Source organism: Stenotrophomonas sp. 80084_Sma (assembly GCF_056481995.1).
Genome location: NZ_CM151177.1, coordinates 1,294,870 through 1,351,317 on the forward strand (window position 1 = coordinate 1,294,870; position 56,448 = coordinate 1,351,317).

The following is a 56,448-nucleotide window of genomic DNA, read 5'->3' on the forward strand; positions in this document are numbered from 1 at the left end:
AGCGTTGTAGCAGGCCGTCGCGCACCAGAGCGCGGGCACGCGACAGGCGCTTGCGCACGGCGGCGTCACTGAGCCCAAGCAGGTCGGCCACCTGCTGCGAGCGCTGGCCTTCGCGGTAGTACAGCAGCAGCACTTCGCGGCTGTCGGCGGGAAGGGCGGAGATGATGTCCTCGGCGGCGATCTCTTCTTCCACCCGTTGCAGGCGGTCGGCCGCGCCCGGGGCCGGGTCGGCGGCCATGCCCATCGCCACCTCGGCGGCCTCGCCGGTCAGCGGCCGGCCGCGCTGCGCGCGCAGCCAGTCGCGGGCCAGGTTGCGGGTGATCTGCCGCAGCCACGGCAGGAAGCTGGTCGAACTGCGCAGCTGGTGCAGCTGCTGCCAGCCCTTCACGAAGGCCTCCTGGGCAATGTCCTCACTGGCCTGACGATCGCGGGTGATGGCCAGCGCGATGGCGGTAACCGTGTTCTGGCAGGCCAGCACGATGCGGCCATAGGCGTGCTGGCAACCGCTGGCGGCGGCAGGCAGTTCGCGTTCCAGTGTCTGGTCGATCGATGCGGCGAACGTCGTCATGGCGGCGGCTCTCCTGCTGGGATTGTGTCCCAAGACGGAGCCGCGCGCCGAATGTGACCGGCCTTCTGCACGGTAGTGCCGGCCGCTGGCCGGCAACCTCATGACAAAAAAAGGGGACGGAGGGGATTAAGTCGTTTGTGCCTCAAACGACTTAATCCTCTCCGTCCCCTTTTTCGGCTGCCGGCCAGCGGCCGGCACTACCCGTGCGTCACTTCGAGGGCTGGATGCGAACCCGGATTTCTTCCTCTTCCGGTGCGGCCTGCGGAGCCGGTTGCGCCTGCTGCGGCTGGGTCTGCGGGGCAGGGGCCGGTGCGACCGGCGCCGGGGCGCCACGATGGCGCAGGCCGATCACCAGCGCCACGCCGGCGATCACCACCAGCAGGGCGATGCGGATGCGCCAGGCCCAGCCACGGCCGCCGCCGGTCGTCTCTGCGGTGTCGCGGAAGGCGAATTCGGCGGTCGGATGGTCGCGGCGGGTGGTGTCGAGCAGTCGCGCCTCGCGCAGGATTTCACGCGCGCGCGGCTGGTCGTCGGCGCGCACGATCCACACCGCTGGGTAGGCGTTGGCGTTGCCCAGGTCGGTATAGCTGAACTGGCCGCGGCGACGGGTCTTGTACGAGCGCCCATTGGTCACCTTGACGTCGATGCCATGCCCGCGCAGGAGCTCGGCGACGCCTTCAACGGTTTCCACACGCTGGCTGCTGAAGATCTGGCGCATCGGATCAGTCCTTGGCCGGCACGGCGGCGGCCGCGGCCTGGTCGGGAACCACGCGGATCAGGCCTTCCTGCGCGGTGCTGGCCACCAGCACGCCATTGCGGGTGAAGAACTGGCCGCGGGCCAGGCCGCGCGAATCCTGCGCGCTGGGGCTGTCCAGCGAGTACAGCAGCCAGTCGTCGGCGCGGAACGGGCGGTGGAACCAGATCGCGTGGTCGAGCGAGGCCATCTGCACGTGCGGGTGGTAGTAGCTGATGCCATGCGGGAACGTGGCGGTGCCCAACAGGTGGAAGTCGGAGGCATAGGCCAGCAGCGCCTGGTGCAGCTCGGGCGCATCGCCGACCGGCTCGCTCAGGCGCAGCCACACCTGGTGGTAGGGCGGGCGCTTGGGCGGGTTGAGTTCATCGCGCGGGTAGACGTGGCGGAACTCGAACGGGCCGCCGCGCGACAGCCAGCGCTGCACCTTGATCGGCAGCCGCTCCAGCACTTCGGCCGGCAGCGGGCGGTTCGGTTCGATGTCTTCCGGCTGCGGCACTTCGGGCATCTTGTGCTGGTGCTCGGCGCCGGTCTCGGCCTGCTGGAACGAGGCCGCGCAGAAGAAGATCACCTTGCCGTGCTGGATCGCAGTGACGCGGCGCACCGAGAAACTGCCGCCGTCGCGGGTACGGTCCACGTCGTAGACGATGGGGTGGTCGATGTTGCCGGCGCGCAGGAAGTAGGCGTGCAGCGAGTGCACGTGGCGCCCGTTGTCGACCGTGGCCTGCGCCGCAGCCAGCGCCTGGCCCAGCACCTGGCCGCCGAACACGTACTTGGTGCCGATGTCGCGGCTCTGCCCGCGGAACAGGTTGTCCTCCAGCCGCTCCAGGGTGAGCAGGTCGATCAGCTCGGAGACGACGGGTTCGGGCGTGTCGTTCAAGGGGGCGGCCACAGCAATGAAGAGGCCCCGATTATACCGTTGCAGGCCAGTCCATCATTGGTAGTGCCGGCCGCTGGCCGGCAACCTCATGATCCTCCTGGGGCACCTGCGGTTGCCGGCCAGCGGCCGGCACTACCGGTTACTTGCCCAGCCGGGCGACCAGCGCCTGCAGGGCATTCTGCGCGTCCGGGGCGAACCAGGCCTCGACGAAGCGGTCGAGCTGGATCAGGTCCGGGTGCAGGGCTTCGTGCAGGTCGGCACGGGCAATGGCGCGGGTCAGCAGCATCGGCTGGCGCGGCTGCTTGAGCAGGTTCTGCAGCCAGGCGATGGCGCGCGCCACCACCAGGTCGCCTTCGGCCAGTTCATCGACCAGGCCGATCTGCAGCGCCTGTTCGGCCGGCACCAGCGAGCCGGTGGTCAGCAGGACGCCGGCGCGGTGTACGCCCACCGCGCGGCGCAGCAGGCGCTGGATGCCCTCCGGCGCGATCAGGCCCACCTGCACTTCGTTCAGGCCGATGGCATACGGCCGCGACGGATCGGCGCTGCGCGCCATCACCCGGTAGTCGCAGCACAGGGCCAGCACGCAGCCGCCCGCCGGTGCGTGGCCGGTGATCGCCGCGACCACCGGGATCCGGCTCTCGGCCAGCGTGCGCACGGCGCCAAAGAAGGCGTTCCAGGTGTCCAGCAACTTGTGCTTGTCATCACCATGCGAGAGCAGGTGCGGCACGTCCATGCCGCCGGTGAAGATGCGCTCGCTGCCCGACAGCACGATGCCGTGCGCGTCTTCGGCCATGGCCAGCTCGATGGCATGGATCAACTGCCGGCACAGTTCGGTGTCCAGTGCGTTGACCGGCGGCCGCGCCAGGCGCAGTTCGCGGATGGGGCCATGGTTGATCACCTCGATGAGCGTCGTCATGCTGCGGTCTCGTTGCGAAGAAGGAACCTGGGCGATGATAACCAAACCATTCGTTGGCGTACTGTTGGTTCTGTGTGCGGCCGCAGCATCGGCGTCGGCGGCGGAACCGGACTGCGTCACGGTGGAGCAGGGCTGGGCGCGGTTGCCACCGAATCCGGCGATGCCGATGACCGCCGGCTACGGCGTGATCCACAACGGCTGCAGCAAGGCGGTGGCGATCACTGGCGCGACCAGCAGCAGCTTCAATGATGTGTCGCTGCACGAGACCACGATCGTCGATGGGGTCAGCCGCATGCGCGCGATCGAGCGTCTGCCGCTGGCACCGGGCGCGCGCGCCGAGCTCAAGCCCGGTGGTCTGCACCTGATGCTGATGCAGGGCAAGGGCGCGTTGAAGGAAGGCCAGGCGCTGCCGCTGCGGCTGCAGCTGGAAGGCGGTGGCGAAGCGAGCGCGACGTTGGTGGTGCGCAAGGCCGCGCCGTAAGCGCGCGGGGAAACGGCACGCTGCTGCTGACGCAAGGGGTTGGGATGGCCGTCGTAGCGTCGAGCTTGCTCGACGGCCCCGGCCTGCAGCAGTCGAGCAAGCTCGACTCTACGGATGAAGCGACGATTGGGATGGCTGCCGTAGCGTTGAGGACGCTGGGCGCGAACGGAATATCCGGTAGTGCCGGCCGCTGGCCGGCAGGACGCGAAATGCCGGCCAGCGGCCGGCACTACCAGGGGGCTTACGACCAGTCGAACGAGAACAGCACCGTGCGGCTTTCCGGCTCGTACAGCATCACGATCGCATCGGCACCGGTGGCGCACCAGTTGTAGCCGGCCACGTCGGCCACGGCGAAGAATTTGTTGCCATTGCGGGTGATGATCACTGTTTCGGCATCGTCCGCAGCGTTGGGGTCATCGGCAGCTTCGGTGAAACCCAGCTCGAATGCCGCGGGAATCTCTGCGGTTTCGGTCCAGTTGCCGAAACTGATCGGGCCACCCAGCGTATCCAGATAATCGCGCTCGCTGGCCTCACCCTTGCCATAGCGCGAGTAGCAGGCGAGACGGCCATGCGTGGCATGGTAATCGCGGGCCTTGGCGTAGCTCTCGCGCATCTGCGCGATGTGTTCCTGCGCATCCTTGTCCTGCACCGCATCACCGATGAAATAGCCCGCGTTGCCGAGGAAGCGCATCTCGTTGCCGGCGGTCAGTTCGAAGGCGATCCAGTTGGTGCCGGTGAAATCGTTGTGGTGTTCTTCTGTGGTCTCGCCGATGCAGCCGTCATACGGCTCGATCGGGCACAGCATCGTTGCCACCTGGCCGGCCAGTTCCGGGCGCAGCACGCCGAGGTCGATCTTCAGCAGCGGCAGCAGGTGCTGGCCGAGCCAGGCCTGGTCGGAGGGGAAGACATCGGTGGGGAAGGCGACCATGCCGGGCAGCAGGTCGCGCAGTTCAGTCTGGTGGATCATGTCAGTCCTTTGAATTGGATCGGTAGTGCCGGCCGCTGGCCGGCATCCGCGATACATCTGGAGGTTGCCGGCCAGCGGCCGGCACTACCACAGGCGCGTCAGGTAGACGCGCTACGGATCGCCTCCGGCAGCGGCGCGCTCTTGCCGGTCTGGGTGTCCATCCAGACCACCACCACGTTGCCGTCCGAATAGAGCTTCGATTCGTCCTGCTGGTCGACGATGCGGTGGCCGATGGTCACGCTGCTGTTGCCCAGGCGCTCGACGAACAGCTCGACCAGGATGTCGTTGGGCCACACGATCGGCAGCCGGTAGTTGACGTTGGTCGCGGCCACCACGGGTGCGATGCGGTCGGTCATCGACACACCGTCCACGCCCAGCATCCAGCGCACGCGCGCTTCTTCCAGGTAGGAGATGTACTTGGCGTTGTTCACATGGCCCATGCTGTCCATGTCACGCCAGCGCACGCTGATCGGGATGCGGGCCAGGATCTTGTGTTCGCTGCTCATCAGGCGTCCTTTTTCTTCTTGCTGGCAGTGGCGGTCTTGCTGGTCTTGCCGGTGCTCTTGGCAGCCACGGCCTTCTTCGCCGGCTTCTCGGCCTTTTCAGGCTTCACCTTGCGCGGCGGGCGGGCGTCGGGCTTGTTCGCCACGGCGGCCGGCTGCTCCGGGCGCGCGTGGGTGGACGGCAGCATGCGCGCAAGGAACTGGCCGGTGTACGACTGCGGGCAGGCCGCCACGTCTTCCGGCGTGCCGGTGACCAGGATGGTGCCGCCGCGATGGCCGCCTTCCGGACCCAGATCAACGATCCAGTCGGCGGTCTTGATCACGTCCAGGTTGTGTTCGATCACCACCACCGTGTTGCCCTCGTCGCGCAGCTTGTGCAGCACGCCCAGCAACGCTTCGATGTCGTGGAAGTGCAGGCCGGTGGTCGGCTCGTCGAGGATGTACAGGGTGCGGCCGGTATCGCGGCGCGACAGTTCCTTGGACAGCTTCACGCGCTGCGCTTCACCACCGGACAGCGTGGTCGCGCTCTGGCCCAGCTTGATGTAGCTCAGGCCGACGTCGACCAGTGTTTCCAGCTTGCGCGCAATCGACGGCACCGGTTCGAACAGCTTCAGCGCATCCTCGACGGTCATTTCCAGCACGTCGTTGATGTTGAAGCCCTTGTACAGGATCTCCAGCGTCTCGCGGTTGTAGCGCTTGCCATGGCAGACGTCGCAGGGCACGTACACGTCCGGCAGGAAGTGCATCTCGACCTTGATCAGACCGTCACCCTGGCAGGCTTCGCAGCGGCCGCCGCGCACGTTGAAGCTGAAGCGGCCCGGCGAATAGCCGCGTGCACGCGCTTCGGGCACCTGTGCGAACAGTTCGCGCAGCGGCGTGAACAGGCCGGTGTAGGTGGCCGGGTTCGAGCGCGGGGTGCGGCCGATCGGCGACTGGTCGATGTCCACCACCTTGTCGAACAGGTCCAGGCCATCGATTTCCTTGTACGGAGCGATCGGGTGCGAGGCGCCGTTGATCTCGTTGGCGGCCAGCGAGAACAGGGTGTCGTTGATCAGGGTCGACTTGCCCGAGCCGGACACGCCGGTCACGCAGGTCAGCAGGCCCGACGGAATCGCCAGGTCCACGCCCTTCAGGTTGTTGCCGGTCGCCCCGCGCAGGTGCAGGGTCATCTTCGGGTTCGGCGTGTGCCGGCGCGCCGGAATCTCGATCGCGCGCTTGCCCGACAGATACTGGCCGGTCAGCGAACGCGGTGCCTCCAGGATGTCCTGCAGGGTGCCCTGGCCGACGATCTCGCCGCCGTGCACGCCCGCGCCCGGGCCGATGTCCAGAACGTAGTCGGCCAGCCGGATCGCATCCTCGTCATGTTCGACCACGATCACCGTATTGCCCAGGTCACGCAGGCGGGTGAGGGTGCCGAGCAGGCGTTCGTTGTCGCGCTGGTGCAGGCCGATCGACGGCTCGTCGAGCACGTACATCACACCGACCAGGCCGGCGCCGATCTGGCTGGCCAGGCGGATGCGCTGTGCCTCGCCACCGGACAGGGTGTCTGCCTTGCGCTCCAGGGTCAGGTAATCCAGGCCGACATCGACCAGGAAGCCGAGGCGTTCGCCGATCTCCTTGACGATCTTCGCGGCGATCTCGCCACGCCAGCCCGGCAGGCTCAGTTCACTGAAGAACTTCAGTGCCTCGTCGATCGGCAGCACCACCAGCTCCGGCAGCGGGCGATCGGCCACGAACACGTTGCGTGCTGCCTTGTTCAGGCGCGCGCCATTGCATTCCGGGCACGGCTGTTCGCTGATGTACTTGGACAGCTCCTCGCGCACCGCAGGCGACTCGGTTTCCTTGTAGCGGCGTTCGAGGTTGGGAATGATGCCCTCGAAGCGGTGCTTGCGCTGGGTGCGGCCGCCAGCTTCGGTGAAGTAGGTGAAGGTGATCGTTTCGTCGCCGCTGCCGTACAGCACGGCCTGCTGCACCTTGGCCGGCAGCGAGTTCCAGGCGGCGTCCACGTCGAACTTGTAGTGCTTGGCCAGCGAGGCGATCAGCTGGAAATAGTAGGCGTTGCGGCGGTCCCAGCCGCGCACCGCACCGGCGGCCAGCGACAGCTCCGGATGCACCACCACGCGCGAGGGATCGAAGAACTCGGCGATGCCCAGGCCATCGCAGCCGGGGCAGGCGCCCATCGGTGCGTTGAACGAGAACAGGCGCGGCTCCAGTTCCGGCAGCGAGTAGTCGCACACCGGGCAGGAGTACTTGGAGGAGAACAGCGCCGGCGTGGCGTCGGCGGTGTCCAGGCTCTGCACCGAGGCCATGCCATCGCCCAGCTTCAGTGCGGTCTCGAAGCTCTCGGCCAGGCGCTGCTTGATGTCCTCGCGCGGGCGGAAGCGGTCGATCACCGCCTCGATGGTGTGCTTCTGGCGCAGCGCCAGCGGCGGCACCGCATCGATTTCATACAGCTCGCCGTCCACGCGCACACGCACGAAGCCCTGCGCACGCAGCTGGTCGAACACCTGTGCGTGTTCGCCCTTGCGGTCGCGGATGACCGGCGCCAGCAGCATGTAGCGCTGTTCCGGGTCCAGCGTCAGCACCTGGTCGACCATCTGGCTGACCGTCTGCGCTTCCAGCGGGTAGCCGTGGTCCGGGCAGCGCGGGGTGCCGACGCGGGCGTACAGCAGGCGCAGGTAGTCGTAGATCTCGGTGATGGTGCCGACCGTCGAGCGCGGGTTGTGCGAGGTCGACTTCTGCTCGATCGAGATGGCCGGGGACAGGCCTTCGATGTGGTCCAGGTCCGGCTTTTCCATCACGCTCAGGAACTGGCGCGCATAGGCCGACAGCGACTCGACGTAGCGGCGCTGGCCTTCTGCATAGATGGTGTCGAACGCCAGCGAGGACTTGCCCGAACCGGACAGGCCGGTGATCACGATCAGCTTGTCGCGGGGCAGGTCGAGGTCGAGGTTCTTCAGATTGTGCGTCCGCGCGCCGCGGATGCGGATGAAATCCATCGCCATGGGGGATCCGGTTGTGGGGGCGTTGGCTGGGTGCCGGGCCAGCAGGGAACGGCAATCGGTTAGCCTACCGAGGTGACCAGATGGGGGCAATGGGCGACAATGCCAGCCCGATGTCTCACCTGATGAGACAGGCCGACAGGCAGGGGTCAGATCCCTTTTCACGACGTGAAAAGGGATCTGACCCCGTTCCGGCCGGACCCCCGGGCCGTTCAGCCGAGCATGGCCCGGCTCTACAGGGCCCGGTCTCCAGGCCGTTCAGGGGTTGACTTGACCCGCGCCCGCTGATCTGCGTACAATCCCGCTCCTGTCCGCCCTCGATGGCGGCAGCTCAGACCACAATAACTACAGAGGAAGGCCTGGTCATGTACGCAGTACTGGTCACCGGCGGTAAGCAATACCGCGTGGCGCAGGGCGAAAAGCTCCGCATTGAAAAGCTCGAAGTCGAAGTCGGCAGCGAGATCAAGTTTGACAACATCCTGATGCTGGGTGACAGCGACGGCGTGAAGCTGGGCGATGCGCTGAAGGGCGCTGCCGTCACCGCCAAGGTCCTGTCCCAGGGTCGTGCTGACAAGGTCCGGATCATCAAGTTCCGTCGCCGCAAGCACCACATGAAGCGTCAGGGTCACCGTCAGTACTACACCGAAATCGAGATCACCGGCATCGCCGGCTAAGCATCAGGAGAAGCAGTCATGGCACATAAAAAGGGCGTAGGCTCCTCGCGCAACGGTCGCGACTCCAACCCGAAGTACCTGGGCGTCAAGATCTTCGGCGGCCAGGCCATCGAAGCCGGCAACATCATCGTGCGTCAGCGCGGCACCCAGTTCCACCCGGGTTCGGGCGTTGGCCTGGGCCGTGACCACACCCTGTTCGCCCTCGTGGACGGCAAGGTGGAGTTCTCGGTCAAGGGCGCCAAGAAGCGCCGCACCGTCAGCATCGTCTCGGCCGACGCCTGATCCAGGCATCGCCGGCACCCGTGCCTCGGCATGGGGGTGCTGCATGAAGAGCCCCGCTTCGGCGGGGCTTTTCGTTAGAGTGAAAGCAAGACCGGCCAGGCCGAGTTGCCGGCCAGCGGCTGGCATAACATTCAAGGCGACGGCTGGCAGGCCGCGCCCATCGCAGGCATCGAAACAATGAAACTGGTAGACGAAGCAGAAATCGAAGTGTTCGCCGGCAACGGCGGCAACGGCTGCATTGGCTTCCGTCGCGAGAAGTTCATTCCGCTCGGCGGCCCGGACGGCGGCGACGGCGGTGCGGGCGGCAGCGTGTACATCCGCGCCGACGAAAACCTGAACACCCTGGTCGACTTCCGCCATGACCGCATCTTCAAGGCGCAGCGTGGCGAGAACGGCATGGGCCGCCAGGCCTATGGCAAGGGCGGCGAAGACCTGACCATCACCGTGCCGGTCGGCACCGTGGTGATCAACGTCGCCACCGATGAAATCATCGGCGACCTGACCCAGCATGGTGATCGCCTGCTGGTGGCGCAGGGCGGTCGTGGTGGCCTCGGCAACATGCACTTCAAGAGCTCGACCAACCGCTCGCCGCGCCAGGCGCTGCCGGGCGAGCCGGGCGAAGAGCGCACGCTGAAGCTGGAGCTGAAGCTGCTGGCCGACGTCGGCCTGCTGGGCTTCCCCAACGCTGGCAAGAGCACCCTGATCCGTGCCGTTTCGGCGGCGACGCCGAAGGTGGCCGATTACCCGTTCACCACGCTGTACCCGAACCTGGGTGTGGTGAAGGTGGAGAACTACCGCAGCTTCGTGATTGCCGACATTCCCGGCCTGATCGAAGGCGCTGCCGACGGTGCCGGCCTGGGTGCGCAGTTCCTGCGCCACCTGCAGCGCACCCGCCTGCTGCTGCACCTGGTGGACATCTCGCCGATGGAGGGCGGGGTGGAAGGCATTTCCCCGGTCGAGCAGGTGCGCGCGATCGAGCGCGAACTGGAAAAGCATGATCCGGAGCTGCTGCAGAAGCCGCGCTGGCTGGTGCTGAACAAGGCCGACCTGATGTTCGAAGACGAAGCGAAGGCTGCGGCCGAACAGATCGTTGCCGAGCTGGGCTGGAAGGAGCCGTGGTTCCTGGTCTCCGCGCTGGGCCGCGAAGGTACTTTCCCGATCATGAGCCGGATCATGGCCTTCTTCGATCGCCAGAAGGAAGACGAGCTGGAAGCCCGCAACGCGCAGTAATGCTGTTGTGGTTCCATGCGAAAAACCCGGCTTCGGCCGGGTTTTTCATTTTCCATTAGTGCCGGCCGCGGGCCGGCATTCCTCGGGGTTGCCGGCCAGCGGCCGGCACTACCGGATCGCGTGGATCGCAGGCAACAAAAAACCCGGCCGGGGCCGGGTTCTTTTCTGCTGCCCGACCCCCGAAGGGGCAGGGCGGCAACGCCGGATCAGGCGGCCTTGAGGGCCTTGATGCGGTCGTTCAGGCGGCTCTTGTGGCGAGCAGCCTTGTTCTTGTGGATCAGGCCACGCGCGCTGAAGCGATCCAGGATCGGCTGGGCAACGGCGAAGGCGGCTTCGGCGCCGGCGGCATCGTTGGCGTCCAGCGCCTTGATCACTTTCTTGACAGCGGTGCGCAGCATCGAGCGCTGAGCCACGTTGCGCGCGTTGCGCACGACGGTCTGCTTGGCGCGCTTCTTGGCGGACTTGATATTGGCCACGGTGGTGGTTTCCTGAAAAAATCGGTGTTATGGGAACAGCAAGCTAGCTAGTATGATGGCCCGAGAAATGCACGTCAAGTCGATTGTCAAGAGGGACGCTGAGTGAGTTCACCGAAGATGTTGCGAGGCCTGCTGTCGTTCAGCAGCATGACCATGGTCTCGCGGGTGCTCGGACTTGTCCGTGACCAGGTGATCACCACCACGTTCGGCACCAATGCGGTTACCGATGCGTTCTGGGTTGCCTTCAGGGTACCCAATTTCCTGCGCCGGTTGTTCGCCGAAGGCTCTTTCGCCACCGCTTTCGTGCCGGTGTTCACGGAAGTGAAGGAAACCCGCAGCCATGCCGAGCTGCGTGAACTGATGGCCCGCACCGCCGGCACCCTGGGTGGGGTGCTGATGCTGGTTACCGCGCTGGCGCTGATCTTCGCGCCGCAGCTGGCGGTCGCATTCTCGAGTGGTGCTGATACCGACCCGGTCAAGCAGACCCTGCTGGTCGACCTGTTCCGCCTGACCTTCCCGTTCCTGTTGTTCGTCTCGTTGACCGCGCTGGCCGGTGGCGCGCTGAACAGCTTCCAGCGTTTCGCGATGCCGGCGCTGACCCCGGTCATCCTCAACCTGTGCATGATCGCCGGTGCGCTATGGCTGGCGCCGCAGCTGGGCGGCACCCCGGAAAAACAGATCCTGGCGCTGGGCTGGGCGGTACTCGCCGCCGGCATCCTGCAGCTGCTGTTCCAGCTGCCCTCGCTGAAGGGCATCAACCTGCTGACCCTGCCGCGCTGGGGCTGGCGCCATCCGGGCGTGCGCAAGGTGCTGACGCTGATGGTGCCGACCCTGTTCGGTTCGTCGGTGGCGCAGATCAACCTGCTGCTGGATACCCTCATCGCGGCCAAGCTGACCGACGGCTCGCAGTCGTGGCTGTCGCTGGCCGATCGCTTCCTGGAGCTGCCGCTGGGTGTGTTCGGCGTGGCGCTGGGCACGGTGATCCTGCCGGCGCTGGCCCGCCATCACGTCAGCACCGACCGCGAGGGTTTCTCGCGCTCGCTGGACTGGGGCCTGCGGATGACCCTGCTGATCTCGGTGCCGGCCATGCTGGGCCTGCTGCTGCTGGCCGAGCCGCTGATCGCCACTCTGTTCCAGTACCGCCAGTTCACCGCCTTCGATACCCGCATGACCGCGCTGTCGGTGTACGGCCTGAGTTTCGGCCTGCCGGCGTTCGCCCTGCTGAAGGTGGTGCTGCCGGCGTTCTATGCGCGCCAGGACACCAAGACCCCGGTGCGCGCCGGTGTGGCCGCGCTGGTGGCCAACATGGTGTTCAACTTCGCCCTGCTGGCCGTGCTGTACCAGGTCATGGTGCCGGACGAGCTGAAGGCGCAGGGCGTGATGGCGGCCATCGGCAAGCAGCCGGGCCTGCACCTGGCGCTGGGCATCGCCAGCGCACTGTCCAGTTACCTGAACCTGGGCCTGCTCTGGTACTGGCTGGGCAAGACCGATGTCTACCAGCGCCGGCCGGGCTGGGGCGGCTATCTGGTGCGGCTGCTGCTGGCCTGTGCGGCCATGGTCGGCGTGCTGTTGGCCCTGCTGCATTGGGTTCCCGACTTCACCGTCATGGACAAATGGCACCGTATCGGTGGCCTGATGCTGCTGGTCGGCGGCGGTGGCGCGACCTATGCGGTGGCCATGCTGGCGATGGGCTTCCGCCCGCGCGACCTGCGTGGGCATTGATCGCGGCCCGTGGCGGCTATACTTCAGGGTTACACCATTGAAGCAGCGGCCCCGGTCGGGCCGGAACGAGAGTTGATGAGCAGGCTGTTCAGAAGCGTCGAGGGCGGGGAGCTGTTCCCCAACGGAAGCGTGGTCTGTATCGGTGCATTCGACGGCCTCCACCTGGGCCATCGTGCGCTGGTCCGCCACGCGGTTGCCCGCGCGCGCGCCTTGGGCGTGGCCGCGGTGGCCGTGGCGTTCGAGCCGCTGCCGCGTGAATTCTTCGCCCAGGGCACGCCGCCGCCGCGGCTGACCCTGGCGCGCAGCAAGGTCGAGATCCTGCGCGAGCTGGGTGTCGATGCGATCGGCCTGCTGCGTTTCGACGCGGCGATGGCGGCGATGCCGGCCGAGACCTTCGTGCGCCAGTTGCTGGTCAATCGCCTGAGTGCGCGTGAGGTCTGGATCGGGCCGGAGTTCTGCTTCGGCAACCGCCGCCGCGGCGACCTGGCCCTGCTGCAGCAGCTCGGCGCCGAGCTCGGCTTCAGCGCCGGCGAGATCGAAGCGGTCGATCTGCACGGCGAGCGCATCTCCAGCACCCGCATCCGCCAGCTGCTGCAGGACGGCGATTTCGCCCGTGCCGGCGATCTGCTCGGCCGTCCCTACGCGATCAGCGGGCGGGTGGTGCGTGGGCGCCAGCTCGGCCGCACGCTGGGCTTCCCCACCGCCAACCTGCGTTTCCCGAAGACCCCGGCGCTGTCGGGCATCTACGCGACCTGGGTGCACGGCGTGTTCGACCAGCCGTGGCCGTCGGTGTCCAGCTTCGGCACGCGGCCGACGGTGGACGGCGTGGAGCCGCTGCTGGAAGCGCACCTGTTTGATTTCCAGGGCGACCTGTACGGGCGCCACATCGACGTAGAGTTCGTCTCCAAGTTGCGCGACGAAGAGAAATTCAATGATCTGGCGGCACTGACCGACCAGATGCACCGCGATGCCGAACAGGCGCGCGCCATCCTTTCCGAACATAGATTGCGAGCCACTGCGTGAGCCAGGACTACAAGACCACCCTGAACCTGCCAGCCACCGAATTCCCGATGCGCGGCGACCTGCCCAAGCGCGAGCCGGGCATTCTGGCGCGGTGGGAAGAACAGGGGCTCTACCAGCAGCTGCGCGACAACGCCGCCGGCCGCCCGCTGTTCGTGCTGCACGACGGCCCGCCGTACGCCAACGGCCGCATCCATCTCGGCCACGCGGTCAACAAGATCCTGAAGGACATCATCGTCAAGTCGCGCTACCTGGCTGGCTTCGACGCGCCCTACGTGCCGGGCTGGGACTGCCACGGCCTGCCGATCGAGATCGCGGTCGAGAAGAAGTGGGGCAAGGTCGGCACCAAGCTCGACGCCGTCGAATTCCGCCAGAAGTGCCGCGAGTTCGCCGAAGAGCAGATCAACATCCAGCGCGTGGACTTCAAGCGCCTGGGCGTGACCGGTGACTGGGACAACCCGTACAAGACCCTGAGCTTCGACTTCGAAGCCAACGAAATCCGTGCGCTGGCCAAGGTCGTGGCCAACGGCCACCTGGTGCGTGGCGCCAAGCCGGTGTACTGGTGCTTCGACTGTGGCTCGGCGCTGGCCGAGGCCGAGATCGAATACCAGGAAAAGGAATCGCCGGCGATCGACGTGGCCTACGCCGCGCGCGATGCGCAGGCCATCGGCCAGGCGTTCGGCGTGAGCGTGCCGGCCGATGTGGAAGTGGCCGTGCCGATCTGGACCACCACCCCGTGGACGCTGCCGGCTTCGCTGGCGGTGTCGCTGGGCGCGGAGATCAACTACGTGCTGGCCGAAGGCCCGGCGCACAACGGCAAGCGCCGTTGGCTGGTGCTGGCCGCGGCCCTGGCCGAGCGCGCGCTGCAGCGCTATGGCGTCGAAAACGTGGTGCTGCACGGTGAAACCACCGGTGCCGCGCTGGAGAACCAGCTGCTGGCGCACCCGTTCTACCCGGAGCGCGAGATCCTGGTGCTCAACGGCGAGCACGTCTCCGACGAGGACGGTACCGGTGCGGTGCACACCGCCCCCGGCCACGGCCAGGAAGACTTCGTGGTCAGCCAGAAGTACGGCCTGCTGGACAAGTACAACGCCGGCCAGGTGACCCCGATCGACGGCCGTGGCGTGTACCTGGAATCGACCCCGCCGGCCGGTGACGTGGTGCTGGCTGGCCAGCACCTGTGGAAGGCGCAGGAGGCCATCGTCGGCGTGCTGCGCGACAACGGTTCGCTGCTGGCCTTCCACCCGATCCGCCACAGCTACCCGCACTGCTGGCGCCACAAGACGCCGGTGGTGTTCCGCGCCACCCCGCAGTGGTTCATCTCGATGGACAAGGCCAACCTGCGCAACGATGCGCTGGCCGCCATCGACACCGTCGGCTGGTTCCCGACCTGGGGCAAGGCGCGCATCCAGAGCATGGTCGACGGTCGCCCGGACTGGACCATCTCGCGCCAGCGCACCTGGGGCGTGCCGATCGCACTGTTCACCCACCGCCAGACCGGCGAGATCCATCCGCGCTCGGTGGAGCTGATGCAGCAGGTGGCCGACCGCGTCGAAGCCGAGGGCATCGACGTGTGGTACTCGCTGGATGCCGCCGAACTGCTGGGCGCCGAAGCGGCCGACTACGAGAAGGTCACCGACATCCTCGACGTCTGGTTCGATTCGGGCGTGACCCATGAAGGCGTGCTCGCCGCGCGTGGCTTCGGCAAGCCGGCCGACCTGTACCTGGAAGGTTCGGACCAGCACCGCGGCTGGTTCCAGTCCTCGCTGCTGACCGGCGTGGCGATCGACAAGCGCGCGCCGTACAAGCAGTGCCTGACCCACGGCTTCACCGTGGACGAGCACGGCCGCAAGATGTCCAAGTCGCTGGGCAACGGCATCGAGCCGCAGGACATCATGAACAAGCTGGGCGCGGACATCCTGCGCCTGTGGATCGCCTCGGCCGACTACAGCAACGAGATGTCGCTGTCGCAGGAGATCCTCAAGCGCAACGCCGACGCCTACCGTCGCCTGCGCAACACCGCACGCTTCCTGCTCGGCAACCTGGACGGTTTCGATCCGGCCCAGCACCTGCAGCCGCTCGACCAGATGGTCGAGCTGGACCGCTGGATCGTGCATCGCGCGTGGGAGTTGCAGGAGAAGATCAAGGCGGCCTACGACGGCTACAACATGGCCGAGATCGTGCAGCTGCTGCTGAACTTCTGCAGCGTGGACCTGGGCTCGCTGTACCTGGACGTGACCAAGGACCGCCTGTACACGATGCCGACCGATTCGCACGGTCGCCGTTCGGCACAGAGCGCGATGTACCACATCGCCGAAGCGTTCACCCGCTGGGTGGCGCCGATCCTGACCTTCACCGCTGACGAGCTGTGGGGCTATCTGCCGGGCGAGCATGCCGGCCATGTGCTGTTCACCACCTGGTACGACGGCCTGGCGCCGCTGCCGGCCGATGCCCAGCTCAACGCCGCCGACTTCGACCAGCTGCTGGCCGTGCGCGAGCAGGTGGCCAAGGTGCTCGAGCCGATGCGTGCCAACGGCGCGATCGGTGCCGCGCTGGAAGCGGAAATCACCATCGCCGCCAGCGAAGAGCAGGCCGCGAAGTGGCAGCCGCTGGCCGATGAACTGCGTTTCCTGTTCATCAGTGGCGACGTGCAGGTGCGCCCGGCGACCACCGACGAGGTGTTCGTCAGCGCCCAGCCGACCACCAAGGCCAAGTGCGTGCGCTGCTGGCACCACCGCGCCGACGTCGGCAGCAACGCCGACCACCCGGAACTGTGCGGCCGCTGCGTGAGCAACATCACCGGCGCCGGTGAAGTGCGGAGCTGGTTCTGATGGCCGCGCCCCGTCCGCATCCGAACGCCCTGGTCTGGCTGCTGCTGTCGGCCGCCATCATCGGCTTGGACCAGTGGTCCAAGGCCTGGGTGTTGTCGAGCCTGCCGGAGTTCCAGCCGGTGGTGGTTATCGACGGCTTCTGGAACTGGTACCGCACCTACAACACCGGTGCCGCGTTCAGTTTCCTGAGCGACGCTGGTGGCTGGCAGAAACACTTCTTCACCGTGTTGGCGATCGTCATCAGCGGCCTGATGGCCTGGTGGCTGCGTAGCACTGCCCGCGGCAACTGGAAGGCCGCGGTGCCGTACGCGCTGATCATCGGCGGCGCCATCGGCAACGTGATCGACCGCCAGGTGCATGGCCATGTGGTCGACTTCATCCAGTGGTACGTGGGCAGCTACACCTGGCCCTCGTTCAACATCGCCGACTCGGCCATCGTGGTGGGTGCCATCGGCATCGCCCTGTTTGGCCTGTTCGACGGCAAGTCCGCCAAAAAGGCGGATAATGCCAACCCGAAACCGTAAGCCGGCCGCTGCCGGGAGACTGAACTGATGGATGTGCTGCTCGCCAACCCGCGTGGATTCTGTGCCGGCGTCGATCGTGCGATCGAGATCGTCAAGCGCGCGATCGAAACGCTGGGCGCGCCCATCTATGTCCGCCATGAAGTGGTGCACAACCGCTTCGTGGTCGACGACCTGAAGCAGCGCGGTGCGATCTTCGTCGAGGAACTCGATGAAGTGCCGGACAACAACACGGTCATTTTCAGCGCGCATGGCGTGTCCCAGGCCGTGCGCCAGGAGGCCGAGCGTCGTGGCCTGAAGGTGTTCGACGCCACCTGTCCGCTGGTGACCAAGGTCCACTTCGAAGTCGCCCGCCACTGCCGTGCCGGCCGTGACGTGGTGCTGATCGGCCACGCCGGTCACCCGGAAGTGGAGGGCACCATGGGCCAGTGGAACCGCGAAGCCGGCACCGGCCAGATCTATCTGGTCGAGGATGTCGAGCAGGTTGCCACGCTGCACATCAACCAGCCGGAAAACTTCGCCTATACCACCCAGACCACGCTGTCGGTGGACGATACGCGCGGCATCATCGATGCATTGCGCGAGCGTTTCCCGGCAATGCAGGGCCCGAAGAACGACGACATCTGCTACGCCACGCAGAACCGCCAGGACGCCGTGCGCGATCTGGCCAAGCGCTGCGACCTGGTGCTGGTGGTCGGCTCGCCGAACAGTTCCAATTCCAACCGCTTGAGCGAGCTGGCCCGTCGTGAGGGCGTGGAGTCGTACCTGATCGACGGTGCGCACGAGATCGACCCGGCGTGGGTGGTGGGCAAGCAGCACATCGGCGTGACCGCAGGTGCCTCGGCGCCGCAGGTGCTGGTTGATGGCGTGCTGGCGCGTCTGGCCGAGCTGGGCGCCAGCGGCGTGGGCGAGCTGGACGGTGAGCCGGAATCGATGGTGTTCGCGCTGCCGAAGGAACTGCGCCTGCGCCTGGTCGACTGACCGCGAAGCGCCTCATCCACGCATGGCGTGGATCTACTGAAACTGCTCTGGTGGGTGCAAACCAGCACAAGGTGGGTGCGAACCTTGGTTCGCACGCTTCTGGGCATGCACAGATGGGCGCGCGCCCATGACCTTTGGCCATGGGGCCGGGCACTGCACAGGCCTAGCATCGGAAAATTCTCCGTTGTTGGAACCTGCCCGATGAAGACCCGTGCCCTGGTGATGTCCGTGCTGTTCGCGCTGGCCGCCACGCCTGCGCTGGCGCAGACCTCGCCGCCGGCGAACGCGGCGGCCCCCGGCCTGCTGCGCATCGATGTGGACGCGCGCGATCTGGCCCGGCGCATCTTCAAGGTGACCGCCACGGTGCCTGCCAAGCCCGGCCCGGTCACCCTGCTGTACCCGCAGTGGATTCCCGGCAACCATTCGCCCACCGGCCCGATCGACAAGCTGGCCGGCCTGCGCGTGACGGCCAACGGCAAGCCGCTGGCCTGGCAGCGCGACCAGTTCAACGTCTATGCGTTCAAGGTGAACGTGCCTGAGGGCGTGAGCGAGATCGTCGCCCACTTCGATTTCCTGTCCTCGCAGGGCGGCAGCCAGGGCCGGGTGGTGATGACCCCGGAAATGCTCAACCTGCAGTGGAACGCCAACTCGCTGTACCCGGCCGGGGTGGATGCACGCAACCTGCAGGCGCAGGCCAGCGTGACCCTGCCCAAGGGCTGGTCGTTCGCCACTGCCCTGGAAACCGCGCGACGCGACGGTGACACCGTGGTGTTCAAGCCGATCTCGTATGACCATCTGGTCGATTCGCCGTTGTTCGCCGGCGAGCACTACCAGCGCATCGATCTCGACCCGGGTGCGAAGGTGCCGGTGCACCTCAATGTGTTCGCCGACGAGGCCAAGTCGTTGAAGCCGAGCGAGGCACAGATCACGATGCACCGCGCGCTGGTGCAGCAGGCCGACAAACTCTATGGCGCGCGCCACTACAACCACTATGAATTCCTACTGGCGTTGACCGACCGCCTTGGCGGCATCGGCCTGGAGCATCACCGCTCCAGCGAGAACAGTGCCGATCCAGGCTACTTCACAGAGTGGGACAGCAACGCGTGGATGCGCGACCTGCTGCCACATGAGTACACCCATTCGTGGAACGGGAAGTACCGTCGCGGCGCCGATCTGGCCACCGCCAACTTCAACGTGCCGATGGGCGACAGCCTGCTGTGGGTGTACGAGGGCCAGACCCAGTTCTGGGGCCAGGTGCTGGCGGCGCGGTCGGGCCTGTGGTCGACCACACAGGCGCGCGACATGCTGGCCAACGTGGCCGCGACCTATGACCGTGGTCGCCCGGGCCTGGCCTGGCGGCCGCTGCAGGACACCACCAACGACCCGACCATCGCCCAGCGCCGCACGTTGCCTTACCGCAACTACCAGATGAGCGAGGACTACTACTCCGGCGGCCAGATGCTGTGGCTGGAAGTGGAGGGCAAGCTGCGCGAACTGAGCGGCAATCGCCGCAGCCTGGACGACTTCGCACGTGCGTTCTTCGGCGTCGGCAACGGCGACTGGGACGTCAATCCCTACACCTTCGACGACGTGGTCGCGACCTTGAACGGCATCGCGCCGTACGACTGGGCGACGTTCCTGCGCGGTCGCCTGGATGGCCACGGTTCGTTGACCGGTGGCCTGGAACTGGCGGGCTGGAAGCTGGTCTACCGCGATACTCCGAACGACGCCTACAAGGCGCAGGAAAAGCGCGCCAAGGCAGCGTTGCTGGCGTACTCACTGGGTGCGACCGTGCTCGACAACGGCACGGTCGGTGACGTGATCTGGGACAGTCCGGCGTTCAACGCCGGTCTTGCACCGGGCATGAAGGTGATCGCGGTTGGCGGCCGTGAATACAGCAGCCAGCGCTTGAAGGATGCAGTCGCCGCCGCAGCAAAGGACAAGGCGCCGATCGTGTTGCTGGTGAAGCAGTTCGACCGCATCGAAACGATGAGCATCGTCTACCACGGTGGCCTGCAGTACCCGGTGCTGGAGCGCATCACCGGCAAGCCTGACCGCCTGGCGGATCTGTGGAAGGCACGATGAAGCCGCGCGCCCGCGATGGCGTGATCCTGTTGATGGCGATCCTCGCCATCATCGGCGCGTTCCTGGACGGCGATGGGCGCTGGCTGCATTGGCTGGCCAAGCCGGTCACCACGCTGCTGATCGCTGCCATCGTCTGGGGCGTGCATGATCCGGTGCAGCCGTTCTACCGCCGCGCGGTGCTGGCCGGCATGCTGCTCTCGTGCATGGGCGACATCGCACTGATGTTGCCGGTGGACGCGTTCGTGCCGGGGCTGGTCGCGTTCCTGTTGGCGCACCTCTGCTACATCATCGCCTGCCGCGGAGGCCTGCGTGCCGGGCGTGGGCTGGTCGGCGCCAGCGTCCTGCTCGGTGCGTTTGCCGTGCTCAACGTGCTGGGCCTGTGGCCACACCTGCCCGCACCGATGCGTATTCCGGTGCTGGCGTACGTGGTGGTGCTGGCATCGATGGCGGTGCTGGCCCTGGCACGGCAGTGGCGCCGCCCGCAGCCTGACGCCATGGAGGCCGCCAGTGCCCGTTGGGCCGCTGCCGGTGCCGTGCTGTTCGTCGCCAGCGATTCCCTGTTGGCCTGGGACCGCTTCGCCGGTGGCCTGCCGCTGGCCAGCCTGCTGGTGCTGTCCACGTACTACGCCGCGCAGTACGCCATCGCGCGCTCGGTGAAATAGAAAAAGGGGACGGAGGGGATTAAGTCGCAAACCGCACCAAGGCACATACGACTTAATCCCCTCCGTCCCCTTTTTTGTGTGGCCTACCGGCGGCTCACGCCGCGCAGGGCGCCCTGCGCATCGAACTGCAGGCGCACGGATTCGCGGTCACCGGCGACTTCGTCCGGCAGCCATACCAGCTTGCCGGCTTTGCGCACGATCACGTAGACGTGGCCGACTTCAGATGCGGGGTTCTGCAGCGCATTGCGCTGTTCCTGCAGCGCCTGCGCCACGCGCGGCACAGCCTCGAAATCGATGCTGGCCAGGGATGTGCTGCTGCGCTGCAGGCTGATGGTCGGCGCAAACTGCTGCGGGTTCACCGGATTGCCCTTGCGCCATTGGCCACGTTCAAAGTGATAGCTGTCGACGTGGCCCGGCTGTTGCGGATCGACCAGATCGAGGTTGATGCGGCCATCGTCGTAGAAGTGGATGCTGTGGAAGACCGTCAGCCGCTGGCCGGCCAGCGCTGGCATCTGCTCCAGTGCCTGACGGGCAGCCAGCAGGTAGTCCGCATCGAACAGACGGTTGTTGCGCTCGGGCGCTCCAGCGGTGCCCGCGGCGGGGAAGGGCGCTGGGGACGGCACAAGCGATGCGGATTGCTCGCGCGGCGACTGGGACGAGACGGAGGCAGGCAACCGGTCCGGCTGTACCGAATGCCCCAGCGTTTCGCTGATGGTCTGCAGGGCGCCTCCGGCAACGGCCACGCCCGCCAGAACCAGCAGCAGTACCAGGAACACGGTGCGGGTTGAGGGCGGCTGTTTCATACTCCCTCCAGGCGCACGTTGCTGCGGTCATCCGGGTCGTACAGCAGCGTCACATGCTCGCGCGGGATGTTGGCCAGTTCAATCAGCGGGATGAAGCGGCGCACGCGGGCCTGCTGCATGTTGCCTTCGCGATCGATGTATTCCAGCTGGAACTCCACCTGTGGCTGTTCGTTGAGGTAGGTGCCGGTCTGACGCACCTTCAACACCCTGGCCTCCACGCCGATGCCGCGATACTTCAGTGCATCGCCGCGGGCATCGGCGTGCAGCAGGCGGCCGAGCAGGCGCAGGCCCAGCGCATAGCCACACAGCACCAGCGGGCACACCAGCAGCGGGTGACCGAACGACAGGAAGGTCCAGCCCAGCCCCTCGCTCTGCAGCTGGTAGGCCCACACATAGGCAGCGGCAACGATGGCGATGCCGAGTGCTGCACCGATGCCGCGCCGCCACAGGCTGGCGACATTCAGTTCGGGCTGGGCACCGTCCAGCACGATGTTGGGGAATGCCCCGGGTGTCCGCCCCAGGCGTGCATCAATGTGCCTGCCGGCCTCGAAGCGATGCAGCTGGGGTTTGCTGTCGACCACCAGCATCTGTTCGCGGACCGGCGTACCGGACAGGTTCTTGAAGGACAACTGCAGTTTCCATTGCGCGAACCCACGCACCTGCACGCCGGTCTGTTCGGCCTGTTCGATCAGCGCACTGCGCGGTTCACCGTCGGCCAGGATCGACTGCACCCGGTGCAGTGCGCGTGGCGGCCCCAGCAACAGGTAGTGCAGGAAGGCGAACAGCAGCGTCAGCCACAGGACCATCGACAGTGCGAGCAGCAACAGTGCCAGCCACGGTGCGCTGCGGTCGACCAGCGCCACCGGCCACGAAGTGCCGAAATAGAGAATGCAGGGAAAAGGCAACGCGAAGAACAGCAGGAACGCGCCCCAGAACCAGAGATAGGCTTTCATGGGGGAAGTGGACCGCGGTGGAACAGGGCGCGTAGATTACTACGCTTCAGCGGAACTGCAGGGTAAGCAGGTAGTAGCGGCCGAGCGGATCGTCCAGCCCGGGCATCTGCCCGCCGTTGCCGACCAGATAGTTCACCGGTTGCGTGTCCAGCACGTTGTGCACGTCCAGCGCTGCAACGATGCGCGGCCCCAGCCGGCGTGCGAGGTGCAGGTTCCAGCGCAGCTGCCGTGGGTTCATGCAGTGGTTCCGGCCGACCTGCTTCTGCGGGCACTCCGCCCCCGGCAGCCAGGCACGCGTGCGCCCGATCTGGTTGCCGCGCAGCGCGATGTCCCAGTTGCTGTTCTGCCATTGCACGTTCAACACCGCAGCCAGCTCGGGTGTCACATGGCCACGCAGGTCCACGGCGGCCTCATGGTCACGGCGGCGAAGCAGTTCCTGCTGCTTCAGCGCATCGAGCGAAAACAACCATTGGCCGTTGCTGCCGCTGTCGATGCGGTACTCGCCACGCAGCACCCAGTTGCGGGAGGTGGTGCGGCCGATGTTGTCGAACGACAGGCGCAGGCTGCCCAGGTGGCCGTCTTCATCCAGTTCCCACGTGCTGCGGTTCCACACCGCATCGCTCGGCTGCAGGGCGAGGATCTCGTTGCGCAGTTCCACGATGTTGTGGGTCAGCGACAGCGAGAACGTGTCGTCGGGCGTCCACGTGGCTGCCAGCGAATGGCTGCGTGATCGTTCGGCCTTCAGTGCATCGTTCTCAACCACGTTGGCCGTGACGCTGCAGCCGCCACCACGCGTGGCGATCGCACATTCCGGAAGGGCACTGGACACCGGAAGCGTGATCGAGCCGAAGTAGCCGGGCGGCCGCCGTTGCTCGAACAGGCTCGGTGCACGATAGCCGCGCCCGCTGGCCAGCAGGAACGACCAGTGCGGCGTAGGGCTCCAGCGCAGCCCGGCACGAGGCGAGAACGCCATGAAGCCGCCGTCGCGGTCCCAGCGTGCAGCCAGGTCCGCGCGCAGCGTGGGGGCCAGCGGCAGGCCCAGCTCGGCGTAGACGCCACTGCTTTGTCGCGACAGGCGGCGTCGCTGCTGTGGCAGGCCCAGCGCAAGGTCGCCCTGGCTCAGCAGTGCGTCCGGGCGCGAGGTCCAGCGTTCATGGCGCAGGTCGATGCCGGTGGCCAGCTGCGCATTGCCGCCGGGCATTGCCATCAGCTCACGCTGCACGCCCCACCAGCCCTGCCATTGTGCGGTGCTGCCGCGGTTGCGGATGGACGGAAACAGCGTGTCCGCCTCGGCCGCCGGCGGCGCGTCGAAACCGGGAGTGAACCTGCGCGCCTGCGTTGCTTCAAGCAGGCGTGTCGTGCGCACGGTGCCTGCAGTGGACAAGGTCACGTCGCTGCGCTGCGCGCTGATGCCCGCCTCCCAGCTGCGCCGGCCCTGGTCGCGGCCGATGCCGAAGGTAAGGTCGGCATCGGTGGCGCGGACGCTGGGGCGCACGTTGCCGGCCTCACGCAGCACACTGTTGAAGGTGATTCCGCGCGAGACCACCGCAACGGCGGTCGGGCCCAGATCGAAGCGCTGGCGGTTGTGACTGGCCCGCGCCTCGACATAGGCATAGCGTCCCTCACCACGTTCATGCCGGTAGTGCAGGAAGGCCGACGCGGTATCCGAGGCGGGCTGCAGCGACCGCGGCCGCGCGCTGTCAAACCAGCAGCCATCCTCGCGCCGCTTCAGGGGCGGCTCGCAGCGCCGGGCGGGCACGTACCAGTTGCCGAAGATCGCGCCGATCGGATACAGCGAGGTTTCCGCGTGCCAGTCACGCTGGTCACCGGCGACATGTTCGACACGGTGCAGATCGAGTCCGGCAAACCAGCGGTCCCCGTTGCCACGCGCGCCGCCCGTGGCGGCCTGCAGGCGGTACTGGCCCGCATCGCCGCGGCTGCTCAGGCCGGTCTGCAGCATGGCTTCGGGCCCATCGGCCTGGTCACGCAGGATGATGTTGACCACGCCGGACATGGCGTCGGCCCCATAGATGGCCGAGGCACCACCGCGTACCAGTTCGATGCGGTCGACGAAGCTCAGCGGAATGCCGCCGAGGTCGGTGAGCCCACCCTGTTCCAGCGACACCATCGGATAGCGCGGCAGGCGCCGGCCGTTGACCAGGAACAGCGTCGCCCGCGGGCCCATGCCGTCGAGGCTGGTGGTGGCCGCTGCGCCCACCGGCAGGTACTGCGAATCGCCGCCGCGCGAGGTGCTCATGGCCGGATGGCCGTTCATGCCGGGCAGGTGCCGCAGCAGGTCGAACAGATTGCCGTAGCCGCTGCGCAGGATATCGTCGCGATCGATGGTGGTGACCGGCAGTGTGGTCTGCACCGAAGAGCGCGGCAGCCGGCTGCCGGTGACATGGATGGGCGCCAGTTCCACCTGGTGTGGCGTGTCGGCGGACTTGGGAGCCGGGCGCGGCAGGCGCGGGGCTGCGACCGCTTTCGGCGGCGTGGCAGGGGGCTCGGGATGGACGCGCCGCACGACAAAGGCACCGGATGAAGTGCGCAGGATGTTCACCGGCAGGCCGGCGACCAGCTGCTTCAGGGAGGCGCCGGTATCGCGTTGGCCACGGCTGCCGCCGGTGCGCAGATCATCCAGTTCACGTGCGTCGAACAGCAGGGCGGTGCCACTCTGCCGGGCCCATTGCTGCAGTGCCGGCACCAGTGGGCCGGCGCCCACGTCGATCTCCAGCGTGCCGGCGGGCTCGCCGGCATCGGCCATCGGTAGTGCGGCAACACCCAGTGCAAGGCATAGCAGGACGCGGAGCAGCCCCCACTGCAGCGCACCCGGACCTGCCTTCACTGCCGGTCTCCTCAGTAGGTGCGGCGCAGTTCCAGCGCGCCATCCGGACGCGTCTGGCCAGCCACGGACCAACCCAGTTCCAGCGCCGACAGCAGCTCCTGTGCATCACCGGCGCGGAAGGTGCCGCTTACAGCCAGGTCGGTGATCTCCGGATCGACGATCACCAGTGGCGTGCGGCCATAACGGTTCATGCGCTCGACCACGATCGACAGTGGCGTGGCATCGAACACCAGTTGCCCACGCAGCCAGCCTTCAGCGGCTGCGTTGGACGAGAGGGCAGGGCCCGGCTGGATACGGCCGGAGGGCAATACCTGCAGCTGTTGGCCGGGTGCCAGCGTGTGCTGCGCTGCGCCGTTGCTGACTTCCACGGCACCTTCCAGCAGTGCGACCTCGACCAGGCCGTCGCGCAGGCGTTCCACCTGGAAGGTCGTGCCGATGTCGCGGATCGTACTGCCGCCGGCGTGCAGCTGTAGCGCCTTGTTCGACGGAGCGACCTGCAGTTGCAGCCGACCCCGCTCCAGCACCAGATCACGATGACGCCAGCCGAAGCGGGCGCGGAGGGTGGTGCCGGCATCCAGCATGGCGACGCTGCCATCGGCCAGCGTCTGCTGCTGTGCCTGGTGCGAATCATTGGCGTAGACCTGTGGCGTCGGGTTGCCGTCGACGGCAACCATCCAGCCGATGCCGATCGCCATGCAGACACCGGCGGCAGCGGCCACGCCCGGCAACCAGCGCCGGCGCGGCGGACGCGCCGCCCGTGCCGCGGCGGTGCGCAGCCAGGGGTCAGCCGCAAGCTCCGCACCCTGCTGGAACAGGGTTTCGGCCTGCACCCAGGCTTTGACGTGGGCCGGATCTTCGGCCAGCCAGTCCTCGAACGTTTCGCGTTCGGCCGATGTGCAGTCCGGGGCTTCCAGGCGGGCTACCCAGGCGCTGGCGCGTTCAAACAGCTGTGCATCATCCCTGTGCGGGGTGCCACTCATTGGCCGTCCCTGTCGTTGTGCAGCGGATCCGATCCCAACTCCTGACGCAGGCCCTGCAGGGCCCGGGCGATATGTTTTTCCACGGTCTTGGCAGTAATTCCACAATGCCGCGCGATCTGCGTGTAGCTCATGCCGGTGATGCGGTTGAGCAGATAGACCTCGCGTGCGCGTTCGGGCAGCTTGAACAGGGCCTGCCGCAGCAGGGACAGCATCTGCCCTGACTCGGCCTGGCGCAATGGATCGGGCGAGGAACTGGACGGTTCGTCGCTGCCATCGTGTTCGGCCAGCGGCAGATGCGGCCGCGACTGCGGCGAGCGGCCGCGGTCTGCCAGGCGGTTGCGGGCGATACGATACAGCAGCAGGCGCAGTTCGTCCGGGCCCTGTGCGCGATAGCGGATCAGCCGCTCCATGCAGTCCTGCGCGATATCCTCCGCATCCTCAGGCCCGACCCCCCGCGTGCGCAGGAACGCGCACAGCGGTGCGCGCTCTTCGCGTACGAACGCGATGAAGGCATCCGCAGGTGCGGGCGGCTCCGGCGCGCGATGGATCAGGGGAGACGGGGTGGACAGGGCTGGCCTCGACTGTCGGTGGCGAATGCGTCATCGAGTTTTACGCGACGATGACCGGATGGGGAAGAGTGTGTATCGATCGAATCCTCATTGTGAATGTATTCATTTTTCAGGATCCGTTCCACTGGGGGAGATCGCCCCGCTGCGGCGTTGATCGTTCTACCCGCGTGTTGCGGGTGGAGAGAGAACGCATGAAGTATTCGAAGTTGAGCCTGGCCCTGGCCGGGCTGATGGGCGTTGCCGCCATATCCGTGGTGGATGACGTCATGGCAATGAGTTATCACGTGCAGGACGATCGCGTCTTCCTCAGCGGCGGCGTCACCGTCGCCGATGTGGTGGCGCTGCCCGCACTGCTGGCCAAGGCGCAGGCTGAAGGCCGTCCGATCCGCGAAGTCGTGCTGCGAACGTCTAACGGTGGCGCGCTGATTGCCGGCGAGTGGCTGCAGGCGGTGATCCGTACCCAGGGCCTGGACACCATCGTGTCCGGCCACTGCATTTCGTCCTGCTCGATCATGCAGTCCGGTGGCGTCAACCGTTACCTCGGCGGCGATCTGCCGATGGTCGACTCGGTGCAGATCCATGCCGCCAGCAGTGGTGGCAGGATCACCTATGCGCCGTCGCCGCGCATGACCCAGATCTACACAGGCAACTACGGCGGTGGCATGGATGCGGGCCTGTTGCACAAGGCCATGTATGAAGTGGTGCAGCCCAATGGCCTCCTGGTATTCCGCGACCCGGCGCGTACCACGGGTACGTCGGTTACCTTCGATCCGGATGGCAGTGGGAGCAAGCTGGAGTCATTCCCGGGCCAGGACATCCGCAGCAACAGCATCATCAACACGGCGGGCTATCGCGATCCGGGCGACACCCTTCGTGTCACCAGCAACGTCAGCGGCGACATCAACCCGGGCTACCTTCGTACCGCGCGCCAGCTGCAGGCCTTTGTCGACGACGATTTCGCGCGCTGGAACACCGACTGGGCCAGCACCTACATCAACTATGCGGTGAGCCTGTACAACTTCTCCACGCGGGGGGCGAACGGTATCGGCGCGCAGTCGTTGCAGCAGCTGCTCGCCGACCCCGACCTCCAGGATGAACTGCGCGGCCAGCTGCGGCTGGCCGATCTGGATGCCTCGACCCTGGCCAACTCCGCCGGCGTGATCCGTGTCAGCAATGGCGCCACCTGGCGCACCGCTGAAACCACCGGCGCCGATTTCATTCTGGTGGACAACGGCACCATCGCACTGGAGGGTGGTGCGCTGCGCACCCCCGAGCTGCGGGTGATGCCGGGCAGCATCGTGGTCGGCCACGGTGATATCGCATCGGTCGGCACCGACAGCGATGCGCTGCTGGATGGCACCGGCCCGTCCTACCGCAAAGATGGCTTCAACCGCCTGCGCGTGTTCGGCACGCTGATGCCGCGCGGTGGGGATCTGGTGACCCACGGCTATGTCAACATCATGCCCGGCGGCCAGGTGCTGTTTGATGTTACCGAAGCCGGTGGTACCGGCAGTGGCCGCCTGCGCGTCGGCAGCTTCTACGACGGCGGCACCGAGGAGGGCGCGCTGGTGATCGCGCAGGGCGCACACCTTGCGTTGAATGTGGCCCAGGGCTTCTATGCCGGTGCCTACCGCCGCGATCTGGTGGAAGGGCCGATCTACCAGGGGGGCTTCCAGGATGTCGTGCGGCTGGGGGACGCCGGATACAGTGCCAGCATCACTGCCGGTGAAGTGTTCCGCCCGCGCCACAATTCACTGCTCAGCTTCAACGTCAACCAGACCGCCGACGGCCTGTGGCTGACCGCCAACCCCGGCTTTGACCAGCTGGGCCTGTTTGCCAACGGTACGTCCGGCGACGGCCTGGGCCGCGCGCTGGCGACCGCCTCCGATCGCCAGGACAAGGGACTGAGATCGCTGCTGGGCGCACTGCAGTTCGCCGACCGCGATGTAATCGCACAACAGGCCGGTGCTCTGCGCGGTGATGCGCACGCCAGCCTGCGACTGGCCGACACCGCGCTGGTGGGCAGCATCGGCAACGTCGTGCAGCAGCACCAGTCGGCCATGCGCAGCGGCGGTGATGCCGATGGCCTGGCCTCTCAGGTGGCGCAGTCGGTCTCCTCCCAGCCGGGCATGCGCCATGGCAGCCTGTTCAACCAGCTGGCGATGCACCTGGTCGAGCCGGCGTCGGGCAGCGTTGCGGGCAGGGCTGATGCTGGACGCAGCCATGGCATCTGGGCGCGTGGTTTCGCCAGCCATGGCCGCCTCGATGCCGACGGTGGCGTGGCCGGCCTGAGCCACACCATCGGTGGCATCGTGGTCGGTGCCGATACCCGCGTGGCCGATGACCGCGTGACCCTGGGCGTCAGCGTGGCCGCGGCAGACATGTCGACCAAGGCCAGCGATGGCTCTGGTTTCACTGGTGACGTGCGTGCGCTGGACGTGGGCGGCTACCTCGATGCGACGTACGCGCGCGGCTATCTGTCGGCGGCCGTGCGCTACACCGATCTGCGCCACGATACGCGTCGCAGCATCAACGGCATCGATGGCCTGCAGCAGCCGCTGCGCGCCAAGTACAGCAACGATGCGATCTCCGCACGGGTGGAACATGCGTTCTCCTTCACGACCGGCAAGGGCCTGGTGATCCAGCCGTTGCTGCCGGTGGTGGACTACGCGCGCACCTCGGCCACCCGCTTCAACGAAGGGCAGGGCGCCGGTGCGCTGGTTGGCCGCAGCGGCAGCCTGGAGAGCATCCGCGTGGGTGCGGGCCTGCAGCTGTTCAAGACCTTCGAAGGCAACAACGGCGAGCGCATCACCCCGCGCGCCCGGGTGGTCTGGCAGAAGGAACTGGGCGATTCGCAGGCCCGCTACAGCACCGGCTTCGCCGCGGCACCGGATCTGGTGTTCGGCGCCAGCAGCCAGGCGGTGGGCGAGCAGGTGCTGGCCTGGAACCTGGGTGTGACCAGCCGTGCCAGCGAGCGGCTGTCGATCATGGCCGATTACGTGGGTGAGCGCCGCGACGGGCAGATCCAGAACGGCGTGATGCTGGGCCTGGGCTACAAGTTCTAAGTGACGCCCGGCACCGGCGATGACGGCATCGCCGGTGCCATCCCAACGCGGGTGCTGCTGCGGTATGGTCGGTCTGCCATTCCACCTAGGCCCGTCCATGCAGATCGCCGTCTTCAGTGCCCGTCCCTACGACCGTCGTTTCCTTGATGAGGCGAACCAGCGCGATGCGGCTGGGGACGGCTTTGCGTTCGTGTACTTCGATGTGGCGCTGGACGTGCACACGGCCGCGCTGGCGCAGGATTGCGCAGCCGTATGCGTGTTCGTCAACGACCGCCTGGATGCGCCGGTGCTGCACGCCCTGCATGCGTTGGGCGTGCGCGCCGTACTGCTGCGCTGCGCCGGCTTCAACAATGTGGACCTGGCAGCCGCGAAAGCGCTGGATCTGTTCGTCGCACGCGTACCGGCCTATTCCCCGGAGGCGGTGGCCGAGCATGCGTTGGCGCTGGTGATGACCCTCAACCGGCAGACCCATCGCGCCTACAACCGCGTGCGCGAGGGCAACTTCATGCTGGATGGCCTGCTCGGGCGCACCTTGCATGGGCGCACGGTCGGCATTGTGGGTACCGGCAAGATCGGGCTGGCCACCGCGCGCATCTTCAACGGCATGGGCTGCACCGTGCTGGGGCACGATCCTTATCCGTCACCCGCGTTCGGCGGTATCGGCGAAATGGTCGGGCTGGATGAACTGCTGGCGCGTGCCGACATCGTGTCGCTGCATTGCCCGCTGACGCCTGAGACTCATCACCTGATCAATGATGCATCACTGGCGCGGATGAAGCCGGGCGCGATGCTGGTCAATACGTCGCGCGGCGCACTGGTCGATACCCATGCGGTGATCCGCGCGCTGAAGTCGCGCCGGCTGGGTCATCTGGCCATCGACGTGTACGAGCAGGAAAGCGCGTTGTTCTTCCAGGACCTGTCCGGCGAGATCATCGACGACGAGGCCTTCCAGCGCCTGATGACCTTCCCGAATGTGCTGGTGACCGGCCACCAGGGCTTCTTCACCGTGGAGGCGCTGCAGGAGATCTCGGCGATCACGCTGGGGAACCTGCAGGATTTCGCGGCCGGGCGGGTGTGCGCCAACCGGGTAGAGGCGGCGTAGGTACGCTGCGAGCGTGGACCCCATCCAGCCTGCCAGAGATATTCACTTTGGGTGAACATCATATGATGCTGTCGCGAGGGGGCTTGTGCCCTCGGTGGTACACGGGGCGCAAGGGACGGCGCGGCTGTTTTCCGGCCGGAACATGACGCCAGCACACGCCGATGGCTTGCCGGACGTCTGGTGATTGCCGACGCATTTGGACAAAGGGATGTTCCATGCGTAACTGGCAGCAGCAGCAGTTGTTGTTGGGGGCAGTACTGGTTGGCGTCGCGTGGCCGGCCTGCGCAAGGAGTCCTCTGACTCCCCACACGGAGTACAACAAGCGGATCCGGACATGACCCACCCCCAGAAAACTGGTGCAGGCGAAAGTAGAGACGTCGGCAGCATTGGGCCCCGTGACAAACGAGGATTCAGGCATGAAGAAGTCGCGTTTCACCGAGGAGCAGATTGCCTATGCGCTGAAGCAGGCGGAGCTGGGAACGGCAGTAGGCGAGAGCTGCAGGAAAATGGGTATTGCCGAGGCCACTTTCTACGTATGGCGAAAAAAGTATGGTGGGCTTGGCCTTTCGGAATTGAAACGTTTAAGGCTGCTGGAAGGGGAAAACCGAAAGCTCAAGCAATTGGTTGCTGATCTCAGCCTGGACAAAGCCATGTTGCAGGAGGTGGTCACAGAAAAGCTCTGAGGCCTGCCCAGCGACGCACCTGGGTCGGCACGCATGAGTGTCTTGCTATCGTCGTGGACCAGTCGCTACGCGGGGAGCATGTGGCGGAGGCAATGACAAGATTGGCAGCCCAGCGAGGATCGCCGGGCGCAATCAAGGTGGACAACGGCAGCGAGTTCGCCGGAAGGTCATGGATTGTTGGGCTTATGAAAACAGGGGGAGCTGGATCTTTCCCGACGCGGCACGCCGACAGACAACGCGCTTGTAGAAAGCTTCAACGGTCGCCTTCGGCAGGAGTGCCTGAATGAGCATTGGTTCTTGTCACTGGCCGACGCATGGAGCAAGATCGAAGGGTGGCGGCGCTTCTATAAACGAGGAACGTCCCCACAGTGCACTAGGATGGAAAACCCCGGAGGAATTCGCCCTGAAACACGGGTCCCATGCGAACTCCAGGGTGCCCTAGAACGCCGGATTTTCTACTTTGAAATGCACCGGGAATTGGCGGTGGGTCAGAACCACCACAAAGTCTAAAGTCTATGGTCTGTGCCCAACCCACAACCCAAGCGGCAGTGGTCAGGGGGCTGGCTGAACCAGCGTGCAACTTTTGAGCATCGGCATGCCGGAGACGTGCCCGTTGCCCAGGCAATCGAGCGTCACAGACTGCCCACTGCGCAAACCGGCCAGTTCGGCCTTGCGTGCCGGATCCAGCACCGGCACTGGCCGGTCGTGGATCCCTGTGCCCTCAAAGGCCAGGGAAGGTGGGCGGCGGTACAGGGCGGGCTCTTCGGCAACCACCCCAGTGACCCACAGCCGTTGGTCCTTGTAGCGCCTGTCGGCAGCGGCAGCGTCACGGGTGTAGGCCGTCAGCAGGACCATAGAGCCCACAGCAATCCCATGTGTTCAGGATCTGCCCGTTGGCGTCCGGCCGAGCATGCTGGCTCTGCATCCTCAGCCGGACATTTCGTCGGAGAGACTAACCGCCCGCCTCCAGCCCTAATGCGCTGACTGCGCCCCAAGGCATTGCGGAGACTCCCTTGCAGCTTCCCCCTTGCAGGCTTGCCTTAGCGACAATGCCGTATCCATTGTCTCCGAAGAAGATAGCGGCACCGCTATCTCCATATCCGCACGCCAACGACGATCCTTCGATGCGTATCCACGCGTTCGCGCAGGGAAGGTTTCCGGTTGGACCGCATGCGAGCTCGGGATTGTGCTTGATGCTCACGACAGTTCCGCAGGTGTATTGGCTGGTGACGCCTCTGAAGCACATGCTCTGGCCTTGAGTAGCGTTGGTCCACATGTACATGATGCGGCGCCTACTGTAATCCGAAGTGGAGGTGGCATACACCTCCCTGAGCGGTGTGTGTGACCCCACCGTATGCCACTGAACGTCGTGGCTCGCATCATTGATCTGGTCCACGAATGTCAGCGGCACGGTGTACTTCCCTGCGCCGGTTGCGTAGTTTCCGTAAATCAGATTGTCGGGGCAATGCGCCGCGGTGGTGATACCTCTTCGTCCGGTGGCCTTATGAATAACCGGAAATCCTGAGGTGCAGTAGCTATTATTGGATTGGAGGGGGGCGCCGCCAACAACATACTCCGCATTGACTGACTGCGGCATGTTGGGCCGGACTTCAATCTTGAGACCGGTGACTCTTTCAAGCTTCTTGATTGTATCCTTCAACTCTTCTGCTTGGCCGCTGTCTCCTTTTATGTCGATCAGCACCCGGTCTTCGCCTGGGAATCCAGTCGTCCCGGTGATGCCTGGTATGGCGCTATGAAGAAGAGGTCTGTGCTGAGCAAGCAGCGCGTAAAACTCGTCTTGGGTGTACTTGTGACCAACCTCGAACACCACACGGGTCGTCCCGCTCTCGGTGGTGATCGTTCGACCCGCGACTGGATCGGGCCCTTTGAGTTGCACCAGGATGTGTTGATCTGGCGCGTCTTTGATCGACAGTTCCGTTAGACGATCTGCGAACTCGATACGCAACGCTTCAATATCCGACATCACCTCACCTTGAACCGCTAGGCGCGTGATTGCGTCATCTATCGAGACAGAGGGGTGTTCACTCATATAGCTGTGAACCTGAATCTGCATCTCCTTGCCTTCCTGCGTGTCAGCGTTCGGCACTTGCGCCAAAGCACAGGTGGATACAAGAAGTGCTGCGGAGCATCCTAGAAGCTTCCGTTTCATGCGACATCTCCTGAGTTTGCAACAAGTCATCGAGGCTTGTGAACGCCTCGATCCGAGACACTAGCACTGTCTCCTCATACACAACGAGACTTGACGCACATGCGACCATGTTCTTGGCATCGGGGTAGGAGCCAAGTGTTTAACACCTCCAGCGCAAAGCACTGGGGTGTTGACCGTGGTCGCTCGTATGGGGTTGCGCTCATACCCGACGAACTGAAAAGGTAGACGTTCCGAAGCACAACGACGAGGGGGATCGCAGTGGCGTTCAAATTGGTCGATGTGGAAGACCTCGTGGCGCAAGCGAAGGCATCGGGTGTGAGCAGGATCAGCGTTGATGTCCCATTGCTCGCGTCATACGGCCAAGAAGCGTGCGTGTCGCAAACCCAGTGGATGACGGGTCCTCACTTCACCAAGACTATACGTGGTTGCACGTGGGCGCAGATGGAGTGCCTTTCTACGCTGGGTACGGTCGAGGCGCGTTTGCTTGACAGAAGAACGGTGGAACTGCCTGGGAATGGTTCGTCCGAGAACGGTTGGGCGGCGAGTACCGCGTGGTTGTCCTGGCGGTCGGAATGTCCGAAGCGCATGCTCAAAGCATCTTTGAGCAGATGCTAGAGGTGTACAAAAAAAGACTGCTTAATCAAACAAGCTTCCACCGTGGAATGGGCTACGCCGCGCTCAAAGAAGAGAACGACAAGAAGACGGCCATTCGCCCGTACTACGTTGTGGTCCGCAGCAAAAAGCCAGCTGCAGTCATCTTTGAAGTCGCTTTGACGGCTCAAAAATGCAGTACGACCTCAACCCCTACCGCATGGAAACGGGCCGATTTGGTGAAGTGTTGCGGGACGGACGTGTACCAGCCAATCAACGCATCGTTCATTACGTACATTGTGGAGTGGTACATGGGGCAGGGTGACATTGAGACGGCACGGGAGGCACTGGCCGAATTCAGGCGGCGCGCCCCTCGGCACAACAGCCACGAAAGAATTACGCGGTTGGATAAGCTTGTCGGACGCGGGCGCTTCTACCGGCGTCCAGGCTGGCTTGACCAGTAGCGCTATGCATCATTCCTTGGGCGGACGGCGCCGGCGGGTGGACTCAGGGTGCAGCCAGCCACTTGCCACCTCATCCACAATTCGGTAGGCGTTTTTCTGGCGTTCTACGTCGGAATTGATTGCGTTCTTTTCATTTGCTCTGAACTTTTCAAAGTCGGGCTCAATATCTTGACCTTCCCCGGTTCCAGCCCGCTTCTGTCCCAACTGCCGTGCGACAGCGGTGCAGCACGAGCGGTCACCAAGATGTCCGCCGCCAAGTCACGCATCACGTCATGACGAGCTTGGAGTTGCACCAGCTGTGACCGAAGGTTGGCGATTTCGCGCTGGGCTTCTTGCAATCTCTGGATGTTGTCCAAGTCGTTTCGAGCCTTCATCCTCTTGAGCTTTTCGTCCTGCTGATCGTTCTTGATAGTCATCACAGCGGTTACGCCCGCGCTGCGTTGGGCTTCATCTGCAAGCAGGTTTTGAGTGTCGGCGCCGCTTGAAATAATCACGTCGCCATTTTGTTTGATGTAGCTCATGATGCCCCCTTGGATGCGGATGAGCTGATTTACTGCACCGGTAATCATGATTTGGCAAGGGGTGTAAAAGATAAGGCCGGTGAATGCACCGGCCCTTTCTAATTTGTCGCGGCCACCAACTTTTGTAAGTAATTTCAGAATGAGCAGTCATATCTCAATGATGTAGTAGTCAACGCCGCCGCTCTTGAGGGAGATCTGTCTCGGTTGAATGGCAAGTGGTACAAAACTGTGCGCCTGAGGGCCGTGTTTCATCCGACGAATGATCCCATCGCTCCGTGGTTTGGCGTCATGCGTGGCGTCATGCGTGGCGTCAGCGTTGCAGATCCGGTCGTCCCCTTGGAAAGGGAAGACCCAGTGGTGATTCACGAGGGCGTGTCCTTTGAAGGTCAACGCTGATGTCCATTGGAGCGCCTTGTGCAGTGCGCGGTCGATGCTTGTTCGGCTTGCGGGTTCGGGAGCGTTGCCGGCGTTCGGCTCGATCGCCGCAGAAGTCTTGAGGGGCAGTAGATCCCCATGGCCTTGCAATCCGGCAATTGACCAAAGTGCCGGGCACCTACTAGAATGACTAGCTCCGCCGGAATAGCTCAGTTGGTAGAGCGGCGCATTCGTAATGCGTAGGTCGCAGGTTCGACTCCTGTTTCCGGCACCAGTTGTAATGAAAAGCCCCGGCCTTGGTCGGGGCTTTTTGTTTGCGCCCGCCGGTGATCATTGGATTACCACCTCACCGAAGGCTGCAAGCCTTCATCAACGCCTCGTCATCCCTGCGCCTCGTGCCAGCCACCACGCGAGCTGCCGGAGATAGCCACCTGCTGCTCCCGCCGATGCGCCGATCAGCAGGCGTGCGAGCACTCTGGTCCCGCGCGCGGCTCGCTCCCGCACCCAAGGCAGTACCGCCACCACCTGCGCACCCAGCAACAGCATCAGCACGTCCAGCCCAAGCGCATCCAACACCGGCAGCAACGGCGACAGCGCCGGATTGCAGGCCAGCACGATCACCAGCGCAGCCCCAAGCGTGGCCAATAGCCGGCGCCCGGCGGGCAGGGTGGTCCAGTGCAGCAGTCGGCTGATCAGGCGCATGGCATTCCTTGTGTCATGAGCGCGAACCTCAATCAGGTCCAAGCGCGCGCACCGGCTGCCGCAGCACGGTCTTCAACCGCGCCGCGTCGGTCTTGCGCGGATCGCTCAGGTAGATCTCGTGATGGGGGCCGGCGAAGGCGTAGCCCAGCGAAGGCATCAGTTCGTTGTGCAGATGGGCCAGGGCCGGACCCTCGTCATCGTAGGCGCCTACATGCAGGGTCTGCAGGCAGAGGCCTTCTTCAAGAACTTCGTGGCGAAGGCTGGCCGGAACGTCGCCCAGTTTCTCCGCCGCCTTGGCGATGGCAGCCTCCAACTGCGCTGGACTGATCCCGTCCGGCGTGCGGATCATCACCGTCCACTTCCACTCATCCTTGCGGCGAGCCACAAAGCTCGACGGATCCTCGGCGGTCCACAGGGCTTCCAGCGGTGGCACCACGTAGTCCTGGCCCCCGGCCTTCAGTGCGAACTTCAGTGCATAGCTCACCGCGTACAGCCACTGCACCGCCTCCAGATAGGCTGGCGCGATATTCGGATCGCCGTGGCCGTCGACCATCAGGTAGGGCAGGGGCGGCACCTGCACCGGAACGAACTGGCCTGCCGGTGGCTGGTACAGCGCCCGGTCGCGTTTCTTGAAGTCGATCTTGTCCATGCACCTTCCTCCTGTGCCGAGCATCCCACGCCTTGCTTTCGCAGGCATGCCTGAACATGTTCAGGCGACTTTGCCGAACACGGGCGGAGCAGCCGCCATCGCCCGATGCTAGGATGCCGCCCCCGGGTGTTCTGCCCGCCGCGGTTGCGCGGTGCGACAACGTGTCGCAGCCAGAAACGGGCCTTTCCTGCGCTCGATCATTGTCAATGCCTTTCTTAAATGGTGGGTGACGGCCTAAAATTGAAAGGCTGACTCGACCCCACCTCCCTACCTGTCTTCCGGACCGGTGGGACCGGCTTTGGCCGGAACAGGCAGGACGGGGAACGGCATTCCCTCGCAATTGGATCGACCGATGATTCCGTTGAAAACCCTTGGGCGCTGGTTGCGCCCGGGCCTGCTGCTGTCGTTGCTGGTGATGCTCACTGGCTGCGATGCGGTGGCCATCCTCAGTCCGAAGGGCCAGATCGGCCAGGATGAGAAGACCCTGCTGATCACGGCCACCGTGCTCATGCTGCTGGTCGTCATCCCGGTCATCATCATGACCCTGACCTTCGCGTGGAAGTATCGCGCCTCCAACACCAAGGCCCGCTACGAGCCGAAGTGGTCCCACTCGACGGCGATCGAGGTGGTGGTGTGGTCCATTCCCTGCATGATCGTGCTGGTGCTGGCGGTCCTGACCTGGCGCTCGTCGCACGCACTGGACCCGTACAAGCCGCTGGATTCGGACGTCAAGCCGGTCACCATCGAGGCGATCTCGCTGGACTGGAAGTGGCTGTTCATCTATCCGGAAGAGAAGGTGGCGGTCGTCAACGAAATCAAGTTCCCGGTCAACACGCCGCTGAACTTCAAGATCACGTCCGATTCGGTGATGAATGCGTTCTTCATCCCGCACCTGGGCAGCATGATCTACTCGATGGCTGCGATGGAGACCAAGCTCCATCTGATCGCCAACGAGACCGGTGAATTCCCGGGCATGTCCTCGCACTACAGCGGCGCGGGCTTCGCCAAGATGCACTTCACCGCCTACTCGGTCACCGATGCCGAATACCGCCAGTGGCTGGACCAGGTCCGCGCCGGCGAGCAGACCCTGGACAAGGCCTCGTTCAAGGCGCTGGGTGAAGCACGCAACGCCGAGTGGTATCCGGTCACCTACTTCGGCAAGACCGAAGAAGGCCTGTTCGACTGGGTCATCGCCAAGCACATGGGCGACAACAAGCATTACGGCATGAAGCACGAACACGCCGGTGCCGCCGCTGCCGATGCCGCCAGCCATGAAGCGCACGAGGGCCATGCCCCCAGTGACGCGCATGATTCCAAGGAATCGGGTGAAAACCTGGATGCCAACGAACACGAACACGCAGGCCACGCCGGCCATGCGGGCTCGGGAGAATGAACATGTTGGGTAAACTCTCAATTGAGTCGATCCCCCACGATCCGATCGTGCTGACCACCCTGGTCGGCGCGGTGCTGGGTGGCCTGGGCGTCATGGCCCTGATCACCAAGTTCAAGCTGTGGGGCTATCTGTGGAAGGAGTGGTTCACTTCGGTGGATCACAAGAAGATCGGCGTGATGTACCTCATCGTCGCCTTCGTCATGCTGCTGCGCGGTTTCTCCGACGCCATCATGATGCGTACCCAGCAGGCGCTCGCCGTCGGCGGGTCCGAGGGTTACCTGCCGCCGCACCACTACGACCAGATCTTCACCGCCCACGGCGTGATCATGATCTTCTTCGTGGCGATGCCGCTGATCACCGGCCTGATGAACCTGGCCGTGCCGCTGCAGATCGGTGCGCGCGACGTCGCGTTCCCGTTCGTCAACTCGCTCAGCTTCTGGCTGTTCGTGTCCGGCGCGGTGCTGATCATGCTGTCGCTGTGGATCGGTGAGTTCGCTGCCACCGGCTGGCTGGCGTTCCCGCCGTTGTCGGGCATCGAATACAGTCCAAGCGTCGGCATGGATTACTACATATGGGGTCTACAGGTCGCAGGCTTGGGTACCACGCTGAGCGGTATCAACTTCTTCATCACCATCCTGAAGATGCGTACCCCCAGCATGAAGCTGATGCAGATGCCGGTGTTCACCTGGACCGCCCTGGTGACCAACGTGCTGATCGTCGCTGCCTTCCCGGTGCTGACCATCACCCTGGTGCTGCTGACCCTGGACCGCTACCTGGGTACGCATTTCTTCACCAATGACGGTGGCGGCAACGCCATGCTGTACATCAACCTGATCTGGATCTGGGGTCACCCGGAGGTGTACATCCTGGTCCTGCCGGCGTTCGGTGTGTTCTCCGAAGTCATCGCGACCTTCTCGCGCAAGGCGCTGTTCGGCTACAAGGGCATGGTCTACGCCACCGCCTGCATCGGCGTGCTGTCGTTCATCGTGTGGCTGCACCACTTCTTCACCATGGGCTCGGGTGCCAACGTCAATGCCTTCTTCGGCATCACGACGATGATCATCTCGATCCCGACCGGCGTGAAGATCTTCAACTGGCTGTTCACCATGTTCCGCGGTCGCGTGCAGTTCACCACGCCCGTGCTGTGGACCATCGGCTTCATGGTCACCTTCACCATCGGCGGCATGACCGGCGTGATGCTGGCGATCCCGGCCATCGACTTCGTGCTGCACAACAGCCTGTTCCTGATCGCCCACTTCCACAACGTCATCATCGGCGGCGTGGTGTTCGGCATGTTCGCCGGCATCACCTACTGGTGGCCGAAGATGTTCGGCTTCCGCCTCAATGAGTTCTGGGGCAAGTGCGCGTTCTGGTGCTGGTTCATCGGCTTCTACGTGACCTTCATGCCGATGTACGTGCTGGGCTTCATGGGCATGACCCGTCGTCTGCAGAGCACCGTCAACCCGGCCTACGAGCCGCTGCTGCTGGTCGCTGCCGCAGGTGCCTTCATCGTGGGTGCCGGCATCCTGTGCCAGATCATCCAGGTGGCCGTGTCGATCCGCGACCGCAAGAAGACCGCCGACCTGACCGGCGACCCGTGGGATGCCCGTACGCTGGAGTGGGAAACCTCTTCGCCGCCGGCGTTCTACAACTTCGGCAGCCTGCCGGAAGTCACCGAGCTGGACGATTTCTGGGAGCGCAAGCAGCGTGGTGAAGCCTGGCCGAAGCCGGCCAAGTACACCGACATCCACATGCCGCGCAACACCGGCACGGGCGTGGTCATCGGTGCCTTCAGCCTGGTGTTCGGCTTCGCGATGATCTGGCACATCTGGTGGCTGGCCATCGTCGGCTTCGTCGGCATGATCGCCACGTTCATCTACCGCACCTTCGACCAGGACGTGGACTACTGGGTCCCGGCCGCCGAGGTGGAACGCATCGAGAACGAACACCGCAAGCACCTGGAAAACCAGGGCCTGGTGAAGTCGGAGCTGAAGGCATGAGCACCAATACCTCGACCCTGAGCCACGGGCACGCCGCGCAAGCGGCGGCCCATGGCCATGACGACCACGAGCACCACGACACCGGCGGCAACACCGTCTTCGGTTTCTGGGTGTACCTGATGAGCGACTGCCTCATCTTCGCCTCGCTGTTCGCCACCTACGTGGTGCTGGCCGGCGGTACCGATGGTGGCCCGACCGCGAAGGACCTGTTCGAACTGCCGTTCGTGGCATGGGAAACCGCGCTGCTGCTGACCTCCTCGCTGACCTTCGGCCTGGGCATGATTGCCATGCACCGCAAGCAGATGGGCCAGATGTACCTGTGGCTGGGCATCACCTGGCTGCTGGGCTTCGGCTTCATGTGCATGGAAGTGTGGGAGTTCCAGCACCTGATCCATCAGGGCTACGGTCCGGACCGCAGTGCCTTCCTGTCGGCGTTCTTCGCCCTGGTCGGTACCCACGGCCTGCACGTCAGCGCCGGCCTGCTGTGGCTGCTGGTGATGTTCGTGCAGCTGAAGAAGTACGGCCTGACCCCGACCAACAAGACCCGCATGGCGTGCCTGAGCCTGTTCTGGCACTTCCTGGACCTGATCTGGATCGGCGTGTTCTCCGTCGTCTACCTCAATGGAGCCCTGTAATGGCACATGACAACCATGCACACGACCACGGCACCGGCGGCGAAAGCCATGGCACCGTGAAGTCGTACCTGATCGGCTTCGTGCTGGCGGTGGTGCTGACCGTCATCCCGTTCTGGATGGTGATGTCGGGCGACTTCTCGCGCACCGTCAACGGTGTGGTGATCGCGATCACCGCGGTGCTGCAGATGCTGGTCCACCTGGTGTTCTTCCTGCACCTGGACCGCTCTTCGGAAAGCCGCTGGAACGTCAACGCTGCGGCCTTCACCGTGGTGGTGATCGGCATCATCGTGGTCGGTACCCTGTGGGTCATGCACAACATGAACGTGCACATGATGCACTGACGTCCTCGCGACGTTGCCACGCAGAAAGGCCGCCCTCGGGCGGCCTTTTTGTTTGTCTGCGGATATGGGTAGTGCCGGCCGCTGGCCGGCAATCGCGGGAAGCCGGCCGGCTCTACCCCGCCATCCGGCGCAGGAACTCTTCGGCATCCATAGGCCGGCCCAGGTGATAGCCCTGCAGCTGGTCGCAGCCCAGTTCGCTCAGGTATTCGCGCTGCGCCTGCGTCTCCACGCCTTCGGCCACCACCTGCAGCTGCAGGGTGCGGCCCAGCGCGATGATCGACGACACGATGGCGGCATCCTCGTCGTTGCGTTCCAGGTCATGCACGAACGCGCGGTCGATCTTCAGTTCGGTGGCCGGCATCCGCTTCAGGTACAGCAGGCTGGAGTAGCCGGTGCCGAAATCGTCGATGGCGATATGCACGCCCATCGCCGTCAGGTCGTTGAGGATCGCCAGGCTGGCGTCGACATCCTTCATCGCCGTGGTCTCGGTGATCTCCAGGGTCAGCCGTGCCGGCTCGATCCGGTGCCGCTGCAGCACCTCGCGCACGCTCTCCAGCAGGGCCGGCGAGGCGAACTGCAGCGGCGACAGGTTCACCGCCATCGACCATTCCGTATGCCCGGCCTCGTGCCATGCACGCAGCTGTGCACAGGCACGGTCCAGTACCCAGTCGCCGATCGGCAGGATCAGGCCACTGCGCTCGGCGATGGGAATGAACACATCCGGCGCCAGCAGGCCCAGTTCCGGGTGCTGCCAGCGCAGCAGCGCCTCGGCGCCAGTGGCCGGTGCGCCAGCGGCCGGGAACTTCGGCTGGTAGTGCAGCAGCAGCTCGTCACGCGCGATCGCCTTGCGCAGGTCCTGCAGCAGGCGCAGCTGGCGGTTGGCACTGAGCTGCATCGACGGGGTGAAGAAGGTATAGCCGTTCCGGCCGGTTTCCTTGGTGTGGTACATCGCCGCGTCGGCGTGCGCCATCAGTTCGCGCTCGTTGCTGGCGTCATCCGGGTATAGGGCGATGCCGAGACTGGCGCTGACCTGCAGTTCGGCGGCATCCAGGGTGAATGGTTCGCCGGCGGCGGCGATGATGCGTTCGGCCACCACCACCGCATCGTCCGGGGTGTCGATGGCCAGCACGATCACGAACTCGTCGCCGCCGAGGCGCGCGAACGTGTCCTGCGGCCGCAGCAGGCCGCCGATGCGCTGTGCCACCGCCACCAGCAGGCGGTCGCCCAATTGGTGGCCGTAGGCATCGTTGACCGCCTTGAAGCCGTCCAGGTCGCAGAACATCACCGCCACTGCGCGGCCGCGGCGGCGCGCTTTTTCGATGGCCTGCTCGATGCGGTCCTGCAGCAGCATGCGGTTGGGCAGCTGGGTCAGCGGATCATGCAGGGCGGCCTGGATCAGCTTGTCGTTGGCGTGCGCCAGCGAATCGGCCAGCAGCCCGGTGCGAACGCGCATCTGCCGGTCGAACAGTGAGGCCACCAGGGCGATACCCAGGGTGGCTACAGTGGTGACGATCACCAGTACCGCCAGCCAGCGCGTGTCGATGCCGCCGCTGCCGACCGCGCCGCAGATGCTGCCTTCGGGGAAGCGTGCGGCGGCCATGCCGGTGTAATGCATGCCGACGATGGCCAGGCCCATCACCAGCGAGGCCAGTGCGCGCAGGCGCATGGTGTGGCGCTGCTCGGTACGCAGGCGGAAGGCGATCCACAGCGCCGCGCCGGCGGCACCGATGGCTACTGCAATGGAGGCGGCGAACCAGCCCGGGTGATAGTCGATACCTGGCTGCATGCGCATCGCGGCCATGCCGAGGTAGTGCATGGTGGCAATGCCCAGGCCCATCAGCACGGCGCCGGCCAGCAGTCGTCGCCAGGGCAGGCTGGGTCGTGACACCAGCCACAGCGCATAGGCCGAAGCGCCGATCGACACTGCAAGCGAATACAGGGTGATGCCGAGGTCGTAGCCGACCGGGATCGGCAGGTCGAAGGCCAGCATGCCGATGAAATGCATCGACCAGATACCCAGGCCCATCGCCGCCGCGCCGCCGGCCAGCCACCAGCGGGCCACGCGGCCCTCGGCCGTGGCCAGGCGGCCGGCCATGTCCAGCGCCGTGTACGAAGCAAGAATGGCCACCAGCAGGGAGATGGCGACCAGGCTCTGACTGTAACTGCCAGTCATGTTGAATCCAGAGGGGGAGGGAGGGGCGCCCGCAAGGCGCACGCCCGCGACAGCTATCGGCGCGGGTGGGCGGGACTTGAGCGGTCGCAGCACCTGCGACCCGGCTCGGCTATCCTGCCACGCCTGTTCCCGTTGCTGGAAATCATCCGATGGCAAAAGCCCGCACCGCCTACGTCTGCAGTGAATGCGGCGCCGAATTCAGCAAGTGGCAGGGCCAGTGCACCGAGTGCAACGCCTGGAACTCGCTGTCGGAAATCGTGCTGGAGAGCGCGGCGGCGGCCAAGGCGCCCGCGTCGCGCCGGGCCGGCTGGGCCGGCAAGATCGACCCGCCGAAGATCACCGCCCTGAAGGACGTGGAGCAGACCGAGCATCGCCGTGTCTCGACCGGCATCGGCGAGTTCGATCGCGTGCTGGGCGGTGGCCTGGTCGAGGGCGCGGTGGTACTGGTCGGTGGTGATCCGGGCATCGGCAAGTCGACCCTGCTGCTGCAGGCGGTGGCGAAGATGGCGGCCGAGCTGCCGGTGCTGTACGTCACCGGCGAGGAGTCGCTGGCCCAGGTGGCCGGCCGCGCACACCGGCTGGAATTGCCGCTGGATGGTGTCAACGCGCTGGCCGAGACCGGCGTCGAGTCGATCCTGCAGCATGCGTCCAAGGCCGGCCCACGGCTGATCGTGGCCGACTCCGTGCAGACCCTGTGGACCGAGAGCCTGACCGCCGCGCCCGGCTCGGTCAGCCAGGTGCGCGAGAGCGCGGCGCGGCTGGTGCGTTTCGCCAAGGAGACCGGCACCGCCGTGTTCCTGGTCGGCCACGTGACCAAGGAGGGCGGTATCGCCGGCCCGCGCGTGCTCGAACACATGGTCGATGCGGTGCTGTACTTCGAAGGCGAGAGTGGCAGCCGCTTCCGCCTGCTGCGCGCGTTCAAGAACCGCTTCGGTGCGGTCAACGAGCTGGGCGTGTTCGCGATGGGCGACAAGGGCCTGAAGGAAGTCTCCAATCCGTCGGCGATCTTCCTGTCCGGTGGCAGCACCCATCAGCCGGGCAGCTGCGTGATGGTCACCCGCGAGGGTACCCGGCCGCTGCTGGTGGAAGTGCAGGCACTGGTCGATGCGTCGCCGCTGTCGAACCCGCGTCGTGTCGCGGTCGGCCTGGAGCAGAACCGGCTGGCCATGCTGCTGGCGGTGCTGCATCGCCACGGCGGCGTGCTGGTCGGCGACCAGGACGTGTTCGTCAACGTGGTCGGTGGCATCCGCGTGCAGGAGACCGCTGCCGACCTGCCGGTGCTGCTGGCGGTGCTGTCCTCGCTGCAGGACCGGCCGCTGGCGGAAAAGACGATTGCGTTTGGCGAGGTTGGCCTGTCCGGCGAGATCCGACCGGTACCCAATGGCGAAGACCGCCTGCGCGAGGCCGCCACCCATGGTTTCAAGCGCGCCATCGTGCCCAAGGCCAATGCGCCCAAGGGCGGCTCGGTGAAGGGCATGGAAGTGATCGCGGTGGAGCGCCTGTCCGAGGCTATCGACGCGGCGTGATCGCGCCGGGCATGGCCCGGCGTCACCACCGCGCACGTGGAATACGGCGGCCGACACGGTAACGGTCAGCCTCCCTGTGCTAGTTTTTCCCGCTCGACGAAGACGCCCTCTGGCGTCTTTCCGTGCCCAGGAGTAAACGATTACATGCAGGACACCGCGCTCACCGCCCCCAACGCCGAAATCCGTCGCGCCGGGGTCGATCTAAATGGACTGATGACGGTGCTGGGCAAGCACCTGTATTCCACCCCGGTGGTGGCGCTGCGTGAGCTGGTGCAGAACGCGCACGACTCGATCATCCGCCGCCGCATCGAACAGCCCGGCATCGAAGTGCCATCGCGCATTTCGGTGCAGGTCGATGCCGCTGCCGGCGTGCTGCGCATCATCGATACCGGCGCCGGCCTGACCCGCCAGGAGATCCATGACTACCTGGCCACCGTCGGCGTCGGCTACACCCGCGGCCTGCGCCAGGGTGGCGAGGACGATGAGGGCCTGATCGGCATGTTCGGCCTCGGCTTCCTGTCGGCCTTCGTGCTGGCGCGCCGGGTCAGCGTGCGCACCACCTCGTACCAGACGCCGGAACTGGGCCATCTGTACGTGTCCAGCAACGCCGAGCAGTACACCGTCAGCGAAGTGCCGGCACGCGCGGTCGGCACCGAGGTGGAACTGGAGCTGCATCCGGACTTCCTGCCGCTGGCCAACGAGGCGCGCCTGCACGAAGTGCTGGGTCGCTACTGCGCGCTGCTGTCCGAGCCGATCTTCATCGGTGCTGCGGCCGAGGCGCTCAACCCCGAGCCGCCGCCGTGGCGCGGCCAGGGCGATGTGGCCTTGCATCCGGTGCAGGCGCGTCGCCAGGCGCTGCAGTTCGCGGCGCGTTTCGAACATGATTTCGAGCCGATCGTCACCGTGCCGCTGCGTGCCGATGGCAACAGCGATGCCACCGGCCTGCTGTGGGTGCAGGACGGCGCCACCTACGGCACCAGTGACAACCGCAACCTGTCGGTGTTCGTGCGCGGCATGCTGCTGGACGACGATGCGCGTGACCTGCTGCCGCCGTGGGCGGGCTTCATCGGCGGGGTGATCGAATCCTCGCGGCTCACGCCCACCGCCAGCCGCGAAGACCTGCAGCGCGATGACCAGTACCGCGCCGTGCAGCATGCGTTGCTGGAGGCGCTGATCGACGGCTTGGCCGACGTTGCGCGGCAGCAGCCAGAGGCGTGGCGACGCGTATTGAGCCGCCACAACGAGGCCCTGCTGGGCGCGGCGCTGTGCGATGACCGCCTGTTCGACCTGTTGCTGGAGCACGTGCGCGTGCCGACTTCGCAGGGTGACCTGCCGGCCAGTGCGCTGCCCGCACGCGGTGCCGTGCACGTGATCCTCGACAACGGCGGCGGCTTCGAGGAAATGCTGTTCCGTGCGATGGGCGTGCCGGTCGCGCATGGCCATCGCTATGCGGTGGTGCCATTCCTGCGCCGCTGGGCCCAGGCCAAGGGACTGCGTCTGGTCGAGCTCGGCACCGAGCAGGGCAACCGCGCGCTGTTCCGCAGCGATGACAGCCTCGACGAGGCGCAGCTGGCATGGCTGCGCGAGCAGCTGGGTGACGGCGAACAATTGCTGCCGGCACGCTTCAGTCCCGAGTCGCTGCCGGTGGTGGTGGTGCCCGACCGCGAAGCCGAGCTGAAGCAGCGCCTGGAAGACGATGAGAACGACAAGCGCGTTTCAATGGCGGCGCTGCGCCTGGCGCGTCAGTTCACCGCGCGCATCGAATCGCGTGCGCCATCGCGGCTGTACCTCAACCTCGACAACCCCGCGGTGCAGGCGCTGCTGCGCGCCCAGCGCGAGGGCCACCCGCAGGCCGAAGCCGCAGCGCGCCTGCTGCGCTCACTGAAGATCATCGTCGCCGCGCAGGGCCGTCCCCTGGCCCGCGCGACCGCCACGCCCGGCCCGGATCTCAACGGCGCCTTCACCGATATCGCCGGTGCCCTGCAGCAGATGCTGCGCTGAGCACTGCATCCTCTCATCCAGCCTTCGCTAGACAGGAGTACTTACCCCATGGACATCTGGAACTGGGTCGAAAAACTGCAGGGTGACCTGCGCCAGGCCGGCCAGGCGCAGAATGCGCACCTGCTGAACCGCCTCGCCGACGAGGTGAGCGAACTGCGTGTCGACCGCGTTGACGCGCTGCTGCCCGAAGCGCGTGCGCTGGGCAAGGCGCTGGACAATCCGTGGGTCGACGTTTACGTCGGCCACTGGGCGCTGCGCAACCGCGTCGGCAATCGTGTCGAAGGCGAGAGCGCGCTGGGCGAAGCCGTGGCGCTGTTCGAGCGTGCGCATCGCGAGGACACCCTGGAGTGCCCGCAGTCGATCTGCGTGACCCAGGATCTTGCCGCCTGCTACGGCAACATCGATGGCCCCGGCTGGGTGCCCGAGCGTATCGAGGTGTGCGATGAAACACTGGGTCGCATCGACCCGAGCTGGGCCTGCTTCCAGTGCCTGAGCTGCGAGAAGGCCGATGCACTGCTTGATGATGGCCGTGGCCAGGATGCACTGGATTACCTGCAGGTGCAGTCCGACGCGATCGAGGCCTGCGGCAAGGAAGTGTTCGACAGCTTCCCGGAGATGCAGATCAAGATCCTGCTGGGCATGGGCCGCGCCGAAGAAGCGCTGCTGCTGATCGAGAAGCGCGAGGCCGAAGTGGCCGCGTCCGGCGAGTACGAGCCGGCCAACTGCACGGTGCCGCGCCGCCTGTCCAAGGCGTGGGCGCTGGCCCAGCTGGACCGCGACGAAGAGGCCTTGCAGCAGCTGGTGCCGTGGAGCGAGCTGACGCCTACCTACTGGCGGCTGTGGGCGAACACCGCCGCAGCGCTGTGCCGGCGTGATCCCGCACGCAATACCTGGGACCTGGGTACGCGCTTCAACACCATCATCGAACACTTTGCCGAGGTTGGCTCGCACCGCCTGCTGATCGAAGTCGCTGCGTTGAGCCTGGAGCTGGCCCTGCAGCGTGGCGCACGCTGGGTGGCGATGCGCCAGCTGGAACTGGCGCGTACCCATCTGGCACAGCTGCGCCAGGACCGTGGGGCGGCTGCGCTGGTGGCCGGCCTGGCGGCACGCATCGATGCATTGCCGGATGTGGCGCCGCTGCCGGTGCCAGCCGCTGAACTACTGGTTTGGCTGAACGAGCAGGGAGAGCAGAATCAGTCGCGCGATCCCGAACGTGAGGCGCAGTGGCTGCTGCAGGCACAGGCGCAGCTGCCAGATGACGAGGCGCTGGCCGAGATGGCTGCCTCCGCGCTGAGCGCCTGTGGGGCGCAGACGGAAGCGCGCGCATTGCTGTGGCGCTTCGTGCGCGCACATGCGCAGGATGATGGCCCGGCCGCCTACACGCTGATGCGCTGGCTGACCGAGCAGGGCGACGATGCCGGCCTGCGCCAGTTGGCTGATCTCTATCGTGGCAGCGTGCCGGTGTTCGCGCACTGGTGCGAGGTGCAGCGCGCCCGTCGCGTGTCCGACTGGCCGGCACTGGAGCAGGCCGCGCAGGCGCTGCTGGCGGCCTCGCCGGGCTCGCATGGCGCACGCGGTACGCTGGCGCGGATGTACATGGAAACCGGTCGCTTCAGCGAGGCGCAGGCCTGCTATGCGCAGCTGGTGGAGCTGCTGGAAGAACCCAACGCCGCACACTGGGACCACATGAGCGCGGCCAGCGCGGCACGCGACTGGGATGCGGTGCGCCGCTCGGCGGCGGCGATCGGCATGGAGCTGTCCAGCCAGGACGGCGTGGTCGAGGAGCCGTGGGGCTGGGTGATCATCCGCAGCGAAGAGAACGGCGAGCCGATGGAGTACTACGCGCGCCGCAGTGGCCCGGTCACCGCGCGTATCGTCGAGAACGCACCGGCCAACCGCGCCCAGCAGGTGGGCGACTGGGTGGTGTTCGATGCTGCGCTGGTGCACCCGGCGCCGGAGGAGGAAGAAGCGCGCGAGCACTTCATCCCGACCTATGCGCAGGTGCATGTGCTGGAGCGCGGCGGCTTCGCCCGCAGTTGGCTGATTGACGGCGCACACCCGGGCGAAGAGGCGTGGAATGCTTTCGTCGCAGCGGCCGAGGCGCAGGGCTGGCAGGTGTGGTCGCACAGCCGCCCGGATTACACCGTGACCGATCCGGGCGAGGAGGAGGGCACGCTGCCGGGCCTGCTGTTCACGGTCGCCCAGCCGCAGGACCATGCGCCGCTGGCGCTGCACCGCTTCCTGCAGCAGGAAACCGCGAAGTGGCCGCATCCGCATTGCTGGCTGCGCCTGGCCGAAGCCTGCGACCAGGATCGCCAGCCGCACCTGGACGTGATCGAGCGTTACGGCTTGTAAGCCGGGTATCGGGTAGTGCCGGCCGCTGGCCGGCAGCGCCGGGATATCCTGTGTTGCCGGCCAGCGGCCGGCACTACCTCAAGGAGAAATACATGCGGAAGACAGGGATGTTCATGATCGCCGGGCTGCTGCTGGCCCCCGCCGTGCAGGCCGCACCGGCCTGCCAGGAACCAGTGGCTGTCGCCCGTGCCTTCTACGAGGCAACCACCGGCAATGGCGATCTGCTGGAACCGCCGCCGGCGCTGGTCAGCCCGGCCTTCGGCAAGGCCCTGCGTGGCGAGCGCGCCTGCCAGACGCGCGAGGAAGGCATCTGCACCGTCGATTCGGACCCGTGGCTGGATGCGCAGGATGGCGACATCGAGAGTCCGGTGCGCTACATCTGGAAAGAGGCCTCGGCGACGTCCGGCCAGGTCGAGATGCGCTATTCGGTATGGAACACGGCCTACGTGACCCGGCTGCCGATGGTGCGCCAGGGCCAGGGTTGCTGGCAGGTGGACGACATCCTCACCAACAGCGGTCGCTCGGTACGGAAGATCCTGGCCCAGCCGCTGCCTTGACCGTCTGCGGCATCCACGCAGGGTGCGGTCCTGTTGCCGGCCAGCGGCCGGCACTACCGGGGTGGGTGCCGACCGTTGGCCGGCACACCGCTATCGCGAATGCCCGAACACCAGTTCGATCACGAACTGGCTGCCGAAGAAGGCCAGCAGCAGCAACAGCATCGCCGCCAGCGTCCAGTGCACCGCCTTCATGCCGCGCCAGCCGTAGCGGCGACGGCCGATCAGCAGCACGCCGAACACGATCCACGACAGCACGCTCAGCACGGTCTTGTGCACCAGCTTCTGCGCCAGCAGGTCGTCGACGAACAGCACGCCGGTGACCAGGGTCAGGGTCAGCAGCGCGAAGCCGACGGTGATCACCCGGAACAGCAGCGATTCCAGATCGGCCAGCGGCGGCAGGGCGCGCAGCCACGGCCGGAACTCGCGGCGGCGCAGGGCGCGTTCCTGCAGCCACAGCATGATCGCCAGCAGCGCGGCGATGCTCAGCGTGGCGTAGGCCAGCAGCGCCAGCCAGGCGTGGCTGGCCAGGCGCCAGCCCAGCACCTTGCTCGGTTCGTGGCCGTAGCCGTGGTAGGCCAGCAGCAGTACCGCGGCCAGCGGGAACACCACCACGCCCAGTGCCGACATGCGCCCGCGCGCGCCGACCAGCGAGGTCAGCCAGGCCATGCCCAGGCCGACCAGCGACAGCGCAGCGAAGAAGTGCATGTCCGGCCCGCCGTTGGTGCGCATCGCCACCATCACGTGGTAGCCGCCGTGCAGCAGCATCGCCGGCAGGGCGGGCCACAGCCAGGCGGGGGAGCCGGTGCTTTCATCGCGGCCAAGCGCACGCACCAGCAGGGCGCTGGCGGCCAGGTAGAGCAGGGCGGCGATGAGAACGATTAACATCGTTGCAGTTTCGCATACCCCTGCGGTGGTGGCGACGGCCCTGTGGTCGCAGTCCGGGGAGGGGAGCGGACCCGTTATACTGTCTGCCTTATTGTCCCCCGCTTTCAGACAGGTTGCGCCGCATGTTCGAGTCACTGACCCAGCGCCTTTCCGGCACCATCGAGCGCCTGCGTGGCCGCGGCCGCCTGACCGAGGAGAACATCCGCGAGGCCACCCGTGAGGTCCGCATCGCGCTGCTCGAAGCCGACGTTGCGCTGCCGGTGGTGCAGGCCCTGATCGAGCGCATCAAGGTGCGCGCGGTCGGCCAGGAAGTGCTGAAGTCGCTGACCCCGGGCCAGGCCCTGATCAAGGTCGTGCGCGACGAGCTGACCGCGGTGATGGGCGCCGAAGCCAGCGACCTGAACCTCAATGTGCCCGCTCCGGCCATCATCCTGATGGCGGGCCTGCAGGGCGCCGGCAAGACCACCACGGTGGGCAAGCTGGCCAAGCACCTGAAGGAAAAGCGCAAGAAGAAGGTGATGGTGGTCTCGGCCGACGTCTACCGTCCGGCCGCGATCGAGCAGCTGAAGACCCTGGCCGAGCAGGTCGGCGTGCTGTTCTTCCCGTCCAGCGCCGACCAGAAGCCGGAAGCCATCGTCCGCGCCGCCATCGACGATGCGCGCAAGTCGTTCGTCGACGTGCTGCTGGTCGATACCGCCGGCCGCCTGGCCATCGACGAAGCAATGATGGCCGAGATCAAGGCCCTGCACGCGGCGGTGAATCCGGCCGAAACCCTGTTCGTGGTCGACGCCATGACCGGCCAGGACGCGGCCAACACCGCCAAGGCCTTCGGCGATGCGCTGCCGCTGACCGGTGTGGTGCTGACCAAGACCGACGGCGACGCCCGTGGCGGTGCCGCGCTGAGCGTGCGCTACATCACCGGCAAGCCGATCAAGTTCGTCGGTGTCAGCGAAAAGCCGGAAGGCCTGGACGTGTTCCATCCGGACCGTATCGCCAGCCGCATCCTCGACATGGGCGACGTGCTGTCGCTGGTCGAGCAGGTCGAGCAGCAGGTCGACAAGGACAAGGCCGCCAAGCTGGCCGAGAAGGTCGCCAAGGGCAAGAAGTTCGACCTGAACGACATGCGTGACCAGCTTGAGCAGATGCAGAACATGGGCGGCATCGGCGGCCTGATGGACAAGCTGCCGGGCCTGGGCAACATCCCCGACCATCTGAAGCAGCAGGTCAGCCAGGGCAAGGAAGTGCCGCGCATGATCGCCATCATCAGCTCGATGACCAAGAAGGAACGGCGCAACCCGAACCTGCTCAACGGCTCGCGCCGCGCGCGCATCGCCAAGGGCTCGGGCGTGACCCCCGCCGACGTCAACAAGCTGATGAAGCAGTACATGCAGATGGAAAAGATGATGAGCAAGATGGCCGGCGGCGGCATGAAGGGCATGTTGCGCAGCATGAAGGGCATGATGGGCGCCATGGGCGGCCGCGGCATGCCGTTCCGTTGATGCGTTGATGCGTGGGCGCGCGCTGTGGTCGGCGCGGCCTGCGTAGCGTCGAGCTTGCTCGACTGCTGTTGGTGGTCCAGTCGAGCAAGCTCGACTCTACCCCCGTCCTGCGCGCACCATGGGGGCCTGTCCGAAACGATGGGCCGTCATGCAGAGTTCCGCTGTATCTTCCCGCGTCGAGGCGTTCTGCCGGCGCTTTGGCGTTTCCGTTCCGATCCTGCTGGCCCCGATGGCCGGCGCCTGCCCGGTGCCGTTGTCGGCTGCGCTGGCCAATGCCGGCAGCATGGGGGCGATGGGCGCAGTGCTGTCGTCATCGGCCGATATCGGCCACTGGATGGATGACTTCCGCGCTGCCTCGACGGGCCCCGCACAGGTGAACCTGTGGGTGCCGGACCCGGCACCGACCCGTGATGTCGCCGCTGAAGCCGCCAGCCGCGCCTTCCTCGCGCAGTGGGGTCCGGACGTGCCGGCCAGCGCCGCCGATGCCACGCCCGCCGACTTCGAAGAACAGTTCGCCGCACTGCTGGCGGCGCGCCCGGCGGTGGCCTCGACCATCATGGGCGTGCTGCTGCCGCGCCACGTACAGCAGTTGAAGGATGCCGGCATTGCCTGGATCGCCTGTGCGACCACCTTGTCCGAAGCGCGTGCGGCACAGGACGCCGGTGCCGACGCGGTGGTGGCACAGGGCGTGGAAGCCGGTGGCCATCGCGGCGCGTTCGATCCGGCGATGGCCGAGCGTCAGTTGGTCGGCCTGTTTGCGTTGTTGCCGCGCCTGGCCGATCACCTGCAGATTCCGGTGATCGCCGCCGGTGGCATCGCCGATGGCCGTGGCATTGCTGCCGCACTCACCCTGGGGGCCAGTGCCGTGCAGATCGGCACTGCCTTCCTGCGCACGCCCGAAGCGGCGATCGCTTCAGCGTGGGCCGATGGATTGGCGGCCAGCGAACCCGAAGATACCTGGCCGACCCGCGCCTTCAGCGGCCGCCTGGGCCGTGGCCTGGCGACCCCCTATGTGCGCGCCGCCGCTGCGGAAGGCGCACCGGCGCCACGCCCGTACCCGGTGCAGCGCGGCCTGACCGCGCCGATGCGCAGGCAGGCCGTGCAGGAAAATCGTCTGGCGGCGATGCAGGCCTGGGCCGGGCAGTCGGCGTGGATGGCCCCGGCACAGCCGGCCGCCGACGTATTGCGCGGCATGTGGGAACAGGCGCAGGCGCTGCTGCGATGACCGTGACCTGCAACGGCCAACCGGTGCAGGTGGAGGATCTGCTGCCTGCGCTGGTCAACTATGGCCACTTCACCTCGCTGCAGGTGCGCGGTCACGCCGTGCAGGGACTGGACCTGCATCTGGCGCGGCTGTCGCAGGCCACGCGCGAACTGTTCGGCAGCGAACTGGATGCGGCGCAGGTGCAGGGCTGGATGGCGCAGGCGCTGCAGCAGGCCGGCCTGGCCGATGCCTCGCTGCGGGTGACGGTGTACTCGCGCCGCTTCGATTTCCGCAATCCGCTGGCGGCCGTACCGGTGGACGTGCTGGTGGCGGTGTCCGCGCCGGTGGCGCTGACCGCACCGAAGCGGGTGCGCAGCGTGGTGTGGCAGCGCGAACTTCCGCAGATCAAGCACGTCGGCACCTTCGGCCTGTTTGCCGAGCGCCGTGCGGCGATGGCGGAAGGGTTCGACGATGTGCTGTTCGTGACCGCTGATGGCGTGATGAGTGAAGGCAGCACCTGGAACCTGGCCGTGCACGATGGTGAGCGCCTGCTCTGGCCACAGGCGCCGGCCCTGCGCGGTACTGCCGAGACGTTGTTGAAGCAGCATTGGCAGGGGGCACAGCTGACGCGGCCGTTGGCACTGGCTGAACTGGATAGCGTGAAGGCCGCTTTTGCCTGCAACGCCAGCGGCCTATGGGCGCTGGACGCCATCGACGGGCATGTCCTGCCGGGTTCGCAGGCACTGGCTGAACAGGGCAGGGCAGTGCTGGCGGCGGTGGCTTGGGACAGATTGGGGTGAAAACCCCCGCCGGGCATGGCCCGGCGCTACCGTGAAGGTAGGCCATCCTTGGGGTTGGCTCGGCCGGGCTCTGCCGCTATAATCGCCCGCTTACCTCGCCATCCTGGCGACTGGGCAATAGGAAAAACACCATGGTCAAGATTCGACTGACCCGCGGCGGCGCCAAGAAGCGTCCGTTCTACCACATCATCGTCACCGACGTGCGCAGCGCGCGCGACGGCCGCAACATCGAGCGCGTTGGCTTCTACAACCCGGTCGCCCAGGGCGCCGAGAAGCGCATCGAGCTGGACCTGGCCCGCGTTGACCATTGGGTCAAGAACGGCGCCCAGCCGACCGACAAGGTCCGCAACCTGATCAAGGAAGCGACCAAGTCCCAGGCCGCTGCGGCCTGATCCTGACGGGCCACGCTTCGGCGTGGCCCTCTTGGTTGAAGCAGATGAAAGATATCGAGCGCCGCATCCTGCTGGGCAGGGTTGTCGGCGCTTTTGGTGTGCGCGGCGAGATCAAGCTCGAGTCCTGGACCGAGCCACGTTCCGCCATTTTCCGTTACCAGCCGTGGATCGTGCGCAGCCCGTCCGGCGTGGAAACCACGATTGAAGGTGTACGCGGCCGCGACAGCGGCAAGCACCTGGTCGCCCGTTTCCCCGGCGTCGAGGACCGCGATACCGTTGAAGCGATGCACGGCACCGAGATCTACGTGGCCCGCAGTGCGTTGCCGCCGCCGAAGCCCGATGAGTATTACTGGGTGGACCTGGAAGGCCTGGACGTGAAGACCACCGAGGGCGTTGCCCTGGGCCAGGTCTCGCACCTGTTCAGCACCGGCGCCAACGACGTGGTGGTGGTCCGTGGTGACCGCGAACGGATGATTCCGTTCGTGCAGCCGGACTTCGTCAAGTCGGTCGACTTCGAGGCCAACCTGGTCGTGGTCGACTGGGATCCCGAGTTCTGAGTGTGAGCATGCGTTTCGACGTCATCACCCTGTTCCCCGAGTTCCTCGCCCAGTCCGCTGGACTGGGCGTGGTCGGGCGCGCGCAGGAGAAGGGCCTGTTCAGCCTGCATGGCTGGAATCCCCGTGATTACGCCGAAGGCAACTACCGCCGGGTGGACGACCGTCCGTTCGGTGGTGGCCCGGGCATGGTGATGCTGATCGAGCCGCTGCAGGCCTGCCTGCAGGCGATCCGTGATGCTGATCCGACCCCGGCGCGGGTGATCTACCTCAGCCCGCAGGGGGCGCCGTTGACCCAGGCCAAGGTGCGGGAACTGGCGGCGCTGCCGCGCATGGTCCTGCTCTGTGGCCGCTACGAAGGCATCGACGAGCGTTTCCTGGAGGCCAATGTCGACGAGGAGATTTCCCTCGGCGACTACGTGCTGTCCGGTGGCGAGCTGGGCGCGGCGGTGATCATCGACGCCGTGGCCCGCCTGCAGGACGGTGCCCTGAACGACGCGGAATCGGCGGTGCAGGACAGCTTCGAGGGCGACCTCGGCCTGCTCGACTGCCCGCATTACAGCCAGCCGGCCCAGCACCCGCTGGGTGACGTGCCGGACGTGCTGCGCTCGGGCAACCACGCGGCCATCGCGGCCTGGCGCCGCCAGCAGTCGCTGGTCCGTACCGCCCAGCGGCGCCCGGACCTGCTGGATGAACAGGCGCTGGGCAAGGCCGACCGCAAGCTGCTGGAGCAGGGCCGTCAGGCCCAGAAACACAAGGCCAGCCCCTAGCGCAGGGCTGGCGTTATCGGCTATCATGGCCAATTCCCGTCGGCCCCGGCCGACGCGCGCAGTACCCAAAACAAACGTGCAGCACAGTCCGGTGACTGCATGAGCCTACGTTGTCGATACGACACGCCCACCCGAACAAGAATCGGTGTAACCCATGAGCAAGCTGAACAAGTCCATCGTCGCGGAATTCGAATCCGCCCAGATCACCCGTGAACTGCCGAAGTTCAGCCAGGGCGACACCGTTGTCGTCAACGTGAAGGTGAAGGAAGGCAGCCGCGAGCGCGTGCAGGCCTACGAAGGCGTTGTCATCGCCACCAAGAACGCCGGCCTGAACTCCTC

At 65.9% G+C, this 56,448-nt stretch carries 49 protein-coding genes, 1 tRNA gene and 1 pseudogene (2 of these 51 cut by a window edge); 31 read left to right on the top strand and 20 right to left on the bottom strand.

Annotated elements, in window-relative coordinates; translation table 11 throughout:
- From ACZK3W_RS06005 to ACZK3W_RS06020, 4 genes are all read right to left on the bottom strand, one after another.
- Window positions 1-568, bottom strand: partial view of an RNA polymerase sigma factor gene (locus ACZK3W_RS06005; protein ID WP_049398908.1) — the 5' end (the start) only. It extends 650 nt beyond the left edge of the window; only the first 568 of its 1,218 coding nucleotides appear in the window; the start codon lies at window positions 566-568; the stop codon falls past the left edge of the window.
- A gap of 208 nt (window positions 569-776) precedes the next feature.
- Window positions 777-1,286 carry a pathogenicity-like protein gene (locus tag ACZK3W_RS06010; RefSeq protein ID WP_032127591.1) on the bottom strand — a complete coding sequence of 170 codons (510 nt, stop codon included), beginning with the start codon at window positions 1,284-1,286 and terminating at the stop codon, window positions 777-779.
- Between the two features lie 4 nt (window positions 1,287-1,290).
- Window positions 1,291-2,211, bottom strand: a complete 921-nt coding sequence (tesB, locus tag ACZK3W_RS06015; RefSeq protein ID WP_004148214.1) for an acyl-CoA thioesterase II — start codon at window positions 2,209-2,211, stop codon at window positions 1,291-1,293.
- A 127-nt stretch (window positions 2,212-2,338) separates the two neighbouring features.
- Window positions 2,339-3,115 (bottom strand): enoyl-CoA hydratase/isomerase family protein, encoded by a 777-nt coding sequence (locus ACZK3W_RS06020; protein WP_032127589.1) that lies wholly within the window; start codon window positions 3,113-3,115, stop codon window positions 2,339-2,341.
- Between the two features lie 34 nt (window positions 3,116-3,149).
- Here ACZK3W_RS06020 and ACZK3W_RS06025 point away from each other — a divergent pair, with 34 nt between their 5' ends.
- Window positions 3,150-3,596 carry a copper chaperone PCu(A)C gene (locus ACZK3W_RS06025; protein ID WP_125895428.1) on the top strand — a complete coding sequence of 149 codons (447 nt, stop codon included), beginning with the start codon at window positions 3,150-3,152 and terminating at the stop codon, window positions 3,594-3,596.
- A gap of 241 nt (window positions 3,597-3,837) precedes the next feature.
- Here the strand turns inward: ACZK3W_RS06025 and ACZK3W_RS06030 are convergent, their stop codons facing one another.
- From ACZK3W_RS06030 to uvrA, 3 genes are all read right to left on the bottom strand, one after another.
- Window positions 3,838-4,563 (bottom strand): enolase, encoded by a 726-nt coding sequence (locus ACZK3W_RS06030; protein WP_125895429.1) that lies wholly within the window; start codon window positions 4,561-4,563, stop codon window positions 3,838-3,840.
- A gap of 98 nt (window positions 4,564-4,661) precedes the next feature.
- Entirely contained in the window at window positions 4,662-5,069 is a 408-nt protein-coding gene (locus ACZK3W_RS06035) for an acyl-CoA thioesterase (protein WP_006424673.1), read from the bottom strand.
- Complete coding sequence (uvrA, locus tag ACZK3W_RS06040) at window positions 5,069-8,071, bottom strand: excinuclease ABC subunit UvrA (protein ID WP_125895431.1); 3,003 nt, start codon at window positions 8,069-8,071, stop codon at window positions 5,069-5,071. Before uvrA ends, ACZK3W_RS06035 begins: the two co-directional genes overlap by 1 nt.
- Window positions 8,072-8,433: 362 nt before the next feature.
- Between uvrA and rplU the strand changes: the two genes are divergently transcribed.
- The 3 genes from rplU (at window position 8,434) to cgtA (ending at window position 10,254) form a co-directional block, all read left to right on the top strand.
- On the top strand, window positions 8,434-8,742 hold the full coding sequence (rplU, locus tag ACZK3W_RS06045) for a 50S ribosomal protein L21 (protein WP_005408557.1): 309 nt from the start codon (window positions 8,434-8,436) through the stop codon (window positions 8,740-8,742).
- An 18-nt stretch (window positions 8,743-8,760) separates the two neighbouring features.
- Window positions 8,761-9,024, top strand: coding sequence for a 50S ribosomal protein L27 (gene rpmA, locus ACZK3W_RS06050; protein ID WP_005415704.1), 264 nt, complete (start codon window positions 8,761-8,763; stop codon window positions 9,022-9,024).
- A gap of 177 nt (window positions 9,025-9,201) precedes the next feature.
- A complete protein-coding gene (gene cgtA, locus ACZK3W_RS06055) occupies window positions 9,202-10,254 on the top strand; it encodes an Obg family GTPase CgtA (protein ID WP_032127584.1) in 1,053 nt (350 codons plus the stop codon).
- A 206-nt stretch (window positions 10,255-10,460) separates the two neighbouring features.
- Here the strand turns inward: cgtA and rpsT are convergent, their stop codons facing one another.
- Complete coding sequence (gene rpsT, locus ACZK3W_RS06060; RefSeq protein ID WP_005408560.1) at window positions 10,461-10,730, bottom strand: 30S ribosomal protein S20; 270 nt, start codon at window positions 10,728-10,730, stop codon at window positions 10,461-10,463.
- Window positions 10,731-10,847: 117 nt separating this feature from the next.
- Between rpsT and murJ the strand changes: the two genes are divergently transcribed.
- The 7 genes from murJ to ACZK3W_RS06095 all read left to right on the top strand — a co-directional run bounded on the left by murJ (window position 10,848) and on the right by ACZK3W_RS06095 (window position 20,552).
- Window positions 10,848-12,452 (top strand): murein biosynthesis integral membrane protein MurJ, encoded by a 1,605-nt coding sequence (murJ, locus tag ACZK3W_RS06065; protein ID WP_125895443.1) that lies wholly within the window; start codon window positions 10,848-10,850, stop codon window positions 12,450-12,452.
- 75 nt (window positions 12,453-12,527) lie between these two features.
- Window positions 12,528-13,475, top strand: coding sequence for a bifunctional riboflavin kinase/FAD synthetase (locus ACZK3W_RS06070; RefSeq protein ID WP_478450579.1), 948 nt, complete (start codon window positions 12,528-12,530; stop codon window positions 13,473-13,475).
- The gene (gene ileS, locus ACZK3W_RS06075; RefSeq protein WP_478450580.1) at window positions 13,472-16,303 is read left to right on the top strand and encodes an isoleucine--tRNA ligase; all 2,832 of its coding nucleotides are present in this window, start codon (window positions 13,472-13,474) and stop codon (window positions 16,301-16,303) included. Before ACZK3W_RS06070 ends, ileS begins: the two co-directional genes overlap by 4 nt.
- A complete protein-coding gene (gene lspA, locus ACZK3W_RS06080) occupies window positions 16,303-16,827 on the top strand; it encodes a signal peptidase II (RefSeq protein WP_049424357.1) in 525 nt (174 codons plus the stop codon). The genes ileS and lspA overlap by 1 nt, the downstream gene beginning before the upstream one ends.
- Before the next feature lie 27 nt (window positions 16,828-16,854).
- Window positions 16,855-17,805: a 4-hydroxy-3-methylbut-2-enyl diphosphate reductase gene (gene ispH / locus ACZK3W_RS06085; protein ID WP_049428543.1), complete on the top strand. Its 951-nt coding sequence runs from the start codon at window positions 16,855-16,857 to the stop codon at window positions 17,803-17,805.
- A 201-nt stretch (window positions 17,806-18,006) separates the two neighbouring features.
- On the top strand, window positions 18,007-19,890 hold the full coding sequence (locus tag ACZK3W_RS06090; RefSeq protein ID WP_478450581.1) for a M61 family metallopeptidase: 1,884 nt from the start codon (window positions 18,007-18,009) through the stop codon (window positions 19,888-19,890).
- Entirely contained in the window at window positions 19,887-20,552 is a 666-nt protein-coding gene (locus ACZK3W_RS06095; protein WP_478450582.1) for a lysoplasmalogenase, read from the top strand. The genes ACZK3W_RS06090 and ACZK3W_RS06095 overlap by 4 nt, the downstream gene beginning before the upstream one ends.
- Window positions 20,553-20,635: 83 nt before the next feature.
- Here ACZK3W_RS06095 and ACZK3W_RS06100 read toward each other — a convergent pair whose 3' ends face one another.
- The 5 genes from ACZK3W_RS06100 to ACZK3W_RS06120 are packed head-to-tail and all read right to left on the bottom strand — an operon-like array spanning window position 20,636 to window position 26,609.
- Complete coding sequence (locus ACZK3W_RS06100; RefSeq protein WP_125895435.1) at window positions 20,636-21,355, bottom strand: hypothetical protein; 720 nt, start codon at window positions 21,353-21,355, stop codon at window positions 20,636-20,638.
- A complete protein-coding gene (locus tag ACZK3W_RS06105; RefSeq protein ID WP_180838543.1) occupies window positions 21,352-22,308 on the bottom strand; it encodes a hypothetical protein in 957 nt (318 codons plus the stop codon). Before ACZK3W_RS06105 ends, ACZK3W_RS06100 begins: the two co-directional genes overlap by 4 nt.
- A gap of 46 nt (window positions 22,309-22,354) precedes the next feature.
- On the bottom strand, window positions 22,355-25,153 hold the full coding sequence (locus ACZK3W_RS06110) for a TonB-dependent receptor plug domain-containing protein (protein WP_478450583.1): 2,799 nt from the start codon (window positions 25,151-25,153) through the stop codon (window positions 22,355-22,357).
- 11 nt (window positions 25,154-25,164) lie between these two features.
- Window positions 25,165-26,133, bottom strand: a complete 969-nt coding sequence (locus ACZK3W_RS06115) for a FecR family protein (protein ID WP_032127573.1) — start codon at window positions 26,131-26,133, stop codon at window positions 25,165-25,167.
- Window positions 26,130-26,609, bottom strand: a complete 480-nt coding sequence (locus ACZK3W_RS06120) for an RNA polymerase sigma factor (protein WP_229301228.1) — start codon at window positions 26,607-26,609, stop codon at window positions 26,130-26,132. The genes ACZK3W_RS06115 and ACZK3W_RS06120 overlap by 4 nt, the downstream gene beginning before the upstream one ends.
- Window positions 26,610-26,893: 284 nt before the next feature.
- Here ACZK3W_RS06120 and ACZK3W_RS06125 point away from each other — a divergent pair, with 284 nt between their 5' ends.
- From ACZK3W_RS06125 to ACZK3W_RS06135, 3 genes and pseudogenes are all read left to right on the top strand, one after another.
- Entirely contained in the window at window positions 26,894-29,767 is a 2,874-nt protein-coding gene (locus ACZK3W_RS06125) for an autotransporter domain-containing protein (protein WP_478450584.1), read from the top strand.
- Window positions 29,768-29,864: 97 nt separating this feature from the next.
- Window positions 29,865-30,869, top strand: a complete 1,005-nt coding sequence (locus tag ACZK3W_RS06130; protein ID WP_253143260.1) for a 2-hydroxyacid dehydrogenase — start codon at window positions 29,865-29,867, stop codon at window positions 30,867-30,869.
- Window positions 30,870-31,285: 416 nt separating this feature from the next.
- Window positions 31,286-31,994: pseudogene (locus ACZK3W_RS06135) on the top strand (integrase core domain-containing protein).
- Window positions 31,995-32,104: 110 nt separating this feature from the next.
- Here ACZK3W_RS06135 and ACZK3W_RS06140 read toward each other — a convergent pair.
- Together ACZK3W_RS06140 and ACZK3W_RS06145 are read right to left on the bottom strand one after the other, a co-directional pair.
- On the bottom strand, window positions 32,105-32,407 hold the full coding sequence (locus ACZK3W_RS06140) for an OB-fold protein (RefSeq protein ID WP_253143259.1): 303 nt from the start codon (window positions 32,405-32,407) through the stop codon (window positions 32,105-32,107).
- Between the two features lie 97 nt (window positions 32,408-32,504).
- Window positions 32,505-33,722: a chymotrypsin family serine protease gene (locus ACZK3W_RS06145; RefSeq protein WP_478450585.1), complete on the bottom strand. Its 1,218-nt coding sequence runs from the start codon at window positions 33,720-33,722 to the stop codon at window positions 32,505-32,507.
- A 572-nt stretch (window positions 33,723-34,294) separates the two neighbouring features.
- Between ACZK3W_RS06145 and ACZK3W_RS06150 the strand changes: the two genes are divergently transcribed.
- Window positions 34,295-34,777 (top strand): hypothetical protein, encoded by a 483-nt coding sequence (locus tag ACZK3W_RS06150; protein ID WP_478450586.1) that lies wholly within the window; start codon window positions 34,295-34,297, stop codon window positions 34,775-34,777.
- A gap of 104 nt (window positions 34,778-34,881) precedes the next feature.
- Here the strand turns inward: ACZK3W_RS06150 and ACZK3W_RS06155 are convergent, their stop codons facing one another.
- On the bottom strand, window positions 34,882-35,298 hold the full coding sequence (locus tag ACZK3W_RS06155) for a hypothetical protein (protein ID WP_253143257.1): 417 nt from the start codon (window positions 35,296-35,298) through the stop codon (window positions 34,882-34,884).
- Window positions 35,299-35,871: 573 nt separating this feature from the next.
- On the opposite strand from ACZK3W_RS06155, the gene ACZK3W_RS06160 reads away from it, so the two are divergent.
- Window positions 35,872-35,947, top strand: a tRNA-Thr gene (locus ACZK3W_RS06160).
- A 95-nt stretch (window positions 35,948-36,042) separates the two neighbouring features.
- Here ACZK3W_RS06160 and ACZK3W_RS06165 read toward each other — a convergent pair.
- Together ACZK3W_RS06165 and ACZK3W_RS06170 are read right to left on the bottom strand one after the other, a co-directional pair.
- Window positions 36,043-36,375 carry a hypothetical protein gene (locus tag ACZK3W_RS06165; protein ID WP_125895440.1) on the bottom strand — a complete coding sequence of 111 codons (333 nt, stop codon included), beginning with the start codon at window positions 36,373-36,375 and terminating at the stop codon, window positions 36,043-36,045.
- A gap of 28 nt (window positions 36,376-36,403) precedes the next feature.
- Window positions 36,404-37,024, bottom strand: a complete 621-nt coding sequence (locus ACZK3W_RS06170; protein ID WP_125895441.1) for a GyrI-like domain-containing protein — start codon at window positions 37,022-37,024, stop codon at window positions 36,404-36,406.
- A 352-nt stretch (window positions 37,025-37,376) separates the two neighbouring features.
- On the opposite strand from ACZK3W_RS06170, the gene cyoA reads away from it, so the two are divergent.
- The 4 genes from cyoA to cyoD are packed head-to-tail and all read left to right on the top strand — an operon-like array spanning window position 37,377 to window position 41,393.
- A complete protein-coding gene (gene cyoA / locus ACZK3W_RS06175; RefSeq protein ID WP_032127566.1) occupies window positions 37,377-38,417 on the top strand; it encodes a ubiquinol oxidase subunit II in 1,041 nt (346 codons plus the stop codon).
- A gap of 2 nt (window positions 38,418-38,419) precedes the next feature.
- Window positions 38,420-40,417: a cytochrome o ubiquinol oxidase subunit I gene (cyoB, locus tag ACZK3W_RS06180; RefSeq protein ID WP_049462341.1), complete on the top strand. Its 1,998-nt coding sequence runs from the start codon at window positions 38,420-38,422 to the stop codon at window positions 40,415-40,417.
- Entirely contained in the window at window positions 40,414-41,052 is a 639-nt protein-coding gene (gene cyoC / locus ACZK3W_RS06185) for a cytochrome o ubiquinol oxidase subunit III (RefSeq protein WP_012510428.1), read from the top strand. Before cyoB ends, cyoC begins: the two co-directional genes overlap by 4 nt.
- Window positions 41,052-41,393: a cytochrome o ubiquinol oxidase subunit IV gene (gene cyoD, locus ACZK3W_RS06190; protein ID WP_005408584.1), complete on the top strand. Its 342-nt coding sequence runs from the start codon at window positions 41,052-41,054 to the stop codon at window positions 41,391-41,393. The genes cyoC and cyoD overlap by 1 nt, the downstream gene beginning before the upstream one ends.
- Before the next feature lie 112 nt (window positions 41,394-41,505).
- On the opposite strand, the gene ACZK3W_RS06195 is transcribed toward cyoD, so the two are convergent.
- On the bottom strand, window positions 41,506-43,566 hold the full coding sequence (locus tag ACZK3W_RS06195; protein ID WP_478450587.1) for a putative bifunctional diguanylate cyclase/phosphodiesterase: 2,061 nt from the start codon (window positions 43,564-43,566) through the stop codon (window positions 41,506-41,508).
- Between the two features lie 149 nt (window positions 43,567-43,715).
- On the opposite strand from ACZK3W_RS06195, the gene radA reads away from it, so the two are divergent.
- From radA to ACZK3W_RS06215, 4 genes are all read left to right on the top strand, one after another.
- Window positions 43,716-45,092 carry a DNA repair protein RadA gene (radA, locus tag ACZK3W_RS06200; protein WP_149909388.1) on the top strand — a complete coding sequence of 459 codons (1,377 nt, stop codon included), beginning with the start codon at window positions 43,716-43,718 and terminating at the stop codon, window positions 45,090-45,092.
- 144 nt (window positions 45,093-45,236) lie between these two features.
- Window positions 45,237-47,093, top strand: a complete 1,857-nt coding sequence (locus ACZK3W_RS06205) for an ATP-binding protein (RefSeq protein WP_478450588.1) — start codon at window positions 45,237-45,239, stop codon at window positions 47,091-47,093.
- A 48-nt stretch (window positions 47,094-47,141) separates the two neighbouring features.
- Window positions 47,142-49,448 (top strand): tetratricopeptide repeat protein, encoded by a 2,307-nt coding sequence (locus ACZK3W_RS06210; RefSeq protein ID WP_346486603.1) that lies wholly within the window; start codon window positions 47,142-47,144, stop codon window positions 49,446-49,448.
- Between the two features lie 92 nt (window positions 49,449-49,540).
- Window positions 49,541-50,005, top strand: coding sequence for a YbjP/YqhG family protein (locus ACZK3W_RS06215; protein WP_253143370.1), 465 nt, complete (start codon window positions 49,541-49,543; stop codon window positions 50,003-50,005).
- 90 nt (window positions 50,006-50,095) lie between these two features.
- Here ACZK3W_RS06215 and ACZK3W_RS06220 read toward each other — a convergent pair whose 3' ends face one another.
- Window positions 50,096-50,890, bottom strand: coding sequence for a cytochrome C assembly family protein (locus tag ACZK3W_RS06220; protein ID WP_032127560.1), 795 nt, complete (start codon window positions 50,888-50,890; stop codon window positions 50,096-50,098).
- Window positions 50,891-51,012: 122 nt separating this feature from the next.
- On the opposite strand from ACZK3W_RS06220, the gene ffh reads away from it, so the two are divergent.
- The 7 genes from ffh to rplS all read left to right on the top strand — a co-directional run.
- Window positions 51,013-52,389 (top strand): signal recognition particle protein, encoded by a 1,377-nt coding sequence (gene ffh / locus ACZK3W_RS06225; protein ID WP_005408591.1) that lies wholly within the window; start codon window positions 51,013-51,015, stop codon window positions 52,387-52,389.
- Window positions 52,390-52,537: 148 nt separating this feature from the next.
- Entirely contained in the window at window positions 52,538-53,614 is a 1,077-nt protein-coding gene (locus tag ACZK3W_RS06230) for an NAD(P)H-dependent flavin oxidoreductase (protein ID WP_049398965.1), read from the top strand.
- Window positions 53,611-54,393: an aminotransferase class IV family protein gene (locus ACZK3W_RS06235; protein ID WP_125894525.1), complete on the top strand. Its 783-nt coding sequence runs from the start codon at window positions 53,611-53,613 to the stop codon at window positions 54,391-54,393. Before ACZK3W_RS06230 ends, ACZK3W_RS06235 begins: the two co-directional genes overlap by 4 nt.
- Window positions 54,394-54,524: 131 nt before the next feature.
- Window positions 54,525-54,785 carry a 30S ribosomal protein S16 gene (rpsP, locus tag ACZK3W_RS06240; protein ID WP_005415733.1) on the top strand — a complete coding sequence of 87 codons (261 nt, stop codon included), beginning with the start codon at window positions 54,525-54,527 and terminating at the stop codon, window positions 54,783-54,785.
- Between the two features lie 44 nt (window positions 54,786-54,829).
- On the top strand, window positions 54,830-55,342 hold the full coding sequence (gene rimM / locus ACZK3W_RS06245; protein WP_010483256.1) for a ribosome maturation factor RimM: 513 nt from the start codon (window positions 54,830-54,832) through the stop codon (window positions 55,340-55,342).
- 8 nt (window positions 55,343-55,350) lie between these two features.
- Window positions 55,351-56,109 (top strand): tRNA (guanosine(37)-N1)-methyltransferase TrmD, encoded by a 759-nt coding sequence (gene trmD / locus ACZK3W_RS06250; protein WP_253143367.1) that lies wholly within the window; start codon window positions 55,351-55,353, stop codon window positions 56,107-56,109.
- Between the two features lie 154 nt (window positions 56,110-56,263).
- Window positions 56,264-56,448, top strand: the 5' end (the start) of a protein-coding gene (gene rplS, locus ACZK3W_RS06255; RefSeq protein WP_005408597.1) for a 50S ribosomal protein L19. It continues 217 nt past the right edge of the window; only the first 185 of its 402 coding nucleotides appear in the window; its start codon is at window positions 56,264-56,266; its stop codon lies beyond the right edge, outside the window.

Excerpts from the sequence above, each read along its gene's own strand:
- ACZK3W_RS06145 (WP_478450585.1), bottom strand. The coding sequence starts at position 33,722 with ATGAAACGGAAGCTTCTAGGATGCTCCGCAGCACTTCTTGTATCCACC.
- uvrA (WP_125895431.1), bottom strand. The coding sequence starts at position 8,071 with ATGGCGATGGATTTCATCCGCATCCGCGGCGCGCGGACGCACAATCTG.
- ACZK3W_RS06100 (WP_125895435.1), bottom strand. The coding sequence starts at position 21,355 with ATGAAACAGCCGCCCTCAACCCGCACCGTGTTCCTGGTACTGCTGCTG.
- ACZK3W_RS06210 (WP_346486603.1), top strand. The coding sequence starts at position 47,142 with ATGGACATCTGGAACTGGGTCGAAAAACTGCAGGGTGACCTGCGCCAG.
- lspA (WP_049424357.1), top strand. The coding sequence starts at position 16,303 with ATGGCCGCGCCCCGTCCGCATCCGAACGCCCTGGTCTGGCTGCTGCTG.
- ispH (WP_049428543.1), top strand. The coding sequence starts at position 16,855 with ATGGATGTGCTGCTCGCCAACCCGCGTGGATTCTGTGCCGGCGTCGAT.
- ACZK3W_RS06195 (WP_478450587.1), bottom strand. The coding sequence starts at position 43,566 with ATGACTGGCAGTTACAGTCAGAGCCTGGTCGCCATCTCCCTGCTGGTG.
- ACZK3W_RS06215 (WP_253143370.1), top strand. The coding sequence starts at position 49,541 with ATGCGGAAGACAGGGATGTTCATGATCGCCGGGCTGCTGCTGGCCCCC.
- ACZK3W_RS06125 (WP_478450584.1), top strand. The coding sequence starts at position 26,894 with ATGAAGTATTCGAAGTTGAGCCTGGCCCTGGCCGGGCTGATGGGCGTT.
- ACZK3W_RS06150 (WP_478450586.1), top strand. The coding sequence starts at position 34,295 with ATGTCCGAAGCGCATGCTCAAAGCATCTTTGAGCAGATGCTAGAGGTG.
- ACZK3W_RS06235 (WP_125894525.1), top strand. The coding sequence starts at position 53,611 with ATGACCGTGACCTGCAACGGCCAACCGGTGCAGGTGGAGGATCTGCTG.
- ACZK3W_RS06165 (WP_125895440.1), bottom strand. The coding sequence starts at position 36,375 with ATGCGCCTGATCAGCCGACTGCTGCACTGGACCACCCTGCCCGCCGGG.
- ACZK3W_RS06170 (WP_125895441.1), bottom strand. The coding sequence starts at position 37,024 with ATGGACAAGATCGACTTCAAGAAACGCGACCGGGCGCTGTACCAGCCA.
- ACZK3W_RS06025 (WP_125895428.1), top strand. The coding sequence starts at position 3,150 with ATGATAACCAAACCATTCGTTGGCGTACTGTTGGTTCTGTGTGCGGCC.
- ACZK3W_RS06030 (WP_125895429.1), bottom strand. The coding sequence starts at position 4,563 with ATGATCCACCAGACTGAACTGCGCGACCTGCTGCCCGGCATGGTCGCC.
- ACZK3W_RS06035 (WP_006424673.1), bottom strand. The coding sequence starts at position 5,069 with ATGAGCAGCGAACACAAGATCCTGGCCCGCATCCCGATCAGCGTGCGC.
- cyoB (WP_049462341.1), top strand. The coding sequence starts at position 38,420 with ATGTTGGGTAAACTCTCAATTGAGTCGATCCCCCACGATCCGATCGTG.
- murJ (WP_125895443.1), top strand. The coding sequence starts at position 10,848 with ATGTTGCGAGGCCTGCTGTCGTTCAGCAGCATGACCATGGTCTCGCGG.
- ACZK3W_RS06220 (WP_032127560.1), bottom strand. The coding sequence starts at position 50,890 with ATGTTAATCGTTCTCATCGCCGCCCTGCTCTACCTGGCCGCCAGCGCC.
- cyoD (WP_005408584.1), top strand. The coding sequence starts at position 41,052 with ATGGCACATGACAACCATGCACACGACCACGGCACCGGCGGCGAAAGC.
- rpmA (WP_005415704.1), top strand. The coding sequence starts at position 8,761 with ATGGCACATAAAAAGGGCGTAGGCTCCTCGCGCAACGGTCGCGACTCC.
- ACZK3W_RS06115 (WP_032127573.1), bottom strand. The coding sequence starts at position 26,133 with ATGAGTGGCACCCCGCACAGGGATGATGCACAGCTGTTTGAACGCGCC.
- ACZK3W_RS06130 (WP_253143260.1), top strand. The coding sequence starts at position 29,865 with ATGCAGATCGCCGTCTTCAGTGCCCGTCCCTACGACCGTCGTTTCCTT.
- ACZK3W_RS06105 (WP_180838543.1), bottom strand. The coding sequence starts at position 22,308 with ATGAAAGCCTATCTCTGGTTCTGGGGCGCGTTCCTGCTGTTCTTCGCG.
- rpsP (WP_005415733.1), top strand. The coding sequence starts at position 54,525 with ATGGTCAAGATTCGACTGACCCGCGGCGGCGCCAAGAAGCGTCCGTTC.
- ACZK3W_RS06230 (WP_049398965.1), top strand. The coding sequence starts at position 52,538 with ATGCAGAGTTCCGCTGTATCTTCCCGCGTCGAGGCGTTCTGCCGGCGC.
- cyoC (WP_012510428.1), top strand. The coding sequence starts at position 40,414 with ATGAGCACCAATACCTCGACCCTGAGCCACGGGCACGCCGCGCAAGCG.
- ACZK3W_RS06090 (WP_478450581.1), top strand. The coding sequence starts at position 18,007 with ATGAAGACCCGTGCCCTGGTGATGTCCGTGCTGTTCGCGCTGGCCGCC.
- ACZK3W_RS06010 (WP_032127591.1), bottom strand. The coding sequence starts at position 1,286 with ATGCGCCAGATCTTCAGCAGCCAGCGTGTGGAAACCGTTGAAGGCGTC.
- ACZK3W_RS06205 (WP_478450588.1), top strand. The coding sequence starts at position 45,237 with ATGCAGGACACCGCGCTCACCGCCCCCAACGCCGAAATCCGTCGCGCC.
- radA (WP_149909388.1), top strand. The coding sequence starts at position 43,716 with ATGGCAAAAGCCCGCACCGCCTACGTCTGCAGTGAATGCGGCGCCGAA.
- ACZK3W_RS06070 (WP_478450579.1), top strand. The coding sequence starts at position 12,528 with ATGAGCAGGCTGTTCAGAAGCGTCGAGGGCGGGGAGCTGTTCCCCAAC.
- cgtA (WP_032127584.1), top strand. The coding sequence starts at position 9,202 with ATGAAACTGGTAGACGAAGCAGAAATCGAAGTGTTCGCCGGCAACGGC.
- ACZK3W_RS06155 (WP_253143257.1), bottom strand. The coding sequence starts at position 35,298 with ATGAGCTACATCAAACAAAATGGCGACGTGATTATTTCAAGCGGCGCC.
- ACZK3W_RS06020 (WP_032127589.1), bottom strand. The coding sequence starts at position 3,115 with ATGACGACGCTCATCGAGGTGATCAACCATGGCCCCATCCGCGAACTG.
- ACZK3W_RS06095 (WP_478450582.1), top strand. The coding sequence starts at position 19,887 with ATGAAGCCGCGCGCCCGCGATGGCGTGATCCTGTTGATGGCGATCCTC.
- trmD (WP_253143367.1), top strand. The coding sequence starts at position 55,351 with ATGCGTTTCGACGTCATCACCCTGTTCCCCGAGTTCCTCGCCCAGTCC.
- ACZK3W_RS06140 (WP_253143259.1), bottom strand. The coding sequence starts at position 32,407 with ATGGTCCTGCTGACGGCCTACACCCGTGACGCTGCCGCTGCCGACAGG.
- rplU (WP_005408557.1), top strand. The coding sequence starts at position 8,434 with ATGTACGCAGTACTGGTCACCGGCGGTAAGCAATACCGCGTGGCGCAG.
- cyoA (WP_032127566.1), top strand. The coding sequence starts at position 37,377 with ATGATTCCGTTGAAAACCCTTGGGCGCTGGTTGCGCCCGGGCCTGCTG.
- ffh (WP_005408591.1), top strand. The coding sequence starts at position 51,013 with ATGTTCGAGTCACTGACCCAGCGCCTTTCCGGCACCATCGAGCGCCTG.
- rimM (WP_010483256.1), top strand. The coding sequence starts at position 54,830 with ATGAAAGATATCGAGCGCCGCATCCTGCTGGGCAGGGTTGTCGGCGCT.